The 43,758-nt window shown below is 70.8% G+C and carries 28 protein-coding genes; 9 read left to right on the top strand and 19 right to left on the bottom strand.

Annotated features, from left to right (window positions below; translation table 11 throughout):
* Window positions 1-166 precede the first annotated feature (166 nt).
* The 3 genes from ACFXBC_RS08235 to ACFXBC_RS08245 form a co-directional block, all read right to left on the bottom strand.
* Window positions 167-2,074 (bottom strand): FtsX-like permease family protein, encoded by a 1,908-nt coding sequence (locus tag ACFXBC_RS08235; protein WP_385020056.1) that lies wholly within the window; start codon window positions 2,072-2,074, stop codon window positions 167-169.
* A gap of 16 nt (window positions 2,075-2,090) precedes the next feature.
* Window positions 2,091-2,795 carry an ABC transporter ATP-binding protein gene (locus tag ACFXBC_RS08240; RefSeq protein ID WP_385020059.1) on the bottom strand — a complete coding sequence of 235 codons (705 nt, stop codon included), beginning with the start codon at window positions 2,793-2,795 and terminating at the stop codon, window positions 2,091-2,093.
* 287 nt (window positions 2,796-3,082) lie between these two features.
* Entirely contained in the window at window positions 3,083-3,436 is a 354-nt protein-coding gene (locus ACFXBC_RS08245; protein WP_385020062.1) for a hypothetical protein, read from the bottom strand.
* An 824-nt stretch (window positions 3,437-4,260) separates the two neighbouring features.
* On the opposite strand from ACFXBC_RS08245, the gene ACFXBC_RS08250 reads away from it, so the two are divergent.
* Window positions 4,261-6,267 carry a glycosyltransferase family 2 protein gene (locus ACFXBC_RS08250; protein WP_385020065.1) on the top strand — a complete coding sequence of 669 codons (2,007 nt, stop codon included), beginning with the start codon at window positions 4,261-4,263 and terminating at the stop codon, window positions 6,265-6,267.
* A gap of 17 nt (window positions 6,268-6,284) precedes the next feature.
* Here ACFXBC_RS08250 and ACFXBC_RS08255 read toward each other — a convergent pair whose 3' ends face one another.
* Window positions 6,285-7,535, bottom strand: coding sequence for an oxidoreductase (locus tag ACFXBC_RS08255; protein ID WP_385020068.1), 1,251 nt, complete (start codon window positions 7,533-7,535; stop codon window positions 6,285-6,287).
* 723 nt (window positions 7,536-8,258) lie between these two features.
* Between ACFXBC_RS08255 and ACFXBC_RS08260 the strand changes: the two genes are divergently transcribed.
* Window positions 8,259-9,365: a trypsin-like serine peptidase gene (locus tag ACFXBC_RS08260; RefSeq protein WP_385020071.1), complete on the top strand. Its 1,107-nt coding sequence runs from the start codon at window positions 8,259-8,261 to the stop codon at window positions 9,363-9,365.
* Between the two features lie 167 nt (window positions 9,366-9,532).
* On the opposite strand, the gene ACFXBC_RS08265 is transcribed toward ACFXBC_RS08260, so the two are convergent.
* From ACFXBC_RS08265 to ACFXBC_RS08285, 5 genes are all read right to left on the bottom strand, one after another.
* Window positions 9,533-11,584: a GxGYxYP domain-containing protein gene (locus ACFXBC_RS08265; protein WP_385020074.1), complete on the bottom strand. Its 2,052-nt coding sequence runs from the start codon at window positions 11,582-11,584 to the stop codon at window positions 9,533-9,535.
* Window positions 11,585-11,860: 276 nt separating this feature from the next.
* The gene (locus ACFXBC_RS08270; protein ID WP_385020077.1) at window positions 11,861-14,923 is read right to left on the bottom strand and encodes an alpha-mannosidase; all 3,063 of its coding nucleotides are present in this window, start codon (window positions 14,921-14,923) and stop codon (window positions 11,861-11,863) included.
* 87 nt (window positions 14,924-15,010) lie between these two features.
* Window positions 15,011-15,919, bottom strand: coding sequence for a carbohydrate ABC transporter permease (locus ACFXBC_RS08275; protein WP_385020080.1), 909 nt, complete (start codon window positions 15,917-15,919; stop codon window positions 15,011-15,013).
* Window positions 15,919-16,842 (bottom strand): carbohydrate ABC transporter permease, encoded by a 924-nt coding sequence (locus ACFXBC_RS08280; protein WP_385020083.1) that lies wholly within the window; start codon window positions 16,840-16,842, stop codon window positions 15,919-15,921. Before ACFXBC_RS08280 ends, ACFXBC_RS08275 begins: the two co-directional genes overlap by 1 nt.
* Window positions 16,839-18,227, bottom strand: a complete 1,389-nt coding sequence (locus ACFXBC_RS08285; RefSeq protein WP_385020086.1) for an extracellular solute-binding protein — start codon at window positions 18,225-18,227, stop codon at window positions 16,839-16,841. The genes ACFXBC_RS08280 and ACFXBC_RS08285 overlap by 4 nt, the downstream gene beginning before the upstream one ends.
* Before the next feature lie 364 nt (window positions 18,228-18,591).
* Between ACFXBC_RS08285 and ACFXBC_RS08290 the strand changes: the two genes are divergently transcribed.
* Window positions 18,592-19,830 (top strand): ROK family protein, encoded by a 1,239-nt coding sequence (locus ACFXBC_RS08290; RefSeq protein ID WP_385020089.1) that lies wholly within the window; start codon window positions 18,592-18,594, stop codon window positions 19,828-19,830.
* A 244-nt stretch (window positions 19,831-20,074) separates the two neighbouring features.
* Window positions 20,075-23,341 (top strand): TIM-barrel domain-containing protein, encoded by a 3,267-nt coding sequence (locus ACFXBC_RS08295; protein ID WP_385020093.1) that lies wholly within the window; start codon window positions 20,075-20,077, stop codon window positions 23,339-23,341.
* Between the two features lie 58 nt (window positions 23,342-23,399).
* Here the strand turns inward: ACFXBC_RS08295 and ACFXBC_RS08300 are convergent, their stop codons facing one another.
* Window positions 23,400-26,186: a SpoIIE family protein phosphatase gene (locus ACFXBC_RS08300; protein ID WP_385020095.1), complete on the bottom strand. Its 2,787-nt coding sequence runs from the start codon at window positions 26,184-26,186 to the stop codon at window positions 23,400-23,402.
* Between the two features lie 149 nt (window positions 26,187-26,335).
* The gene (locus tag ACFXBC_RS08305; RefSeq protein ID WP_385020098.1) at window positions 26,336-26,608 is read right to left on the bottom strand and encodes a hypothetical protein; all 273 of its coding nucleotides are present in this window, start codon (window positions 26,606-26,608) and stop codon (window positions 26,336-26,338) included.
* On the opposite strand from ACFXBC_RS08305, the gene ACFXBC_RS08310 reads away from it, so the two are divergent.
* A complete protein-coding gene (locus ACFXBC_RS08310) occupies window positions 26,592-26,834 on the top strand; it encodes a hypothetical protein (protein ID WP_385020101.1) in 243 nt (80 codons plus the stop codon). The two genes, ACFXBC_RS08305 and ACFXBC_RS08310, sit on opposite strands and share 17 nt — an antisense overlap.
* Window positions 26,835-26,947: 113 nt before the next feature.
* Here the strand turns inward: ACFXBC_RS08310 and ACFXBC_RS08315 are convergent, their stop codons facing one another.
* Together ACFXBC_RS08315 and ACFXBC_RS08320 are read right to left on the bottom strand one after the other, a co-directional pair.
* Window positions 26,948-28,480 carry a UbiD family decarboxylase gene (locus tag ACFXBC_RS08315; RefSeq protein ID WP_385020105.1) on the bottom strand — a complete coding sequence of 511 codons (1,533 nt, stop codon included), beginning with the start codon at window positions 28,478-28,480 and terminating at the stop codon, window positions 26,948-26,950.
* Between the two features lie 124 nt (window positions 28,481-28,604).
* Window positions 28,605-29,213 carry a non-oxidative hydroxyarylic acid decarboxylases subunit B gene (locus ACFXBC_RS08320; RefSeq protein ID WP_385020108.1) on the bottom strand — a complete coding sequence of 203 codons (609 nt, stop codon included), beginning with the start codon at window positions 29,211-29,213 and terminating at the stop codon, window positions 28,605-28,607.
* Between the two features lie 118 nt (window positions 29,214-29,331).
* Between ACFXBC_RS08320 and ACFXBC_RS08325 the strand changes: the two genes are divergently transcribed.
* Window positions 29,332-29,787: a MarR family winged helix-turn-helix transcriptional regulator gene (locus ACFXBC_RS08325; RefSeq protein ID WP_385020111.1), complete on the top strand. Its 456-nt coding sequence runs from the start codon at window positions 29,332-29,334 to the stop codon at window positions 29,785-29,787.
* Window positions 29,788-29,952: 165 nt separating this feature from the next.
* Here the strand turns inward: ACFXBC_RS08325 and ACFXBC_RS08330 are convergent, their stop codons facing one another.
* The gene (locus tag ACFXBC_RS08330) at window positions 29,953-31,206 is read right to left on the bottom strand and encodes a M20 family metallopeptidase (protein WP_385020114.1); all 1,254 of its coding nucleotides are present in this window, start codon (window positions 31,204-31,206) and stop codon (window positions 29,953-29,955) included.
* Window positions 31,203-32,582, bottom strand: a complete 1,380-nt coding sequence (locus tag ACFXBC_RS08335) for an MFS transporter (protein WP_385020117.1) — start codon at window positions 32,580-32,582, stop codon at window positions 31,203-31,205. The genes ACFXBC_RS08330 and ACFXBC_RS08335 overlap by 4 nt, the downstream gene beginning before the upstream one ends.
* Before the next feature lie 377 nt (window positions 32,583-32,959).
* Between ACFXBC_RS08335 and ACFXBC_RS08340 the strand changes: the two genes are divergently transcribed.
* Window positions 32,960-33,976 carry an Lrp/AsnC family transcriptional regulator gene (locus tag ACFXBC_RS08340; RefSeq protein WP_385020120.1) on the top strand — a complete coding sequence of 339 codons (1,017 nt, stop codon included), beginning with the start codon at window positions 32,960-32,962 and terminating at the stop codon, window positions 33,974-33,976.
* Window positions 33,977-34,093: 117 nt separating this feature from the next.
* Here ACFXBC_RS08340 and ACFXBC_RS08345 read toward each other — a convergent pair whose 3' ends face one another.
* Window positions 34,094-35,035: an SGNH/GDSL hydrolase family protein gene (locus ACFXBC_RS08345; protein ID WP_385020123.1), complete on the bottom strand. Its 942-nt coding sequence runs from the start codon at window positions 35,033-35,035 to the stop codon at window positions 34,094-34,096.
* A gap of 296 nt (window positions 35,036-35,331) precedes the next feature.
* On the opposite strand from ACFXBC_RS08345, the gene ACFXBC_RS08350 reads away from it, so the two are divergent.
* Window positions 35,332-37,881: a glycoside hydrolase family 3 C-terminal domain-containing protein gene (locus ACFXBC_RS08350; protein ID WP_385020127.1), complete on the top strand. Its 2,550-nt coding sequence runs from the start codon at window positions 35,332-35,334 to the stop codon at window positions 37,879-37,881.
* A gap of 553 nt (window positions 37,882-38,434) precedes the next feature.
* Complete coding sequence (locus ACFXBC_RS08355) at window positions 38,435-40,075, top strand: family 20 glycosylhydrolase (RefSeq protein WP_385020130.1); 1,641 nt, start codon at window positions 38,435-38,437, stop codon at window positions 40,073-40,075.
* Window positions 40,076-40,193: 118 nt separating this feature from the next.
* Here ACFXBC_RS08355 and cpt read toward each other — a convergent pair whose 3' ends face one another.
* The 3 genes from cpt to ACFXBC_RS08370 all read right to left on the bottom strand — a co-directional run bounded on the left by cpt (window position 40,194) and on the right by ACFXBC_RS08370 (window position 43,423).
* The gene (gene cpt / locus ACFXBC_RS08360) at window positions 40,194-40,724 is read right to left on the bottom strand and encodes a chloramphenicol phosphotransferase CPT (protein WP_385020151.1); all 531 of its coding nucleotides are present in this window, start codon (window positions 40,722-40,724) and stop codon (window positions 40,194-40,196) included.
* 84 nt (window positions 40,725-40,808) lie between these two features.
* A complete protein-coding gene (locus tag ACFXBC_RS08365; protein WP_385020133.1) occupies window positions 40,809-42,293 on the bottom strand; it encodes an ABC transporter substrate-binding protein in 1,485 nt (494 codons plus the stop codon).
* 389 nt (window positions 42,294-42,682) lie between these two features.
* A complete protein-coding gene (locus ACFXBC_RS08370) occupies window positions 42,683-43,423 on the bottom strand; it encodes an LmbU family transcriptional regulator (RefSeq protein WP_385020136.1) in 741 nt (246 codons plus the stop codon).
* Window positions 43,424-43,758: the final 335 nt, after the last annotated feature.

Genomic DNA, 43,758 nt, shown 5'->3' on the forward strand with positions numbered 1-43,758 from the left:
CCGCGGGTTTCCGGCGCGTTGCCCAAGTGGTTTCCCCCCGGGGGGGGGGCCCCCCGGGGCAAAAACATTGACGTGTGCTCATTGCCCTGGAAATCCGTCGGCCCGAGCAATGGAATCCGCTTGGGCCGACGGGTGTGCTTTCTCTTGGTCTGTGCCGCCGGGCTCCCTATTCGGCCCCGCGCAGCGCGGTGGTGGGGCGCTGGCGGAGGGCGATCCGGGTGGTGGAGACACCGGTAGCCAGCGCGAGGACGCCGGCGCCGCCCAGGATGAGCGCGAGCGTGAAGCCTGTGACCTGCGGTCGGGCCGATCCGGTCAGCGCGTGGCTGAACACGGAGAGAACAGCTCCCGCGACCAGCGCTCCGACCAGAAGCGCGGCCAGGACGACCACTGCGTTCTCGAGACGCATCATGCGGGCGACCTGTTTGCGGGTGGCACCGACGAGGCGGAGGAGGGCGAACTCGCCCGAGCGTTCCATCGTCGTCATCACCAGGGTGTTCACGACCGAGATCGAAGTGAAGACGGTCACCACCACCAGGAGCAGATAGGTGGCGGTCATGGAGGCATCCTGTTGGCGTAGCGCCTCGGCCCGGTAGGCGGCGCGGTCGAGTACGTGCCAGGACGGCTTGTCGTGGTGCAACTCTGCCAGACTTTGGGCGAGTTGCCGCACCTGGCCGGGCTTGGCACGTAAGTACACCGCATCCTGGACCAGCTGACCGCCGCCCAGATGTCCCGCGGTCAGTCGCTGGGGGATCACGGCTTCGCCGAAGCCACGGGAGCGGCTGTAGACGGCCACGACCCTGACCTTCTCCATCTGGTCGTCCTCCATGGCGAGCCGTACTTCGTCACCGGCCCGCACGTGGGCCCGCTGTGCCAGGTCCTTGCTCAGCGCGACATCTCGCGGGCCCAGTTGGTTGATGGTGCCCTGTACGACACCCAAATCGAGGACGTCGTTCAGCGGGCCTCCGGTGACGGCCTGTGCGATGCCGCCGGGGCCCGGATGCGACGCGTCGTCGTCGGCGACTGTCACATAGGTGCCCATGGTGCCGAGCGCAACGCCAACCCCCTTACTCCTGAGTAGAGTTTCCGTGGCGCTGGGCGGCAGCCCGTTGCCGGTGCTCTGGACGATCTGCTCGGCCATCATGCGCTGTCCGTCCTGTTGCTGCTGCTCGTGCCACTTCATCTGCGGTACGAGCAGAGCTACGGCGGCGAAGGCGACGGTCAGGGCGAGCGGAGTGGCCGCGGCGCCCAGCCGACGGTAGCCCGTGGTGAGGTTGGTCTTCACCAGCAGGCCGACGACCGGGAACAGGGCCTGGCACAGGAGGCCGAGTCCGGCGCCCGCCAGCTTCCCGGTCCAGGGGGCTAGCAGCCCCACGGCAACCATCAGCACCATGACCATCGCCACCGCACTGTTCGCCGCATCGGAACCCCCGGAACTCCCGATCACCGCGAGTCCCCAGACACCTCCGGCCAGGACCGCGAGACCACAGCCGGTACGCACCACACCCGCCCGGCGGCGCGGCAGGGAAGCCTCCCCCAGCGCCTGTACGGCGCGCACCCGGGAGGCCCTTCTGCCACTGCTCCACACTGCGGCTTCAGCGGTTGCCCAGCAGATCAGCACGGCGGTGAGGATGCTCAGTGGGCCGAAGTCGAGTGGGAAGGATGCCGGGATCATGTTCTGGGCCACCAGCCAGGCGCGCAGGCCACCGGCGAGCAGCACACCGAGCCCGCAGCCGGGGACGGCGGCGGCGAGGGTGACGACCAGCGCCTCGTACGCGATGAGTCTGCGGACCTGGCCGGGTGTGGCGGCGACTGCTCGCAGCAGGGCTACCTCCCGTATCCGCTGCTGGACGGAGAGGGAGAACGCGCCCCCCACCGCGAAGGCCATGACGAACAAACAGATAAAGCCGAAGGGCACGACGAAGGACACCACATCCGCCCCGCCCTGAGCGGGAGTTGCCCTGCCCCCGGCGTCCAGCAGTACTCCGCAGGCCGTGATCAGCACCTGGGCGCAGAGCATGGCCATGAAGGAACCGGCGAAGGAGACCTTCCGGGTGCGGATGGTCCACCATGCCAAGAGAAGGAGCATTCCCTCATGCCCCCAGTCGCGTCATGCGCTCGGCGATGGCGCCGGCCGAAGCGCCCTGCAGCACCTCGGTGATGCGTCCGTCGGCCAGGACCAGGACGGCGTCCGCGTATGACGCTGCCACCGGGTCGTGAGTGACCATCAGGACCGTCTGTCCGATGTCGTCCACGAGACTTCGCAGCAGTTCGAGGACCTTGCGGGCCGATGTGGTGTCCAGGGCTCCGGTGGGCTCGTCGGCGAAGACCACCTCAGGGCGGGTGATGAGTGCTCGGGCAATCGCCACCCGCTGCTGTTGACCGCCGGAGAGTTCTCCCGGCCGGTGCCCGCGGCGATCGGTGAGCCCGGTGTATTCGAGCAGTCGCTCCAACCAGGGGCGGTCGAGCTGAGTGCGGCGGCCCGCCAACCGCACGGGAAGGGTGATGTTCTGCTCGGCCGTCAGCGCGGGGAGAAGGTTGAATCCTTGGAATACGAAGCCGACCCGCTCCCGCCTCAGCACCGTCAGCTGGCGCTCGCCCAAGGGGCCCAGCTCACGGCCGCCGATTTCGACGGTGCCCTGGTCCGGGCGCTCCAGACCGGACGCGCAGTGCAGGAATGTGCTCTTGCCCGAACCGGAGGGGCCCATCACAGCGGTGAACGTTCCGTACGGCAACTCCGTGGTGATCCCGTCGAGCGCCATCACGGCGGAACGCCCACTGCCGTGCACCTTGCGCACCGCGCTGAGGCGTACGGCCCAGGGACGCCCTACAGGGGGCGCCTCGCCACCGCCCCATGGCCGGTTGTGCGCGGATTTATCTAAATGAGGACCGGCTCCAGCTCCCGCGTGCTCGTTCACGTGCTCTCTCTTTCGATGCAGCTTTCGGTCCAGCGTTTGCTGTCCGGAGGCCGGTGGCCACCGGGTACGCGACACCGCTCGTCCTAACACAGCCGCGTCCGCCCGGTCATGCCGAGAGGATGAGAGATGCCGTCCGGCGGCTGGTTCACGTCATGTCACGGCGAGGGTCAGGGTGCGGACGAACCGGGGAACACGTCCGCACCCCAGCCGCTTGATGTGTCGAAACCGTATTTCGCGTTGAACCCCGGTACTCCGGCATAGGAGTTGGAGCCCTGAGTGACCTCGACGATCCCGGCGGCAGGCCCCGCGGCGCCCAGTTGGTCAGGATGATGTCCAGTTGCCGGCCCGCAGACCGTGACGCAGGTCCCGCTGTTCGCCTCGCGCAGTACCGGACCCAGAGGCGCGGGCAACTCGCTCACCGGGCGCGGGCCGATGAGCGGCGAGACACCCGAGCGGATCTTCTGGCCGCACGGCTTGGTGCGCCGTCTCGCCTCTGCGGCGGTGGCGTCGAGTACGGCCATGGCTCGACCGATGAGGGGCGGTGACCTCCTCATCGGGGACGCTCTGACCTCTGTCGGCAAGTGGTTCTTCAGGCCGTTCCGGCCGTTCTTTCGGGTATCGGCACTCTGACCGTAGCACCGCACCTTTACTTGTGCTTCACATTTTTCAGCCGAGGGGTTGTGGGGCTGTCGGCCCGCGTCAAAAGACCTCTCGCGTGGCAAGTTCGTGACGCGCAGGGTGGTTTGCGTGGCAGTTTCTGTGGTCTTGCTCACGTTGACGAACCGTTGAACCGGCGGTAGCTTCCTGATTGATCTTCACGTGTTCATTACATGTGTGGAGACATGTGGGTGCCCGCAGGCGCCATTTCTGAAAGGGTTGCGTTCGTGTTTTCTCGCGCGCACAAGTTCTTCGGTTTCGGGGCCTCCTCCTCTTTGGCTGCGACTGCTGGAGCGCCGCCGGTATCCTGCTCCCCTGCGACGTCGCGAGGCGCTTCCCATGCCAGGTGAGCGGTCTTGGCGATAGCTGGAAGCAGTAGGTACCTCCCTCGGTCCGAGGGTCCGTCTGCGGTTGGGGCTGCGACTGCGACCGCCGTGGCGGTGATCTGATGCGCTGTCCGGTCGCACCCGGAGAAGGATGCGGCGGCCCTCACCCTTCTTCAGCTCGGTGCCTCTGATGGCCTCGCTTTGGCCGTCGCTCTGACATCCGCGCTGCGCGCATCCCGTTCGTCACTCAGCTCCTCTTGCGCAGGTCGCGGTCGGCGACCGCGAGGGAGCCCGCGCCCCGGCGCCCTGGACACAAGAGTCAACAAAAGCGGGGCACACCCCGCGTTTTGGAGAGCATGAAGATGGCAATTCCTACCGTTTCGGTGATCGTCGCCGCATACAACGCGATGCCTTATGTGACGCGCGCGATCACATCCGTGGCCGAACAGAGCATTGGTCAGGACGAGTTAGAGCTCATCGTCGTCAACGACGGATCGACCGACGGCACGGGTGAGGAGCTGGAACGCCTCGCCGGTGTGTATCCGGGGCTCCTGAAGGTCTTCCACCAGGAGAACTCGGGCGGGCCGTCGGCGCCGCGCAACGTCGGGCTCGATCAGGCCCGGGGGAAGTTCGTGTTCTTCCTCGACGCCGACGACTACCTGGGGACGGAAGCGCTGGAGCGTATGTCGGCCATGGCCGACGAGAACGGCACCGATGTCGTACTGGGCAAGCTGGTGGCCGTCGGTGGGCGGCAGTTGCCGAAGTCGATGTTCAAGACCACCCAGCCGAAGACCGATGTCTTCAACTCTCGCGTGTACTGGACTCTCAACCCGCTGAAGCTGTTCCGCCGCGAGCTGGTGGAACGGCACCATTTGCGGTTCCCGACCGGTCTGACCATCGGTGAGGACCAGCCGTTCACGGCCCTGGCCTACATCTACGCGTCGGGGGTCTCCGTCCTCACCGACTACGACTGCCTCTACTACACCCTGCGCGACGACGGCGGCAACATCACGGTGCGCACCAGGGGTTCGGAGCCCCGGCTGCGGTTCTTCCCGCACATGACGCAGCTGCTGCACGAACATGTGCCCGCCGGCCCCGGCCGGGACCACCTGGCGCACCGGCATCTGACCATCGAGGTGCAGAACCTCCTCAGCCACCTGATGCGCGAACCGCGCGACGAGCAGGAGAAGACTCTCGCCCAACTCGCGGATGTCATCGAGCCGTTGTGGCACGAGGGGATGAACGACCAGCTCTCCGCGATGGCACGACTGCGGCTGTACCTCATCCGGCACCGGATGCTCGACGAGGTGATCGAGCTGTTCCGGTTCGAAAAGGAACTGGCCGGCAAGCAGGTGTCCACGCCGCTCCACCTTGAGGACGGCCACGCCTACGCCCTCTACCCCTTCTTCCGCACCCCCGCCTCTCCCGTCCCCGACTCCTGCTACGACGTCACGGACCGGCTGGCCGTGCGCCACCTTGTCACCCGGGCCGAAATCCGCGGTACCACGCTGCATTTGGCCGGGCACGGCTACCTGCACCGCGTCGAGACGCCGAACGTCACCACCGAGCTGCTGCTGCGCGAGCGGGACAGCGGGACGGAGTACCGGCTCCCCGTCGGGCGCACCGCGACGCCGGAACTCGGCGCCGACGAGGACAAGGGCTGGTACACGTACGAGAAGGCCGGGTTCGAGGCGCGGATCGACCTCGCCGACGCCGCTGACGGCCTGCCGCTCGCCGACGGGCTGTGGGACATCTCCCTCACGCTCGGCGTCCAGGGCATCACGCGCTCGGTCCGCATCGGCAGCAAGCGCACCGACGACGTCTCGGGCCGGCCCGCCACGCACCTCGTGCACGGCGCGGGTGACGGTCCGCGTGCCGTCACGCTCTACACCACCCATCCGTACGGCAACTTCACCGTCGACCTCGGCGAGCGGAAGCACCGCATCGCCACGCGCCTGGGCATCGCCACGACGGGCTGGTCGGCGGACGACCCGACGGAGCTGGTCCTCAGCGGGACCAGCACACTCGCGGAGTACCCGGCAGTGCCGTTGACCGTGGCCCTCACCAGTGACAACGGCGCGACGGCCGTCTTCCCCGCCGTGCGCACCCCGGACACCAACGGCTTCACCGCTCGTGTGAATGTACGAGAGCTGGCTGCCGGGGTGTGGAGAGGCGAACTCCGCCTCGGGGACCGGGGCGAGTGGACAGCCCCGCTGCGGGTGCCCCCGAAGAACCTCGCCCCGGCCAAGTGGCGCCACCGCGGGCTGCCCTGGTACGCCAAACCGGAATCGGGCAGCGAAGAACAGTTCGCCCTGCGCGTCGCGAAAACCGACCTTGTCAAGGCAGTCGGGCGCCGCATCAAGCCCTGAAGAGGCCGGGCGTGATGTCACTGGCGGCTGAGGGCCCTGGACACTCCGGCGGTCACGGTGGTGGCCAGGATCCACCCGGCGGTGGTCAGGGCGTAGGCGAGCCACTGCCCGCCACCGTGGGGTGCGAAAGCGGCCTTCTGCCCGAAGCCGATGATGGGGAGCAGGAGGTCGAGCGCGTAGAACACCGGGCTGAACGGCGGAGCTTTGGCCGCTTCGAGTGGGACGGGCCGATGTGCCGCGAAGAAGCACGCGCCCACGGCGAGGAGAGTGATGATCCACAGGGCGGCACGAGCGGGCCGGTATCCGTAGCCGACAGTGGCGTCCTGGACGTATCCCCACGCGCGTGCGTGCCGGGGGAGGACGGAGCGGCGGTGGCGCTGTTTGGCGAGCAGGACGGTACGGGCTTCGTCTTCGTGTCCCAGGCTCCGGTAGGCGGCTGCGAGCTGCTCGTAGGGCTGCGGGAGGTAGCCCCCGGCGTCGCGCTGGATCCAGGCGAGACGTTCGGTCGCGGCGAGGGGAGCGGCGAGAGCGTCGTATGCCGTGTCCGTCAGCCGCAGCCGGGCGGGCCAGGTGGTGGGCGCGTCGTACAGAACACCGAGCCGGGCGTTGCCCGCGTCGACCAGGCCGTCGACCGGTGTCCGGGTGCGAAGATCGGTCTCGCGTGCCTGTACCAGGCGCAGCGACACAGCGGTGCCGCGGGGATGGGTCACGGCGGCGTCGTGGAAGCTGAGGAGGGAGCCGACCTGACTGCCGTCGAGCTTGATGCCGCCGTTCACTCGGAGGCCCGCACCGAGGTCGAAGTTACGGTGGACGGTGACGTCGACGGCTTCGAGGGCGATGTCACCGGGGTTGTGCAGGCGGGCTCCGCAGAATCCGATGGCCGCGGCCACGTTGGCGCCCGAGATGATGATGCGCCCCTCTGCGCTGAAGCCGGGGTGGAAGGTGAAGTCCTCGGAGATCCGGACGTGGTAGGCGTCGAGGGCGGTGTGGCCGGGATTGCTCAACTGCGCGCCCTGTAGGTCGAACTCACCGGATATGGAGGCACCTGACAGCCGTACGGCTCCGTGCACGGTCAGGTGAGTGCCCAGCAGATCCCCACCCGTGGTCAGACGTACGGCGGATACCGCCTCGCTGCCCGGAGCGGTGATCACCGTATGCGTCAGGTCGAGGTCGCTGTGGATCTCGGCCCGGGTGAGAACGAGAGGGCCGGACAGCCGGCAGCGGGACAGCACGAGCCGGCCGTGGACCCGGGCTGTGTCGGCGATCATTCCGGGCAACGCACAGCCTGTGAGGGTGAGTTCCCGGAACTCGGCTCCCTGTATGAGGGGAGCTTCGGCGAAGTGGCAGTCCGCAAAAACGACTGGTGCGGGGACATCCGCGAAGCGGAGGTCCAGTGTGCCGGTGACGGATGCGCCGCTCAGCCGCAGCGCCGGGCGCTCGCCCGGTCCGGACTCGGGGCCGGCCCCGAGGAGCAAAGCTGTCAGGAACGCGGCACGGATGGAGGGCCGGGGGGACTGAGGGGAGTCGGGACGGAGATCTGCAGGGTGGCCCTGAGCGTAGGAGTGCCACAACTGGCGTTCGATCGTGTCCAGTTCTTCCAGTCGCATGATCGGTGATCATCGCAGTGCCGGTGCTCCCGTACAAGCTCGGCAACGTTGGCTCAAGGCAGGTGGGGCAGGAGAGGGGGTTCAAGGCAGAGGGGTCTTGGTGGAGGGCCCAAGGCAGAGGGCTCAAGTCGGTTGAGGGCTAAGGGCGTTGAGAAGCCCCGGGCTGCGTGGGCCATGCGCAACACGAGTGAGGACCACGTGGCGCGACGGGCCAGGGCAGACTGAATCCGCCTCGTGCTTCCGGTCGGTTGTATGCACGGAAGGTGATCTTCCCAGACCTGTTGCACCATCCCGCCGACCGGCAGGACCTGTCCAACCGTCATGCCATCCCGCCTGCACACTTCTCTGACCGGTTCCTGACATCGCGTGGCTACTGTCCGGCGCATGCGTACATCTCATCGCCCACACGGTCAGCAGGTCAGCACCCGCAGGACCCTCCGCCGCGCGATCGGGGCCACCGTCACCGTGTCGGCGGCCGTCGTCGCACTGGTCACGCCGGCCGCGGCCGCCAACGCCGCACCGCACAACCCCTCGTCCAGCGGCGGTGGTGCGGCAGGACCGGACACCACCAGCACCCACGCCGGTGCCACGACCACACAGGAGCGCAACCGGATAGGCGCCTACTGGAGCCCTGAGCGTCTGAAGCTGGCGAGCGCGGTGATCCCCGAGATCACCCCCGTACCCAAGGACGACAACACGCCGGACGACCCGCGGCCGCTTCCCGCGAACACACCGGACTCCGGGTCCGTGTGGACGCACGCCGGGGCTGTGGAGAAGAACGTCGGCCGTCTGTTCTTCACCTTCTCCGACGGTTACGACGGCAGTTGCACTGCGACGGTCGTCACGAGCGCCAACCGCAGCACCGTTGTCACGGCAGCACACTGCCTGAGAGGCGTCGGCTCGCCCTCAGCCGACGACACCTGGAACCACAACTTCTACTTCGTGCCCGGCTACCGCAACGGAACGAAACCGCTCGGCGGCTTCAGCATCAGGACCATGGCCACCTCTTCCCGCTGGAACGGCGACCCGGACACCACGCAGTCGTCGGACATCGCTGCCGCCGGTTACGACGCGGGACTCCTCGTGGCGAACCCGGCTGCCGGGGGACAGCCGATCGCGGGCGTCACCGGAAGCCAGCGCATCGGCTTCGGCCGGCCCGCCGGGGACGAGTTCATCCACGCCTTCGGATACCCGAGCAACGGACTCAACGACCCCAAGGACAAGTACCTCGGATCCCGCATGATCCACTGCGCGGGCCCGAGCCACCCCGGCCCCAAGGTTCCCCTGCTGTGGGGCGAGACCTGCGACATGTCGGCCGGATCGAGCGGTGGACCCCACCTGGCCCACTTCGACACCCGTACCGGCACCGGCACCGTCGTGGGCATCACCACCACCAGCGAGGAACTCGCGGGCGGACCGGCCCCCACGCTCTACGCCACGCGCTTCGGTGACAGCGCCCACCGCCTCTACGACTGGGCGCAGTCCCGTTAGGGCCCTCCGCTGAAGCACGGTCCGGCTTCCCCGCCGGGATCCGCACCCTGGGCGGTCCCGGCGGGGGACGGGCATCGGTTGATCCGGGCCGTGCGGGAAAGGGCCGTGCGGAGAGGCGGAAGCCGCAGCACGTGTGCTGCGGCAGGCGCCCGTGGCTGGCGTGACCCCTACGCGTAACCGCGGTTGAGCAGGTCGAAGAACGCATCACCGCGCACGATCTCGAACGGGGCCTCCAGCAGCTTCGCCAGGTCGGCGATGTCGCTCGGGGTCCAGCTCCAGGCGTTGATCGCGGCGGCGATGAACAGGGGGCGGTCCGTGTTCCGGCCGTCGATGTGCTGGAGCAGCGCATCGCGGAAGTCCGCGCCCTTGCCCTGGGGGTAGAAGTTGCCGACGACTGGGATGCCGGCCGGCCGGGCCTGCAGGTCGCCGGTCTCCCAGGACTGGATGACACCGCGCAGTGGGGTGTTCCTCCGGTAGGACGCCATGACCCGCTCGCCGAAGGGGAGCCAGCCGTCGTTGTCGGCGTTGCGCGGGTTGTAGGCGTAGGCGAGATCGAGGCCCGTGCGGCGCATGTAACGCCCGGTCAGTTCGGTGTACGCGTCCAGCGCGTCCTGCGGCCACGACTCCGGGTAGGTGTATCCCGCGCCCGAGGGCCCGCAGATGAGCAGGTCGTTGGAGGTGGCCGTGCGCTGGTAGTAGGCGAGTTGGGCCGGTCCGATGTCGGCGAGCAGCGGACTCACGGTCCAGTTGACGGGTACGGACCCGCGCGCGGGGTCGTCCCAGATGTCACGCATACGGCGCTGGCAGTACTGGATGTTGTCGCCCTCGCCGACCGTGAACGTGACATAGACACGGTTGCGCAGCCTGCTCCTGGGCCGCTTCGGAACCCGGTCGGAGATCCTCGCGGGGACACCGGCGTGCACGGTGCCGTTCATGTAGAAGTCTGCGGCGACGACCTCCACGCCGTGCTGCGAGGCGCGGTCCACGCCGCCCCACTCGCCGGACACGTCGTTGGGGAACCAGCCGGTGTACGGGGTCGTGGGCCCGAAGCGCCCGAGTGTCTCGTCGAGCAGCTTGCCGGTGTCGCCGGACGGCGGCAGCCACAGCACCATGGCCCGGCTCGCCACAACATAGTCCCGGAAGTACGGGAAGGGTTCGACGCGGGTGGGGGCGGTGGCGGTGGCGGTCACCAGGTACTGGTTCCACAGATCGACGTCGGCCGAGAGCGTTCGGCTGCCCGCAGGGGCCTTGAAGCGGTAGACGAAGTAGCCGCCGCCGTCGGCGAAGCGGTTCGACTTGTCGCCGAGGGAGGAGTTGAGGCCGTCGAACAGATACGGCTTCTCGGCATCCGTGCCGGGAGTGAAGGAGGCGATCTCCTTGCCGTCCGCCATGACCTTGACGGATCCGACGGACGCGCCCCAGCCGTCGTCGCCGAAGGAGTCCTGGAAGCGCACATAGACATCGTTGTCACCGCTCAGTTCGGCACTCAGGTCGAGGGTGCGCACCGCGCGGTTGGAGGTGTCCACGATCCGTCGGGGCTCCCGTGTCACCTCCCGCCAGTCCACGCCGCTCACGTTCACTGTCCTGGTCGGCGGCAGGCCGGCCAGGAGACCGTGGCTGCAGTGCGGGAACAGCCTGTCGAGCTGCCAGCGGTAGACGCCCTCGATGTCATCGGGGGCGAAGCGGCCACGCAGGTCCAGCAGGGTCCTCAGACCGTGGGTGCGTGCCTGCTCGGCGGTTGCGGCCACCCCGTTCCTGAGGCCCGCGAGCGTAGTGGCGACGTTGACGGTGTCCGGCACATCGGGGTCGATCAGGATCGCCCCGTGTACCCGGTCGCGGTAACGGCCCACCAGATCAAGGGCGTTGTCGTGATGACTGACGGATGCGCCGGTGCTCGACAGCCATCGGCGGTCCGCCGCGCCGTCGTCGAAGTTGAAGTACAGCCGCGGTCCGGCGCGGTTCACCGCCCCCTGGAGGGTGGTCAGCAGGAGCTGGTCATGACCGTCCAGTGCGCCGACGTCGGCGACGTCGAGTCGGACCGGACGGCCGAAGGACGGCAGCAGACGGGCCGCCGTGGCGCGCTCGGTGGCCGGTGCCAGTGCCGACGTGGACGGGGATGCCGGGGCCGATGCCGTGGCCCGGCCCGGCAGGGAGATCCCGAGGGCCCCGGCGGCCAGGGCCGCGCCACCAGTCTGCAGGAGGTTTCTTCGTGTCACCATCGACGTTCACAGCTCCTTGTTGGGCGTCTCATGAGCCGGACAGGTCTGAAATCGTTTTTGGTAGTCGGTAGTCGGTAGTCGGTAGTCGCTTGTCGGTAGTTGGTAGTTGACAGGCAGTCCGCACGCCGCAGTCGGCTGTCGGCGGGTGTGACCGTCGCCGCAGTGGACCATGCCGGCCGGACCCGTACGCACACCCGCAGGCCGGGCTCGGGTGCGCCGCCGGGCAGGGCGGGGAGGGGGCCCGGGACGAGCCCCCTCCCGCACCGTCTCCCCGTCTCAGCCCCGGCCGGGAACCAGCCGCACCGTCAGGATCTGGAACGGACGCAGCCGCAGCCGCACCCCGTCGCCGGTCACCTCGCAGCTCGGCCCGTCGGCCGCGCGTGGACGTTCCAGCAGGTCGGTCGCGGTGACCGACGTGATGCGGAAGCCGGGTGTGAGCAGCGCGGTGGCGCGGGCCCCGTGGGCCTCGTAGAGGCGGACCACCACATCGCCCGAGCGGTCGTCGGCGAGCTTGACCGTCTCGACCACCACGGCAGGGGAGTCGACGGACACCACAGGCGCCACCTCGGCCGAGCCAGGCACCATGCGCTCCGGCAGATTGAGGTGGTACCCCTCGCGGATCGCGTCATCGACGCCCGCGCCGATCACCAGGGCGTAGCGCAGCCGGTGGGTGCCCCGGTCGGTGTCCGGATCGGGGAAGCGGGGCGCGCGGGCCAGGGAGAGACGGACCGTGGTAGTGGTGCCGCCGTCCTCGCGCACATCACGGGTCACGTCATGGCCGTACGTCGAGTCGTTGACCAGCGCCGCGCCCCAGCCGCCCTCCCCGACGTGCAGGAAGCGGTGTGCGCACATCTCGAACTTCGCCGCGTCCCAGCTGGTGTTGGTGTGGGTGGGCCGTTCCACGTGCCCGAAGGGGATCTGCGCCGTCGAGTGCCCCGCCCGCACGTCCAGCGGGAACGCCGCCTTGAGCAGCTTCTCGGTCTCGTGCCAGTCCAGGACCGTGTCGATGTCCAGGCGGCGTGTGCCCGGCGCGAGGGAGAGTGTCTGCTCGACGCGGGAGGATCCGAAGGCGCGCGACACCCTCACCGCGCCGCCCACCACGGTCACCGACTCCGCGTCCGTCAGGTCCGTGACGGTGTTGCGGTAGAAGGCATCGACGTCCCAGGCGTCCCACTGATTGGGGAAGTCCTGGTGGAGCTGGAGCAGATTGGCGGCCGTGCCCGGCGGCAGCGCCTCGCGGTCCGCTTCCACGTCGTATGCAGAAGTGACCAGGCCCCGCCCGTCGATGACGACACGGACGAGCCCGTTGTCGAGGACGTACCCGCCGTCCCGTGCCACCGGAGCGACCGTGGCCGGCCCTGGCCCCGTGCGTACGGTGGCGCCCAGGGCGGGTGCGCCTCCCCGGGCGTGCGGCGCGGCGTTGAAGACGACTTCGGAGCCTTCGTCGCCTGCGGGTCCGGCCAGCGCCGTCTGCGCGGCGGCGATCAGACCGGTCAGCTTGGTGCCGATCCGGCGGTAGGTCTCCTCCGCCTCCCGGTGCACCCAGGCGATCGACGTGCCGGGCAGGATGTCGTGGAACTGGTGCAGCAGGACCGTCTTCCACAGCCGGTCCAACTGCTCATAGGGGTAGGCCGCGTCGGTCCGCAGTGCGGCCGTCGTTGCCCACAACTCCGCCTCACGCAGCAGGTGTTCGCTGCGCCGGTTGCCCTGCTTGGTCGCGATCTGGCTGGTGAGCGTGCCCCGGTGGAACTCCAGGTACAGCTCGCCCACCCACACCGGGGCGTCCGGGTACTCCTCCAGCGCCTTGGCGAAGAAGTCCCCCGGCTTCTCGATCTCGACCCGTGCCGAGCCCTCCAGATCGGCGAGGCGCGCAGCGCGTGCCAGCATCTCGCGGGTGGGGCCGCCGCCGCCGTCGCCGTAACCGAACGGGGCCAGTGAGCGGTTCGCCGCGCCCTTGTCCTGGAAGTTGCGGACGCTGTGTGCGACCTCGGCGCCGGACAGATCGCTGTTGTACGTGTCGACCGGCGGGAAGTGGCTGAAGATCCGGGTGCCGTCGATGCCCTCCCACCAGAACGTGTGATGGGGGAACTTGTTCGTCGTGTTCCACGAGATCTTCTGCGTCAGGAACCAGCGCACGCCCGCCAGTTTCATCAGCTGCGGCATCGCCGCGTTGTAGCCGAACGTGTCCGGCAGCCACATGTCCTCGGTCTCGACGCCGAACTCCTCCAGATAGAACCGCTTGCCGTGGATGAACTGCCGGGCCAGCGCCTCCCCGCCGGTGATGTTGGTGTCCGGCTCCACCCAGAGGCTGCCGGTCGGCACGAACTGCCCGGTCTTCGCCTTCTCCTGGGCGCGCTCGTACACCTCGGGGCGGTGCTCCTTGAGCCAGGCCAGCTGCTGGGCCTGGGACATCACGAAGCGGAACTCCGGGTGCTCGTCCATGAGCTGGGTGACGTTGGAGACCGTACGGGCCACCTTGCGCACCGTCTCGCGCAGCGGCCACAGCCAGGCGGTGTCGATATGGGCGTGGCCGACCGCGGAGATGCGGTGCTCACCCGCGGTGGCGGGCGGGGCCAGGGCGGGCACGAGGATTGCGCGGGCCGCGACCGCGGTGCCGCTGATGTCCTGCAGGTCCACGGCGTCGAGGGCGTCCGACAGCGTCCGCAGGATCTGCCAGCGGCGCGGCGACTGCTCGGGCAGCTCGTGCATGAGCTGGTCGAGCACCTCAAGATCGTGGACGAGCTCGTAGACGTCCGCGTCGAAGAGGGCCAGGTCGAGGCGGCGCAGCTGGTACAGGGGTTCGCCTCCGGGGGCGCCCGGCTCCTCCAGCCACGGCGCCCGGCCGCCGAGCGGGGTGATCGCGAAACTGCGGTCCTCGGGGCCGGAGTGCATGACGAGGGGGTTCGCCGCGGCCTCGACATAACAGGTGAACTCCGCGCCTCCCCGGGCCTGTTCGGAGACCGGCAGCCATACGTTGCGCGGGTTGAGCGCCTTCACGGGGGTGCCGTCGGCCCGGTACACCAGGCCCTCGGCCGAGAAGCCCGGTTCGGTGGTGCCGAAGCCCAGGTCGACGACGGCCTCCACCCGGCGCCCCGCCCACTCCTCGGGGACGCGCCCGCTGAGCCTGAACCAGCTGGTGGTCCAGGCGGGGCCCCAGTGTGCGCCCACCTCGGTGGGCCGGTAGCTTGCGGCCAGCCCGTCGGACACCGGAACGGGCTCGCCCGGCACTTGCCAGACGCCCGCCTGGAGAGGGACGGACACGGCGTGGACAGCGGGCCGGATACGTTCGTCGAGTACGCGCCGCAGCCGGCGCTCGACGGTGTCGCGGTCGGAATGCACGGATCACCTTTCCAAGGACGTGAAGGACGTATCGGAACAGGTCGGGAACGGCGGGGGGCGAAGAGCGGCGGCTGAAGGGACGGCGGGTCAGCCCTTCAGGGCGCCGCCGAGCGCGAACCCGCCGCCCAGCCTGCGGGTCAGCAGGAGATACAGCATCACCACGGGAAGGGTGTAGACGACGGAGAAAGCGGCCAGCTGCCCGTACTGCGTCTGGTCGTGGGCGCTGAGGAAGGTGAACACGCTCACCGAGGCCGGCAGCTTCTCCGGCGACAGCAGCAGTACGAACGGGACGAAGAAGTTGCCCCACATGCTGATGAAGGTGAACACGGTGACGACGGTGACCCCCGGCCACATCAGCGGCAGCACCACCCGGGCCAGCGACTGCATGGCGCTCGCGCCGTCGATCCGGGCCGCCTCCTCCAGGACGATGGGCACACCGTCCATGAAGTTCTTCATCAGCCAGATCCCGATCGGCAGCGCGGACGCCGTCAGGAACAGCATGGTGGCGGCCATCGAGTCGATCAGCTCGACCTGTACGAACATGCTGTAGACGGGGATCATCACGGCGGTGATGGGCAGCCCGGTGGTGAACAGGACGGTGTACAGGAACGGGCGGCGCAGCCGGGAGCGGTAGCGCGACAGCGGATACGCAGCCAGGATCGAGACGGCCACACAGAGCAGGGTCGCCCCGCCGCACAGCAGCAGGCCGTTGAGCAGCGGCCGGAAGGTGGTGTCGGTGTTGAGGATCGCGTGGAAGTTGTCCCACGTCGGCGGTGCGGGCAGGCTCAGTTCGAAGCTGGCCGTGGAGCTGACGGACGCGAACACCATCCAGACCAGCGGCAGTACGAACAGCAGGCTGATCACCAGCAGGACGAGGTTGACCGCGACCCGCGCGGGCCGGATCCGGCGGGGCGCGGTCCCCGCGACAGGTGCGGAACGGGTGTCCGGGTCCCGGCGGCCCGCCCCGGCCGCCGTCCGCAGATCGGTGGTGGCCATCAGCTCTCCTCCACCTTGAGCAGCTTGAGGTACACGACGGAGAACAGGGCGCCCACGACCAGCAGGACGAGCGCGATCGCCGTGCCGTAGCCGATCAGGCTGTTCTGGAACGCCTGTTGGTACATGAAGACCGGCAGGGTCTGGCTCTTGTTGCCGGGGCCGCCGCGCGTCATGGCGTAGATCAGTCCGAAGACGGAGAGCGTCTGGAGCGTGATCAGCATCAGATTGGTCATGATGGAGCGCCGGATGACCGGCAGCGTGACATGCCACAGCCGGTGCCACACACCGGCGCCGTCCATCTCGGCGGCCTCCACCAGTTCGCGCGGTACGTCGTTGAGCGCGGCGGAGTAGACCATCATCGAGAACGCGGTGCCGCGCCATACGTTGGCCAGGCACACCGCGAGGATCGGCAGGGTGTACAGCCAGTTCTGCTTCGGCAGGCCGAGCATGCCGAGTACGTCGTTGAGCGCGCCCTGCTGGTAGAAGAAGGCGTACATCAGATACCCGGCGACGACCTCGGGCAGCACCCAGGCGGCGATCACCACACCGTTGGTGAGCGCGCGCACCGGACGGGTGGCCTTCTCGGCGAGGACCGCGAGGCTCAGTCCCAGTGTGTTCTGCCCGATGACGGCGGAGGCCACGACGAACACCAGGGTCAGCCAGAGGGCGTTGAGGAAGTCCGGGTCGCCGATGGCCCGGGTGAAGTTGTCGAGGCCCACGAAGTGCGTCTCGGCGGCGCCGGTCAGCTGGGTGTCGGTGAAGGCGTCGTAGACGCAGTAGAGGATCGGCCCGGCCAGGAAGACGCCCAGCAGGACGAGGGACGGCAGCAGCGGAAGGCCGCGCAGCAGCGACTGGCCCGCGGTGCGGCCGCCGGGCGCGCGCCCCGGGGGAGCGGTATCGGCGGATGCGGCGGCGGATTTCATCGGGCGCCCTTGGCGGTGTTGCCGGAGCCGACCGCCGTGGCCAGATCCTGGTCGTAGGTCTTGGCGGCGTCGTCCACCGAGCTCTGGCCGGTGGTCACGGACTCCATGGCCTTGGTGATGGCGTTGGAGACCTGCGGGTACTTCGGCAGCGCCGGGCGGAAGTGGGTGTACTTGACCAGGCCGGTGAAGAACTTGTTGGTCGGGGTGGCGCCGAGGTACTTCGGGTCGGCGGCCACATCGGTGCGCACGGCGGTCGTCGACTCGATGATGTTCCACTGCGTCGAGTTGTCCCTGTTCTTGATCGCCTTGGTGAACTCCCAGGCCAGAGCGGGGTTCTTGGCCTTGGCCGGGATGGACCAGGCCCAGCCGCCGGACATGCTGACCCGGCCGGGCGCCTGACCGTGCTGGGTCGGCATGGCGGCGGATGCCATGGTGCTGGTCCACTCGGGCCAGGGACGCGGGCCGGTCTTCAGCCAGTTGTTCGCCAGCCATGAGCCCTCGATATTGATGGCGAGCTTGCCCTCGGGGATCAGCTTCGTGTCGGCCTCGGCCCCCGCGTTGGCGCCGAGCGCGGTGGACTTGGGCAGGCCCAGGTCCTCGCTGTAGACGGTGTGCACGAAGTCCAGCGCGTCCTTGAAGCCCCGCGAACCGGTGATCCATTTCTTGGTCTTGGCGTTGTACAGCGAGTCGTCGGCGGCCCCGGCGTCCGCCCCCGTCCCGTACAGCAGCATCTCGAAGCCCTGCATGGTGGACTGCTCGCCGCCGGCCTGGCCGGTGTAGAGGTTCATCGGGGCCACGCCCGGGAGCTTCTTCTTGATGGTCCGGGCGGTGTCGATGATGTCCTGCCAGGTCCTGGGCTGCCAGGGCGTCGCGATCCCGGCCTTCCTGAGCAGGTCCTTGTTGTACCAGATGCCCCGGGTGTCGGTGTCGTCCGGGACGGCGTACGTCTTGCCGTCGGTCGGCGAGGAGACGGCGCCCTTGGCGGCCTTGGCGAACTTGTCCCACTCCGCCCACTTGTTCACATACGCGTCGATCGGTTTGAGGTAGCCGCTCGCAATGTCGGAGTTGATCAGCGCGGTGTCCTCGTAGACCAGGTCGGGCGCGGTCGCGGGCGAACGCATCATCAGCTGGATCTTCGTGTAGTAGTCGTTCTCGGACGCCGTGACCGGAACGATCTCGATCTTCTTGCCCGGGTGGGCCTTCTCGAAGGACTGCTTCATCGAGGTGAGGAACCTCTGCTGCTTCTTGTCGTTCTGGTCCAGGTGCTGCCAGTAGACGACCTTGATCGAATTGCCGCCGCCGGCGGAACCGGATCCGCCGCAGCCCGCGGCGGACAACGTTGTCGCCACGGTGATCGCGAGGGCAGCGAGAAGCTTCTTGCGCATGGTGTTCCTCCGGGGGTGCGGCTCGTATGCCTGGCTGGGGCGTACGACTGCGGGTGGTACGGGTCGTCACTGCGGGAGGTGCGGGACGTACAAGGAGGCGGTGCGGCTCGGGAGCTGTGCGGGCGTGCGGATGACGCCGATCGTGCGGCAGGCGCTGGCGCGTGCGGGATCGTCTGGCGCATTACCTAAATCCAATGGATGGACCAAGTCAACGCCTGCTGCATAATCACGGTGCCCGAATTCCGCCGGCGGGATGACGAGTTCGTGTCCGCTGCTCGTGTCCGCTGCCCCACACGGACCTGCCCACACGGACCTGCCCCACACGGGCCTGCCCACACGGACCTGCACGGAGGAGCGCCCCATCATGCGAAGCGGAACCAACCTGCCCCGGGTGGGTGGTTACAACCAGGCCGTCGTCCTGGACGCCATCCGCACCAAGGGCCCCATCAGCCGCGTCGAGCTGGGACCGCTCACCGGGCTCACCAACCAGACGGTGTCCAACGTCGTGCGGCGGCTGCTCGACGAGGGCCTGATCGCCGAGTCGGGGCAGGCCCCCTCCCGCGGCGGCAAGCGCCGTACGCTGCTGATGCCGCGCGCCGACGGCGCCTACGCACTCGGGGTGCACCTCGACCCCGACGCCGCCGTGATCGCCCTCGTCGACCTCGCCGGATCGGTGCTGCTCAGCCGCCGTCTCCCGCTGCCGCGGCCGAGCGACCCCGAAGAGGTGGTCCGGAAGGTGGCGCGCGCCGCGCTGCGGCTCCCCTTACGCGCCGCCATCGACCGCGGCCGGCTGCTCGGTCTCGGGATCGCCGCGCCCGGACCCGTCGACGGCGTGGCCGGCACGGTGGTGGAGCCGCCGAACTTCGACGGCTGGCGGCGGGTGCCACTCGTCGACATGTTCGCGAAGGCCACCGGTATGGCGGTCGCGATGGACAACGACGCGACGGCCGCGGCGATCGGCGAGCGCTGGATCGGCGGCAGGGAGCGGTCGGACGGCTTCCTCTTCCTGTACATGGGTGCGGGCATCGGCGCCGGCATCATGCTCAACAACCAGGTCCTGCACGGCGATACGGGCAACGCGGGCGAGATCGGCCATGCCCAGATCGAAGCGGGGGACCGCCTCTGCGACTGCGGGAGCAACGGCTGCCTCGGCCCGAACTGCAACCCTGCCGCCCTGGTCGACGAACTGTTCATCCGGCACGGGCCGGCCGCCGCCCGCCGTATCGGACTCAGCGGCGAGCCCGGTGCGGCGCGCGCCGACTGGAAGCTGCTGCGGCGTGCGGTGCGCGCCGGGGACCCGGCGGCCTGCGCGGTGGTGCGTCTGGCGGGCCGCCGGATGGGGCAGGCGGTGCGCGGAGCGGTCGCGCTGCTCGACGTGAGCCGGGTCGTGCTGGGCGGAGAGGCACTCGTCGGTGTCGAGGGCGTGCTGGGTGAGGAGATCGACGCCGCGGTCAACACCACATCGGTGACCCGGGTCATGGGGAGGGTGCTGGTGGAGCCCAGCCTGATCGGCGAGACGGCCGGGGCGGTGGGCGCCGCTTCACTGGTCCTGCACGGGCGCTACGCACCGGGGTGGCGGATGCTGACGGAGATGTCGGGGTGAGGGGGTGCGCGGGGGTGTGCAGGGAGCGCGGGGGAGCGCGCCGGCGGTACGCCTGACAGCGGCGCGCCCGGTATCGGTACGCGTCGTTCCTGGCATCGTTGTCATGACCCTGGACACCCGTCACCTCCGCGTGGTGTCATGCCTCGGCGCTTCTTCCAACGTTGTACAGGCGAGGGAGTCGATGGCAATGGCCGACCGCAGCCGACCAGAGGCCCGCCCAACCGGGCCGTGGCGGAGACGACTTGTGGGTGTGGCGGCCCTCGGGCTGCTGAGCTCGTTCCTGGGGACCGTGGGTGCGACGGAGTCCGTGGGTGCGACGGAGTCCACCGCGCCGCGAGCGGACGCCGGAGCGAGAGCCGTCGTCTCGGGCGACGCCCGGTTCGAGGTGCTCTCACCCACACTGATCCGTACCGAGTACGCCGGTGACGCGCACTTCGTCGACGCGGCGACCTTCAACGCGGTCGGCCGGGACTCGTTCGCCCGGACGCCCTTCAGGAGCAGCACCGAGCACGGCTGGCTGACCATCCGCACCAGCGCCCTCTCCCTCAAGTACCGCGTAGGATCAGGTGAGTTCAGCGGTGACAACCTCACCGTGGCCGAGCGCGCGGGCGGACAGGACGTCAGTGCCCACCCCTGGCCCGCCCCGGCCCGGTGTGTGGTCGGCGAGGGGTGCGAGGCCGAGGACCTCGACCTGAGCGGTGTCGACACCGCCACCGATCACGGGGGCTACACGGGCCGTGGCTTCGCCGCCGGGTTCATCGGCACCGGGACATCGCTCTCCTTCGCCGTGGATGTGCCCGCGGCCGGGACGTACGACGTCAGCACGCGGTACGCCAACGGGACGGCCGGGGACGGCAAGCACACCACCCGGAGCCTTGGTCTCGCCGTGGACGGCAAGGACGGCACGGCGCTCGAGCTGCCCGCCACCGCGGACTGGGACACCTGGTCCGTCGCCACAACGTCCCTGGAACTGACGGCCGGTGAGCACACCCTCACCCTCACCCACACCCCGGACGACTCCGGCAACGTCAACCTCGACAGTCTCGCCGTGCACCAGCCGGGCTCGCCCTATCCCGCCCCCACCAGGGCGGTCCGGGACTGCGCCTTCGCCGCGGTGTGCGAGGCGGAGACGGGCACCCTGGACGGCCCAGCCTCCGTCGGATCCGGCCACAACGGCTACTCGGGGCGCGGCTTCGCCACCACCATGGACAGCGCCGCCGCCCATGACACGCTGCACACGGTCGGGGTGCCCGCGGCGGGCACGTACGACCTCCAGCTGCGGTACACCAACAGCACCTCGCCCGCCGACCCGGAGGAGGAACCGGTCGCCCGGCACCTCTCGGTCACCGCGGGATCCGCGCACACCACAGCGACCCTCGCGCCGACCGGCGACTGGGACTCCTGGCGGACCGTCGCGGTGCCCGTAGAGCTGACGGCCGGGGCGAACGACATCACGCTGGGCTGTCCCGACCGGACCGGATGCAGAGCCGATCTCGACACCGTCGCCGTCACCGCGCACGGTGCGCCCCTGCTCGCGCCGCACGCCCCGCTCGGCGGCTACCGCCGCGGACTGGACGGCGTCAACGGCGCCGACGGCAACCCGCGCACCACACCGGGACTGCTCTATCAGGACGGCTGGTCCCTGCTGAACGACACCGCTTCGGCGCTCTACGACCGGACGAGCGGGAAGATCACGCCGCGCCCCGGGCACGACGGCCACGCCTACCAGGACGGCTACGTCTTCGGCTACGGCCATGACTACCGGCGGGCGCTCGCCGATCTGTCCGCACTGACCGGCCCGGACGTACAACTCCCGCGCTGGGCCTACGGCGTGTGGTTCTCGGAGTACCTGGACCGCTCGGCCGACGACTACCGGGCCCTGCTGGAGCGGATGCGTTCCGAGGGAATGCCGCTGGACAGCCTCGTCATCGACACCGACTACAAGTCGCCCGACGCCTGGAACGGCTGGGAGTTCGACACGGCGAAGTTCCCCGACCCCGCGAAGTTCCTCGCCGGGGTGGCCGCGCAGGGAGTGCACAACTCCCTCAACATCCACCCCAGCATCCTGGGTTCGGACCCGCAGTTCGCCCAGGCGCAGCGGACGGCCAAGGGGAAGCTCCAGAAGGGCGACTGCGCCCCGGGCGGTGACTGCTACACCTTCGACTTCGGCGATCCCGACCAGCTCAGGGCCTATATGCAGCTCCACGACACCATGGAGCGGCAGGGCGGCGAGGTGTGGTGGATCGACTGGTGCTGCGACGACTCCCGCTCCACACTCGCCGGTGTCACCCCCGACGCCTGGCTCAGCGCGCAGTACGCCGCGCGGGGCGGGGCCTCGGGACCCGGCTTCGCCTTCTCCCGCGCCTACGGCTCCCTCCAGGCGGGCGGCTACAGCTCCCCGTCCGCCGTACCGACCGGGCCCTGGGCCGACAAGCGCACCACCCTCCACTTCACCGGCGACACCGCGTCCAGCTGGGGCACCCTGCGCCAGGAGGTCGGGTACACACCGGGCGAGAGCGTGGCCACCGGTCTCTCCGCCATCAGCCATGACATCGGGGGCCACAACGACACGACAGGGCTCCAGGGTTCGGACACCTACCAGCAGGACGGCCAGGTGACGCACACGCACAAGCTGCCCGACGACCTGTACGCGCGCTGGGTGCAGTTCGGTGCGTTCCAGCCCGTCGACCGGCTGCACAGCAACCACAGCGACCGGCTGCCGTGGCAGTACGGCAAGGCGGCGGAGGCGTCCGCGAAGAAGTTCCTGAAGCTGCGCGAGGCGCTCGTCCCGTACACGTACACGCTGGCCGACGAGGCACACCGCACCGGCACCCCGATGCTGCGCCCGGCCTATCTGGAGTACCCGCAGGAACAGGAGGCGTACGCCACGGCCGGCAGCGAATACCTCTACGGTTCGGACGTGCTGGTGGCCCCGGTGACCCGGCCGGGCGCGAAGGCGACGACCGCCGTGTGGTTCCCGCCCGGCACCTGGACCGACTACTTCACCGGCAGGACGTACCAGGGCGGGGCGACACACGATGTGACCACCGGGCTGGACACCATGCCGGTGTTCGTGAAGTCCGGCGGCATCGTGCCCACCCGCGGCAGTGCTGTGGCGAACGACAGCAAGGACCCCCGGACCGAGGTCGCGCTCACCGTCGCCCGGGGGGCGTCCGGCACCTTCGCCCTGCACGAGGACGACGGCACCCCGGCGAACGGTGGCGGCACGGCGACGACTCCGGTCCGGTACACGGAGACGCCGAACACGTCGACGCTGCGGATCGGCCCGGTGAGCGGCCGCTTCACCGGGCAGGTCACGCGGCGCGCTTGGACCGTCGATCTCACGAACGCCGGGCGGCCCGGAACGGTCTGCGTGGACGGGCGGCGGGCCGGGGCGGACACCTGGACGTACCACGCCGCGTCCCGCACGGTGACCGTGCGGGTTCCCCGCACACCGGTGCGACGGGCCGTCACCGTGACGACCGGCTGCGGGAGGGGGACGCGCGGCTGAACCGGGGAAGGGCCTCGCCGTGCTCATGAGCGGGTGACGAGGGCGGCTCCCCGGCCTGTCAGGCGGCGCCGTCCGGACTGCCGGGCCCGGAGGGGCCACCACCGAGGTCGTCGGGGGACACCCCCTCTTCGAGGAAGAGACCGGCGAGGTCGGGGCTCACTCCTTCGATGCCGTCCCGCAGGGCCTGTTCGGTCCAGATGATCTTGCCGGTCGGGGTGTACCGGGTGCCCCAGTGCTCCGCGAGTCTGGCCACCAGGAACAGCCCGCGGCCACCCTCGTCGGTGGTCTTCGCCTGGCGCAGGTGCGGGGACGTGCTGGAACCGTCCGAGACCTCGCAGATCAGGGTCCGGTCGCGCACCAGCCGTACCCGGACCGGGGGAGTGCCGTACCGGATGGCGTTGGTGATCAGCTCCGACAGGATGAGTTCGGTGGTGAAGGCGATCTCCTCCAGCCCCCAGTCGGCAAGCCGCCGGCTGGCGTCGGTCCGTACCGAAGCGACCGCCGCGGGGTCGGACGGCACCTCCCACTCGGCCACTTGCTCAGGTCCCAGCAGGCGGGTACGGGCCACCAGCAGCGCCACGTCGTCGCTCGGCCGTGGCAGCAGGACGGTGTCGATGACCGCCTGGCAGATCTGCTCCGGATCCCGCCCTGGGTGCCCGGCCAGGGCGTCCCGCAGCAGGGCCAGGCCCGTGTCGACGTCCCGGTCGCGGTCCTCCACCAGCCCGTCGGTGTACAGCACCAGCTGGCTGCCCTCCGCGAGGGGCAGCTCAGCGGTCTCGAACGGCTCCCCGCCGAGCCCCAGCGGCGGGGAGAGGGGCACATCGGGGAAGCCGACCGAACCGTCCGGCCGCACCACGGCGGGCCCCAGATGGCCTGCCCTGGCCACGTGGCAGCTGCCGGCCACCGGGTCGTAGACGGCGTACAGGCAGGTCGCCCCGGTCACCCCGGGCCACTCCTCCCCGGCGCCCTCGTCGGCGTCCATCCGGACGACCAACTCGTCCAGGTAGCCGAGCAGTTCGTCGGGGGCCAGGTCGAGGGCGGAGAAGTTGTGCACCGCGGTCCGCAGCCGGCCCATGGTGGCCGCGGCATGCAGCCCGTGCCCGACCACATCACCCACCACCAGGGCCACCCGGGCCCCGGGCAGGGGGATGACGTCGAACCAGTCCCCGCCCACGCCGGCCTGCGCGGGCAGGTACCGGTGAGCGGCCTCCACCGCCGTCTGACCGGACAGACCACGCGGCAGCAGACTGCGCTGCAGAGTGACGGCCACGGCGTGCTCCCGGGTGAAGCGCCGGGCGTTGTCCAGGCACACGGCCGCCCGTGCGGCCAGTTCCTCGGCGAAGGACAGATCATCCGTCTCGAACGGCTGCTCCTGCTCCGAGCGCCAGAAGCAGGCCCTGCCCAGCACCGTCCCGCGGGCCAGCAGCGGCACCGCGATCAGCGAGTGGATGCCGTGGCCGAGGATCTCGGCGGCCTTCCGCGGGTTGTGGGTCCGCCAGGCGTGCTCGGTCCGCAGATCGGCGATCATGGCCCCCCGGTCCGTGGCGGCGGCGGGCGTCTCCGTCTCCGCGGGCACCAGCTGCACCAGATCACCGACCGGCGCCACCGGCGCGTCGGCCCGCACCCCCCGCACCGCCACCCGGTGCATCTGCGTGCTCGCCCACCCGAGCTCCTTCCCCTGCACCACGGCGTCGGCCAGATCGACCGTGACGAGGTCCGCGAACCCCGGCACCGCCACCTCCGTCAGTTCCTCGGCGGTACGCACCACATCCAGGGTGGTCCCGATCCGCATCCCGGCCTCGTACAGCAGCGTCAGCCGGCCGCGCACTACCTCCGCCCGTCCCGTCAGCGCTGCGAGCTCCGTGGTGTCCCGCAGCGTCGCCACACACCGCGCGGGCCCCGCCGCGCCGTTCGCCGCCGGCCGCACATTGACCCCCAGCAGCCGGTCCCCGGCACGGTGCACCTCGTCGCTCGCCGGCCGCAGTGAGCCGAGCAGTTCCGTCAGCCCCGGCGTCAGCCCCAGCTCCGCGACCTGGCGTCCCTCCGCGTCCGCGGGCAGTTCGAGCAGCCGCCGTGCCTCGTCGTTGGCCAGCAGCAGCCGCCCGTCCTGGTCGACGATCACCACGCCCTCCCGCACCGCGTGCAGCACGGCGTCGTGATGCTCGTACATCCGCGTCATCTCCGCCGGTCCCAGTCCGTGGGTCTGCCGTCGCAGCCGCCGCGACACCAGCACCGAGCTGCCCGCCGCCAGTACCAGCGTTCCCGCCCCGGCGCCCAGCAGCACCGGCATCTGACGGTCCACCGCGCTCTGCACCTTCGCCACCGTGATCGCGACCGACACCAGCCCGACGACTCTGCCGTGGGGCCCGGTGACGCGGACGATCGAGTCCACGGCGGGGCCGCGGCTCGCGCTGAAGGTCCGGGTGGACGCCCCGTGCGTGATGACCGACTTGTACGGGCCGAGGACATGCTTGCCGATCAGCTTCGGGTCGGGATGGGTGTAGCGGATCCCGGAGGTGCTGAACACCACGACGAAGTCGACGCCCGTCGACTTGCGGACCTTCTCGGCCCGCGGCTGCAGAACCGCGGTCGGGTCGGTGCTCGTCACCGCCGCCGCTGTGCCCGGTGCGTCGGCGAACGCCTGGGCCACGTCGAGCGTACGGTCGCGGGCGTCCTGCGTGCCGTCGTGCCGGGCCTGCAGCACCAGCGCCACCACCGCGGCGGCGATCAGCAGCAGCGCGATGATCACCTGCAGGACGAAGATCTGACCCGCGACGCTGCGCAGGGCCGGCAGGAAGGGACGGCGCCCCCGGGTGGAGCCGAAAGACGCCTTGCGTTCACCCATGGGCCGGTCCTGCCGATCGTTTCTTCGAGTACCCGGAGGATTGCTCTGTCCGTCGGGGCGGTGGCCCGCGGACGGAACAAACAATAAGTCCCGGAATCGACCGAAATGGCTCCTTGTTCGATGGTTCGGGGTACCGGCGTCGTCGTAGGTCAGGCCGAGGCGGCGGCGCGCGGGAGTGTGGCGGTGAGGGTGCGCCAGGCGCGGGTGCCGATGTCGGCCGGTGTGCCGTCGAGGATTCTCGCCGTACGGGTCGCCGGTTCGAGTGTGACGGTGGCGAGGCTCGCCCAGCGCCGGCCGAGTGGTGCGTCCGGGTCGGGCAGGCAGGTCACCGGGGGTTCGCCGTCCCCCGTCACCAGGAGAGCGGCGAGGCGGTCCGGAGTGGCCGGCGGTTCCCGGCGGGTCGCTGTGCAGGAGGAGGTCACACGCACCGCCCTTGCCGCCCTCATCCAGGAGGGCGCCGACGCCGGGGAGTTCACCACCGGGGACCCGCTCGGGGTGGCGCTCTGCATCCTGGTCACCGTCGACGGGCTCGGCGCCTACGCCAACGACGACACCACGCTGGACCACCCGGTGCTCAAGGACATGGCCCTCACCACGGCCGAGCGCCTGCTCGGTCTCGCCCCGGGCAGCCTCCGTGCGCTGACCTGACGTATACCCGGGCCGGGGAGCCGTTCTGTCTCAGTCCCCAACTGCTCTTTTTCGCCCAGGGTTTGAGGGCGGGCCCTCGCGGTTCCGATCTCGGGGGCCCGGCCGTCAGGCTGTCACGGAGTGGCCGGCGGGAAGCCGTATCCGGTCCAGTTCGCCACGACCCGTTCCCGCAGATCCTCGGGGAAGGAGTGGCGGAAGGACGCGGTGATCCCCCGGGTGGCGCCTTCGAACTGCTCCGGCAGCAGGCAGCTCAGTACGGACTTGCCGCCCCGGCCGGTCCGCACCTCATCCGGCGTCAGATAGGGGACCATCGGGATGCCCTGCGCCTCGGGGTAGACATACTCGCCGGTGCCCGGGTGGTAGCGGGTGGCCAGGGCCCACACCACCTGGTTGATGTCGGTGATGTCGATGTCGTTCGCCACCAGGATGACCTTGGGCACCAGCCACCCGGTGTGCGATCCGAAGAGGGTGCCGGCCACCGCGTCGGCCAGTTCCCTTTCGCTCAGCCGCATCCGGGCCAGCCGCCGGATGTCGATGGACACGGCGATCCAGCAGGTCGCGGCCTCGTAGGAGCACCAGGCCAGGTCGACGGGCAGGCCGCTGGAGCGCAGCAGGTCCAGGCCGGTCGCGGAGATCATGGTGCCCCAGATGGTGTGGTTCTCCTCCGGGGGGAGGCCCGCCACACAGACCGGCAGGATGGGGTTGTCGCGGTGGGTCACCGCCTCGACATGGAAGACGGGCTGCGGCTTGCTCCCGGCGAACGAGTATCCGTGGTACTCGCCCATCGGCCCCTCCGGAGCCGTCTCGTCCGGGCTGATCCACCCCTCCAGGACGATCTCCGCGTTGGCCGGTACGTACAGGTCGTGCAGCTCGGTCCTGACCACGTCGACGGCGCTGCCGGTCAGGGCGCCCACGTAACCGTCCTCGTTCACCTCGGCGGGCAGCGGCATCCCGGCGGCGGCCAGCGCGGCCGGCGGGGCCCCGAGCACCATGGCCCAGGGGGTCGGCAGCCCCCGCTCGCGCCACATGGCGTGGATCCTGCCGAGGTGCTGCTGCGCCATCGCCGGGCCGACCAAGGTGTTCCGCCCGCCCAGCATGGTGCGGCTGACCGACCAGCTGGTCCATCGCCCGTCGGGGGAGCGCACCACATGGAAGCCGTACGTCCCGAAGTACCGGCCGCCGTCCTCCTGGTGGAGCAGCGGCACCGGGAACCGTTCCAGGTCGACGGCGTCGCCCGTCAGCACGTTCTCCTTGCACGGTCCGGTGCTCACCACCCGTGGGGGGACCGGACTCGCGTGCATCGCGGAGACGAGCCGCTCCAGCAGCTCGCGCGGTGTGGTGTCACGTGCCAGGCCGAAGTGGGCGGCGAGCCGGCCGTACCGCTGCCCGGCGACGCCGCTCAGACCGGCCGGCGCGCCGAGGATCCGGCACCCCGCGTCTCCCTCGGTCAGATTGCTGAACAGCGGGGCCGGGCCCCGCGTCTCGTAGACGCGCCGGGTGATGGCTCCGGCCTCAAGGGTGGGGCTGACCGGCCCGCGGATGTCGACCGCGTCGCCGGCGGCGAGTGAATCCTCCACGAAATCACGGAAGTTGAGGGCGCTGCCGCGTTGAGTGCCGCCGTGCTGTGTGCTGCCGTGTTCTGTCATGACGGGACCTTTCTCGGCCGATGGGCAGGGGGCCGGACCGGCGGGCAGGGGGACCGGACCGGCGCTCCACGGCTTCGGCGTAAGTGCGGGGTTTACGGGATGTGTTGCGCGGGACGGCGGTGCGTCAGATCGCGCTGCCGGCCGGCCGGGGTGACCGTGCGGGGCGGCTGTCCGCCTTCATGCCCTGCCACCGCCGGGCCTGGGGCATGTCCAGACCGAACTGGTCCAGGACACGCGTGACGATGTGTTCGACGACGTCGGCGACCGTCGCGGGGCGGTGGTAGAAGGCCGGGGCCGGCGGCATGACGACGGCGCCCATCCGCGTCAGCTCCAGCATGTTCTCCAGGTGCACGGCCGACAGCGGTGTCTCGCGGGCGACCAGGACCAGCTTCCGCCGCTCCTTGAGCGTCACATCCGCTGCCCGGCCGATCAGCCCCTCGCCGTAGCCGGTACGGATCGAGGCCAGCGTCTTCATGCTGCACGGCACGACCACCATGCCGTCGACCCGGAACGAGCCGCTGGAGATCGATGCGCCCTGGTCGTCGGGGCTGTGGCAGACCGAGGCGAGCGACTGCACCTCGCGGAGTGTGTACGCGGTCTCCTGCGCGAGCGTGGCCCGTGCCCACCGGCTGACGACGAGGTGGGTCTCGACCTCCAGCTCCCGGAGTGCCTCCAGCAGGCGTACGCCCAGCGGAGCGCCGGTGGCCCCGGTCATCGCGACGACGAGTTTCATCCCGCACCTCCCGTGTCTCTGTCGCACACAGTTATGGCGTGTACGTCCTAACGCTCTCCACGGTATAGTACGTGTACGTCCTGATCAATTCGGCCGATCGAAGGAATGGCGGCGGGACATGTCACCGCAGAACGACCAGGACCCCGGCGACCTGCTCACCGCGATCGGCGGGGTCGGGCCCCTGGCCCGCCAGCTGAACCAGGTACACACCCGCCTCTGGTACGAACAGGTCCACCAGGACCTGACCGGGCCGCAGTTCACCGTACTGAGCCTGCTGCAGGCCCGCGGCGCGATGGACCAGGGCAGCCTCGGCGCGCTCGCCAGTCTCGACAAGTCGACCGCGGCGCCGCTGCTGGAGCGGCTGCGGCGCCGCGGTCTGGTGGACATCACCAAGGACGAGAGCGACCGGCGGAGAAAGCTGGTGCGCATCACTGGCAGCGGCCGGGAGCTGGCCACCTCGCTCGCCCCCGCCGTCGCCGCAGTGAGCGAGCAGATGCTCGCCCACTTGTCCCCGCAGGAGCGGGACCAGTTCCTCGCGCTGCTGCGCCGGGCGGTCCAGGGGCCGCAGCGGTAGTCCGGCGCCGGCCGCTCCGCCGACCCGTCGAACCGCCGTTCGGGATCCGCCGGGCCCCGCGCCGTTCGGGATCCGCCGGCCCGCGCGCCGTTCGGGATCGGCTGGACCCTGCTCCGTTGAGGATCCGCTGGGCCGTTGCTCTGTTGAGGGTCCGCCCCGCGCCGTTCAGGAGCGGCGCCCGCGCTCCCGCACCCCGGCGAGGAGCCGGGCCCGCCGGGCCGGTGACGCCGCCAGGGCGGTGCCCGTCAGGGCGAGTGCGGTGGCCCCGTCCAGGACGGCACGGTCGGCGCCCGCGCTCTTGCCGTACGCGGTGAACTCGGGGGTGTGCTGCCGGGCGCCGCCCGTCTCGTAGCCGATCGTCGGGTGGATCGTGGGGACGAGCCGGGAGACGTTGCCCATGTCCGTCGATGCCATCGAATCGCCGTGCCGAGCTGTCGCCGTGCGGCCCAGTTCGCCGAGGGCCTCCACATAGGCGTCCGTCATATCGGGGTCCTGCCGCAGATCGGCGAACTCCCGGCCGTGCGGCTCGATTTCGAGCTCGGCCCCGGTGGCGAGCGCACCGGCCTCGAAGCAGGCGCGCACCCGCCGGTGCGCCTCGCCGAGCTGCTCCACGGTCCGCGCCCTGACCTCGCAGCGTGCGCCGGTGCGGGCGGGGATGATGTTCACGGCCTGGCCGCCGTCCGTGACGATGCCGTGCACCACCACGCCCGGCGGCAGCTGCTGGCGGAGCAGCCCGACGGCGGTGTGGGCCACGGTCATCGCGTCGAGGGCGTTGACACCTTCCCAGGGCGCGAGCGCCGCGTGCGAGGGCTTGCCCCGGTAGGTGATGTCCCAGGCCCCGACCGCCAGGGAGGAGGCGCCGACCGAGTCTTCGGGGGCGGCGTGCACCATCATCGCCGCGGCCACGTCGTCGAAGACCCCGGCGTCGATGAGGAGGACCTTTCCGCCGATGTCCTCCTCGGCCGGTGTGCCGATCAGCTTGACGGTCAGTCCGAGCCGGTCCGCCACGGCGGCGAGACCGAGGGCGGCGCCGACGGCGGCAGCGCCGTTGACGTTGTGCCCGCAGGCGTGCCCGATGCCGGGCAGCGCGTCGTACTCGGCGCAGAACCCGATGACGAGTTCCCCGGTTCCGCAGGTGCCGACGAGAGCCGTGGGGAGGTCCGCCACCCCCCGGGTGACCGTGAAGCCCGCCGCCGCCAGGAGGTCCCCGATCCTGGCGGCCGCCCGGTGTTCCTGGAGGGCCGTCTCCGGTTCGTCGTGCAGTCCGTGGCTGAGGCCGATGAGCTGTCCGCTCCAGGAGGCGACCGCATCGGCCACGGCCCTGCGCGCCTGCCGGGTGTCCGTTCCGTGCGTCTCCCGGACGTCCGTCCGGTGCGTGTGCCGGACATCCGTCCCGCGCGCGTCCTGAGTGCCCGTCATGCGAGTTCTCCGTTCTGTGCCACGTGCTGTACCTGCTGGGCGCTCTCCCCGTGCCTGCCGCGGTAGCGCAGCGCCAGTGCCGTACCGGCGAGGGCCGCGAAGGCGCAGGCGCCCCAGCCCCACAGGTAGCCGGACTCCGCGATGTGTGTGGTGCCGGGGCTGACATGAGCGGCGAAGAACGCGCCGATCACCGCGGCGCCGATGGCCGCGCCGAGGGAGAGGGCCAGTTCGTTGAGGCCGACCGCCAGGGCCGTCTCCTGCTCCGCGACCGCCTCGGCCGACAGGGTCCGGGTGACCGACTCGAAGAGACCGGTGGCGAGCCCCACCACCAGGGCGCAGACCACGTACTGGGGGAGAGTGCGGTGGAAGAGGATCATCCCCAGGAAGCCCAGGGCGACGAGACCGCCGCCCGAGGCGAGCACGGCGCGGTCGCCGAGCCGCCGGGTCAGGCGCGGGGTGAGCGTGGAACCGGCGAACCCGGCGGTCACCATGGCGAGCGAGATCGTCGCGATGGCCTGCGGCCCCAGGTCCATGCCGTACCCGGTCGTGGAGCGTGAGGCACCCAGGAAGAGGGCGTTGGCGCCGAGAAAGCCGATCGTGCCGAAGGAGGCGCAGAAGGTGAAGCCGCTGACCACCGCGAGCCGTGGGTTGCTCAGCATCCGCACACTGACCAGCGGGTGCGCCGAGCTCCGCTCGACCGCCACCCAGGCCGCGAGCAGGACGACCGCCCCGACGGCGAGAGCGAGCGTACGCGGTGCTCCCCAGCCCCACGTACCGCCCTGCGCGAGCACCAGGACGAGCGCCACCAGACCCGCCGTGAGCAGCATCGCGGCTCCGTAGTGGAAGCGGCCGCCGCGTGGTGCGCCGCTGGCGGGCAGCACGATGCCCGCGATCACGGCGAGCACGCCGACCGGAACGGCCGTCCACAGCCCGGCCGCCGCGTGCCGCTCGCTGAGCGCGCCCGCCACCAGGCCGCCGACCCCGATGGAGAGGAGCAGGACTCCCACCAGGAGGGAGATCCCGGTGCGGTTCCGTTCGGGTGCGCGGGAGCGCAGGATGCCCACGAGCAGCGGGAAGAAGCCGACCAGGGCGCCCTGGAGCACCACCCCGACGGCCAGCGTCACGGCGGACGGCCGCACGGCGATCAGCAGCGAACCGCCCGCCACCATCGCGACGCAGACCCGCAGGAGCCTGCGGTGCCCGTACAGGTCGCCCAGCCGGGAGAGCAGCGGTGTCATCACCGCGAAGGCCACCTGGGACAGCAGATAGATGTTGTTCTGTCCGACGGTGCTGATGTGCAGGGTGCGGCCGACCTCGGGCAGCAGCGGTGTCAGATAGCCCTGGACGATTCCGCCCAGCAGGATCACGACGGCCATCGTCGCGAGCATGCCCGGTCCGGAGCTCAGCGTTCCGGGTCCGCGTTCCGTTCCCGATATGCGTAGGGGCACAGCTTCACCTCTGGATCACTGGTGGCGGGGGATCTCTGATGCGGATCTCTGTCGCGGGGTCTCTGGAGCGGTGGCCTCCGGTGCCGACGGATCTCCGGTGCGTACGGAAGTCCGGCGCGTACCGGTCTCCGGGCGCGTCCCGATCTCCGATGCGCAGGGATCTCCGGCGTGTCCCGATCTCCGATGCGCAGGGATCTCCGGCGCGGGGGACCTCGGTGGCCGGAACCGGATGCCGTGGCTACTGTGCGGGCGGAAGCACGAACGGCCGCGAATATTCATGGATTCGTCCGCAAGGAGGGCTTGTGATGCGAGAAACGGTCACCCCCAGCGAACTCGATCTCGCTCTGGTGAACGCCCTCCAGCTGCGGCCGAGGGCGTCCTGGTCGGAGCTGGCGCCGCTCCTAGGGGTGACCGCGGGCACGCTGGCGCGGCGCTGGGAGCGGCTGAGCGCGGAGGGGCTCGCCTGGGTGTACGCGGCGCCGGGGCGGGAGTTCTCGCGCAACCGCTGTTCGGCGTTTGTCCTGCTGCGCTGTCTGCCGGGGGACCGGTCACGGCTGATGGCGGAGCTGAGCGCGCTCCCGGAGGCCGTGACCATCGAGCTGACCGGACCCGGCACCGCCGATCTGCTGCTGGACGTGCTCGCCCCGGATCTGACGGCACTCAGCCGGTTCCTCACCGGGAAACTGGACCGGATACCGGGGATCACCGCGGTGACCTGCCTGTTCACCACGTCTCTGTACGTCGAGGGCAGCCGCTGGCGGCTGCGCTCCCTGGACCCGGCCCAGCAGACGGCCCTCGGCAGCCCGTCGCCGGCGGGGGAGACGATCCGTACGCTCCCGCTCGACACCGTCGACCGGGCGCTGCTCGGCGAACTGGTCCGCGACGGCCGCCTCGGCCTGGCCGAACTCGCCGAGCGCACGGACACCAGCCCGGCGACCGTCCGTCGGCGGCTGCGCCGCCTCACGGAGTCGTCGGTCCTGACCTTCCGCTGCGACATCGCCTCCGCGCTGGCCGGGTGCCCGGTCCCGGTCTCCCTGCTCGGTCAGGTCCCCGCGCGGGACATCGGGGCCAGCCACCGGGTCCTCGCCGCCCTGCCCGAATGCCGCCTGGTGGCGGCCGTGACCGGGCCGGCGAACATCTTCGCCACGCTCTGGGTGCACGACCTCGGGGACATCCAGCGGCGCGAGACCGCGCTCTGCGCCCGGCTGCCCACCCTCACGGTGACCGACCGCATCGTCGGCCTGCACACGGTCAAGCGCATGGGGCATCTGCTCGACGAGGAGGGCCGCAGGGTGGGCGTACGGCCGATCTCCCCCTGGTAGCAGAGGAGTCGGCCGCCAGGGCCTGCCGTGCGGATCAGGGGCTGCCGTCCGCCAGGGCCTGCCGTGCGGATCAGGGTCTGCCCGGCGGACGGGAGCCCGCCCTCGGGCCGGACCGTCTCACCGGCCGAGCGCCCCGAGGACCGCGCCGGCCATGCTCCGCTCGCCGGCCGCGTTGGGGTGGAAACCGGCGGCGGCCACCGACTCCTTCGGCTCGATCCACCGCACGCCGTCCGCCTTGCAGGCGTCATGGCCGACCGAGGGGGTGTAGGTGTCCACATAGGCCGCGTCGTACACGGCGGCCTGCTCGGCGAGCATGGAGTCGAGCGCCTTCTCCTCGTCGCGGAACCACGCGAAGTCGCCCTTGGCGAGGGGGATCGTGCCGCGGCAGGCCGAACCGTCGTCGGGGACGATCACCGGATAGCCGACCAGGGCCACCTTCGCCTGCGGGGAGCGGGTGTGGATCTCCTTGAGGACCGCTTCGATCTTCGGGCCGATGGCGTTGATGCGCGAGCGGATCTCGTCGGTGCCCAGGAGGGTGTAACTGCTCTTGCAGGGCGCGCCGTTCGGCGCGAGGTTCGCGAGCAGCACACAGCGGGTGATGACCCCGGTCAGGCCGAGGTCGTTGCCGCCGATGCCCAGGGTGACCAGCGTCGTGTCCGGGCGCAGGGCGTCCAGCTGGGGCGGGGCCGAGCCCTGCCGCTGGGTCATGTCGGTGGTGTCGGCGCCCCCGCAGGTCACATCCGTCACTTGCGCCGCACCGATGGCCTTCGCGGTCAGGGACGGATAGTTCTGGTCGGAGCGGGCGCAGTTCACGTCCACCTGATCGGGGATGCCCGCCCCTGAGCTGTACGAGTCGCCCAGCGCCACATAGTGCGCCCCGGCGGCGTTTGCCCCCGTGTGGCCGGCGGGTGCGGTCGTACGGGCCGCGGCGGGCGCCGCGAGAGCCAGGGCCGCAAGCCCGGCCACGGCCAGCGGGACACCGGCTCTGGCGAGAGGCCGGCGGACGGCTGCGGCGGGCGGGAACCCGGTGGGACGGGGCACGGAACGGTGCAGCGGCATTGCTGTCCCTCATCTCGTGAGAGGCCCGGACGTACGGGGGCTGTACCGGGGCGGAGCACCCCGGGCTCGAAAACCGTAATGTGATCGGTTTATGGTCGTCAATACGCTGGAGCGCGGCGGATTTTGCTGGCCGTGGGGCGCCGTGCGGAGGCCGGGTCGCCGTGGGCGCAGAACCTTGACAGTGAAATCCGATCAATTTACGGTTTTCGCGACCGCGACAGAGCTCTGCCGCGCCCGGCCGGTACTCCTCCGATGTCGCACCGGCCGACGCCGCATCGACCGACCGGGCAGGCCGTATGACCCACCAGAAACCGCCCTCCGCGCCAGCCGCCCCCGACGGGCCCCTTCAGCTGACGCTTGCTCAGAAAGCTTCGCTGACCAGCGGAGCGGGAGACTTCGTCACCGAGACGGTGCCGGGGGTGCCGACGGTGTCCCTCTCGGACGGGCCGCACGGCCTGCGGCTGCCCAGGGGGCAGGGCGACGGCGGTCAGATCGATCTGCACAGCGCGGCCCCCGCCACCTGCTTCCCCCCGGCGGTCGCCCTCGGCAGCAGCTGGGACCCGGGACTCGCGGCCCGGGTCGCCGCCGCCATCGCCACCGAGGCGCGGGCGCACGGCGTACAGGTGGTGCTCGGTCCCGGCATCAACATCAAGCGGTCGCCACTGTGCGGCCGCAACTTCGAGTACTTCTCCGAAGACCCGTTCCTGACGGCCGAGATGGGCGGGGCGATGGTACGCGGCCTGCAAGAGGCGGGGGTGGGGGCCGCGTTGAAGCACTATGCGGCCAACAACCAGGAGACCGACCGTATGCGGATCAGTGCCGACATCGACGAACGCCCGCTGCGCGAGATCTACCTCCGGGCCTTCGAGCGCATCGTCCGCCGCGACCGCCCATGGTCCGTCATGGCCTCCTACAACGCGCTCAACGGCGTACCGGTGAGCGAGAACCACCGCCTGCTGACCGGCATCCTGCGTACCGAGTGGGGCTTCGACGGCGTGGTGATGTCCGACTGGGGCGCGGTGCGCGACCGGGTCGCCGCGCTGCATGCCGGACTCGATCTGCAGATGCCGGGCACCGGTGGGCGCACCGACCGTGAGGTGGTGGCCGCGGTCGAGTGCGGGGCCCTGGAGGCGGAGGTGCTGGACCGGTCGGTGGAGCGGCTGGCGCGCTTCGCCCGGCGTGCGAACGCCTCCGTCGGACGGGAGCGGGGCGAAATCCCGTACGAAGCACACCACTTGCTGGCGCGGGAGGCGGCGGAGCGGTGCCTCGTCCTGCTCAAGAACGACACCGCCCTGCTGCCGCTGGACCCCGGCGCCGGCCGGATCGCCGTGATCGGTGAACTCGCGCGCACCCCGCGCTTCCAGGGCGCGGGCAGCTCCCAGGTGACCCCCACCCGTCTCGACCTACCGCTCGACTCTCTGCGGGCGGCGGCCGACGGTGCGCGGGTGGAGTTCGCGCCGGGGTACGCCCTGCCGGACGGCGGTGGGCATCCGGCCGGGCACCAGGAGGCGGGCAACGCGGAACCGGCTGCGGGGGATTCAGCTACGGGTGATCCGGCCACAGTGGGCCCGCCCGCGGAGGGCCCCGCTGTGGGGGATCCGGCTGCGGGGGCCCCGGCCGCAGGAGATCCGGGTACGGGTGAACCGGCCGCAGAGTGTCCGGCTACGGGTGACCCGGTCGCGGGAGATCCGGCCACGGAGTGTCCGGCTACGGGTGATCCGGCCGCTGCTCTCGCGCTGGAGGCCGAGCGGCTCGCCGCCCGCAGTGACACCGTGCTGCTGTTCCTCGGGCTGCCCGCGCAGGACGAGTCGGAAGGGTTCGACCGCGACCACATCGATCTGCCCGAGGCCCAACTGCGCCTCCTGGAGCGGGTCGTCTCCGTCAACCCCCGGGTCGCGGTGGTCCTCTCCAACGGCGGTGTGGTCCGTACCGCGCCCTGGCACGACCGGGTCCCGGCCCTTGTCGAGGGCTGGCTGCTGGGCCAGGCGGGGGGAGCCGCGCTCGCGCGGATCCTGTTCGGTGCGGCCGGCCCGTCCGGCCGGCTCGCCGAGACCGTACCGCTGCGCCTGGAGGACTCGCCCACGTATCTCTCCTTCCCCGGCGATGAGGGGCATGTCCGTTACGGCGAGGGGGTGTTCGTGGGATACCGGGGGTATGACGCACGCCGCAGCGAGGTCGCCTTCCCCTTCGGCCACGGTCTCTCCTACACCTCGTTCGACTACTCCGGTCTCACCGTCGAAACCGGCCCGGACGGCGCGCGGCTGACCGTGCGGGTCGGCGTGACCAACACCGGGCGGCGGGCCGGGCGCGAGATCGTGCAGATCTACAGTGCGGGCCCCGAGGAGAGCGCGACCCTGCGCCCCGAGCGTGAACTGCGCGGCTTCACGGCGGTGGATCTGGAACCCGGCGAGCACCGCGAGGTCCGGGTCGAGCTGGACCGTGCCGGCCTCGCCCACTACAGCGAGCGCGAGGGCGGGTGGCGGGTGGCGGGCGGCACCTACCGTATCGAGGCGGCGGCCTCCTCCCGGGACATCAGGCTGGCGGTGCGGGTGACCGTCGACGGCGACCCGTCGCGGATCCGGCTGACAGGCCGTCACACGCTGGCGGAGTGGTTCGCGCACCCGGTCGGCGGGCCGCTGCTTCTGGAACGGTTCGCCCGCGGCGGCGGCGCGCCGGGCGGCTCAACCGCCTTGGCGGACCCGGTGATGCGGCGCTTTCTGGCCGGGATCCCGCTGGATGTGATCGCCGATTCCCCGCAGAGCCCCGTGTCCCCCCAGGACCTCAAGGACCTGGCTGCCCGCGCCGCGGCGGAGACGCCCGCTCCCGAAGGCCCGGGAGCGGGTTAGCGGGTTAGCGGAGACGGCTGCCCCCGGCTCCGCCCGTACGTACTGATCCCGGCCCGGGTGAAGGCCCGGGGCATCCGGCCCCCGGCACTCCGCTGCGGGCCGGTACCGGAGCCGTACGGGTCGACAGCCGTCCGGGTCAGCAGCCGCGCGGGCCAAGCCAGCGGGTAAGCACAGACCGCCAGTTCGGCCACCGTCTGTCACGGCCTCACCCGCTTCGGCGCCCGCTGTCACGAAGGTGTCCTCCTGGTTCTCCAGGGCCCACCAGTCGCTGGAGACGTTGTTTCCCTCGGTCTGGCGGGCCGAGGTGGCGGCCCCCAGCAGGAAGTGCGCCGGGAGCACGAGAGCGGGCCCTGCTGAGGACGTCATGCGGCCACCCGTAAAAAGCGTTCGTTGATCGGTTTTCGTGTTAGCGTACAGGCGGCGCCGGTCCCGGAGGAAGAGGCGCCCGCGCCGACGCGCAGTCCGGGCCCGGCCGGTCCGGGGCACCCGAGCGCCGTACCTGACGATTCGGCCGACCGGGCTCCCGGGCCCCCGGACGGCTGGTGGAGGCTCCATGAACGCGGTCATTCCCAGCCCCGCCGAGCGGTCCGCCGCGGCGGATGCCGGTTCCCTTCCGGCTGCCGGCCCCTGGCGCATCCGCGCCGGCGAAGGTCTGGCGCCGGTCGCCGACACGCTGCGCGCCCTGCTGGCACCGCACCTGGGCGAGCGCCTGTTGCCCGGTGACGCGCGGGCGGGGAGTGCGAGCGACATCGTCCTCTCGCTCGACGCGGCCGGTGTGCCACCCGGCCGTACCGTGGGTGTCGCGCCGGACGGCGGAGACGTACCGGCCGACGAGGCGTACCGCCTGACGGTCGGCCCCCGCTCCGTCGACTGCCGGGCACGCACCCCCGAGGGCGTCTTCCGTGCGGCGACCACGGCCGCCCAGCTGATCCTGACCGCGGGGCCCGAGGGCCTGATCGCCTGTCAGGAGCTGGCGGACGCACCGCGCTACGCCTGGCGCGGGCTGCTGATCGACCCGGCCCGATGGTTCATCACGGCCGACGAGGTACGGCACATCATCGATGTCGCCGCCCTGTACAAGTTCAATGTGCTGCATCTGCACCTCACGGACAACGAGGGCTGGCGTCTCGCCATACCGTCGGTCCCGTCCCTGACCGCACCTCCGCAGGGCGCCACGCCTGCGGGCGCCGGGCAGGATGGGCCGGGGGAGCGGAGTCACTACACCACGGACGAGTACCGGGAGATCCAGGCGTACGCGGCCCGGCGCCACATCACCGTCGTTCCCGAGATCGACCTCCCGGGCCACTGCGCCGCACTGCGCACCGCCCTGCCGGAGCTGCCTCCCGCTCCCGCGCCGCCCGGACTCGCGGGGCGCTTCCCCTTCGTACCGCCGCTCGACCTCACCGATGCGGACACCCATGCGGCGGTCTCCGCGGTCCTCGCCGATGTCTGCGCCCTGACCGAGGGGCCTTTCGTGCACATCGGCGCCGACGAGGCGGTCGGCATCACCGAGGACAGTTTCGCGGCAGGTGTACGTGAACTGCGCGCCCTCACAAGGAAGTTCGGCAAACGACCGGTGGCCTGGCAGGAGTCGTCCCGGGCCGGGACCGGGCCCGACGACATCGCCCAGTTCTGGGTCGACGTCCCGATGATGGACCTGCCCGACACCGCGGAGGAACTCGCCGAGCGGCCCCGGCTGGCCGCATCGGGCATGACCCTGGAGTTCATCAGGGCGCTCAAGAAGTTCTTCGCCCCGTCCGACCACGACGTCGAGCGGATCATCGCCGGGGGCGGCCGGGTGCTGCTGTCACCGCAGTCCCATCTGTACCTGGACCGCGGCTACGCACCCGAGGGCGGAACCGCCGATGAGGCCGCCGGCGCGGCGCACCTGGGCTTCCCCGGCTACCGCCCGCGCAGCGTCCGCCACACGGCGTCCTGGGACCCGGCCTCGTACGGCATCCCCGACGAGCGGGTGGCGGGCGTCGAGGCGACGCTCTTCGCCCATACCCTGCGCGGAATGGAGGACTTGACCACCCTGCTGCTGCCGCGCATCGGTTCACTCGCCGAGGCCGCCTGGTCGGGACGGGCGCCGGAGTGGGACGAGTACCGCACCCGCATCGCCCGGCACGCCCGCATATGGAGCGAGCGCGGACTGGTCCACTTCGCCGCACCGGACGTGCCCTGGGATGAGTGAGCCGGGGGTGCCTCCACCTCGGTCTGCGGTGGAGGCACCCCCGGCTGCGGCCCGCGGTTCCGCGCCTGCCCGGTGCCGGGCGCCGCCGCGGTCCTGGGCGCGCACCCGGGGCCGCGGGTCACCCGACCCGTGCGGCGATGGTCCGTGCGCACGCCATCGACTCCGTGTGCGTGGTGTCCACTTCCAGGTCGTAGACCACGCCCCGGTGGACCAGGTCCGCCTGGGACGCGGCCATACCGACGACCCGGTCGCCCCGCGCCACCTCGCGGTCCGCGGCGACCGCGCTGTCGCATCTGACGCCGACCCACAGCACCGGCAGACCCTCCAGCGCCCGCTGCCAGCGCCGCTGCGAGTCCGCCCCGCCGAGGAAGACCTCGTCGACGATGACCCGGGCCCCCGCGCGGGCCATGGCGGCGATCCCCTCGGTCCACGCCGCCTCCAGCGCACGGAACTCCGCCCCGACGATGATCCCTCCGTCCGGAGCGAACTCGATCCCGGCCTGTGCCGACCGCAGGGAGGCGGGCAGCGCACCGACCAGCGTGTCGACCCCGAAGGCCGGCCAGGGATCCGGCAGGACCGCCTGAAGGCACCGGACGATCCCGGACTTCCCCGCGCTGGAACCACCGTTGAGAACGATCACCTGGGTCATCACCGGCCCACAGTAGGGCCGCCGGACCCGTGCCCGAAACGGATTCCGGCGGGCGCCGTCGCAGCGGCGCCCGCGGCCGGACGCCTACCCCGCCGGTGTGTAGTCGTAGATCGACGGCACGCCCATCCCGGACTGTGTCTCGGCCTTCACGTCCTTGCCCGACACCAGCAGGAACGACGACCGGTAGAAGGGGACGAACCAGCCCTGCTGGACGAGATGCCTGTTCAGGGCGCGCGCCGCCGTGTCCGCCCGGGGGCCGCCCGCCTGGATGCGCGGGAGCAATTGCCTGACGGTCGCGTCGGTCGAGCCGAAGAGGTTGAACGTGCCGGGTGTCACCAGGTCCTGGACGGTGACCCAGTCGACCGGTGACTGGCCGATGTTCATGACCATGGCGGAGTAGGCCCGGTCCTTGTAGATCTTCTGCACGGCGCTGTTGCCGTCGAGCTGGTCCCAGACCACCTTGATCCCCACCGCCTTGAGATCCGTCGCGATCGACGAGGCGAGGGCGTCGTTGACGATGGCGGAGATCCTCGGCAGCTTCAGGGTGAACCCCTTGGCGTAGCCGGCCTGGGCGAGCAGCTTCCTCGCCTTCGCCGGGTCGTGGTCGTAGTACGTGTCCAGGCTCTTGTCGTACGCCTTGGTGTCCGTTCCGAAGACCTGGTCGGTGATCTGACCGCCGCCCCGGCGGATCTGGTCGAGCATCGTGCCGCGGTCCAGCGCGTAGTTGAGTGCCTGACGTACCTTAACCTCCCGCAGCGCCGGGGTCCGTACGCCCGCCCGGTCGAAGAGGAGCAGCCCCTGGAAGTCGAAGGTGTGCTCGGTCGTCCGGAGGTCGGTGCCGGACTTGACTGCCTCCTGCTGGTTCGCGTCCTGGAGGACGGCGGTGTCTATCTGACCCGTCCTGAGGCCGTTGACGATGGCCGTCTCGTTGTCGAAGACGCTGATCGTCAGGGTGCGGTAAGGGAGTTGGCTGCCCCAGTAGTCCTTCCTGCGCTCGAAGACGTACTTGCCGCCGACCGCCGTCCTGGCCTTGTCGAGGGTGTACGGGCCCGTGCCGTCCGGATCCGTCCTGAGGGTGCCGCCCGCCAGTTTCGCCGGGCTCGCCATCAGCCCGGCCGCGTCGCTCAGATAGAACAGCATCGCCGGGTCGGGGGCCGAGAGCCGGAGCGTCACATGGGTGGCGTCCCGCACCTCGACGGCCCGCAGGGCGCTGAGATCCTTGGCCCCGCCACCGCCGCCCTTCTTGAAGTGCTCCATATTGGCCTTGACGGCCTCTGCGTCGAACGCGGTCCCGTCGGTGAACTTCACGCCCCGGCGCAGCGTCAGCGACAGCCGCGTCCGGTCCTTGTCGTACGACCACTTGGTGGCCAGCATCGGCCGGAAGCTGCCGTCCGGAGCCCGCTTGAGCAGCGTGTCGTAGACCGCCTGGAAGTACGGCAGCGCGCTGCCGAGCGCGTCGGCCGGGTCGAGGCTCTGGGCGCCCGTGAGGGTGGCGATGTCGAGCTCGGTGGAACCGCCCCCGGCGGAACCGCCGCCTCCGCCGCAGCCCGCGAGCGCCAAGGACAGCACGGTGACGCAGGCTGTCAAAGCCCCGGTTCGAGCGGAATGCCTCATCATGTTCTCTCCGTCTGGGTGGCCGGGAAAGGGGGTGACCCGGCGGAACGGCAGCGGGCAGCCGGGCAGCGCGCCCAGCCGGAAGGCTCGTGGACTTTGAAAACCATATTGTGATCGGTTTCTGGCCGTCAATGCGTCGTCCGGAGAAGCCTGAACCGCGCGGTGCGGCTCCCCGGCGCCAAAACAGCACAAAGTATGGTTTTCGTGTGCGCGCGGATGCCAGGTCAGCGGCTCCGGTTGCCGGTCCGGTCCGGACCGAAAGGGCGTACTACGCAGCCGCCCCCGCCGGCGCCGCCCGGTCGGGGCGGAACCTGCGGGGGCGGGTGAACGCCTCGGCGGGCTGGTCAGGCGGCGTCGGCCCGGCCGGTTCCCGGGGCGTGCGCGGCGATGTCGAGCGCCGCCGTGATCCACTCGTCGAACGGTTTGCCCGTCCGGTTCGCGGCGGCGCGCCACCGCTCCATCGTCTCGCTGGCCACCTTGAGTTCAGGGAGCCGGGTCAGCGGCGTCGGACCGGAGGAACCGCGAGCGGCCCGCAGGCGCCGGCGGAGCTCCGTCTTGGACCACTTGTTCTCCTCCGCCCGCGCCAGCCACAGGTCCTGCTGGGCCGGATCGAGCGAGGCGACCTCCGCGTGGTGCTGGAAGCTGAGCTGAGGATGACGGCGGGGCATCTCGAACTTGCGGGCCGTCCAGGCGTAGTTGCGCAGGGTCTGGTAGTCCAGGCCCGCGACGTCCACCGCGCGGCGGTACCGGTCCCCGTAGCGGTCCTGCCCGTAGACCAGCCAGTCGCCGAGGCACCAGGCGAAGGAGTCAGCGGTGTGGAAGATCTTGACCCCGGCCTCCTGCCAGACGTCGAACGGCACCGCCTTCGGGAACTGCAGACCGACTCTGGTGGTGAGGATCTGGTCCTTGCGCGGCGCCTGGTACGGCCGCGAGGAGGCGACCGGCCGGGCCGCCCGGGGCGTTCCCTGCGGGAGGCCGCCGTGCCGGCCCGCCGTAGGAGGGCAGGGGGCCGCCGCCGAGCCGATCCTGGCCAGGGTGCGGCGTTCGTCCGGTGCGGTTACGGGTCCTCTGGTGCTCGTCGTCACGATTACGTCCGTCCATCGTCTGTCGTCCCATGACCGATGGGCGGCAGCGCGAGCACTGAGTCTCGTTTCCCCCGCTGCCCCCAGCCCCTCACCCGTTGGGCGAATCGGGGCTTTCCCTCAGGATGGTGGAGGGGGCAGGGCTTCACCAGTGTTGCCATGTTGACTGAATGAGGAAACGGTCCGGACCAGTGCCCGACCCTTACAGCCGGGTGCCGGGCCGGTCGCGGCCGGCCCTCCCGGAGTGCCCCCCGCGGGGCAAGCCGGCCCCCCCGCCGTTCCCGGCCCCGGGCGCCCCGTCCGCCGCGCGGAGGAGGGGCGCGGGGGGGGGGCGCCCC

It is taken from the genome of Streptomyces sp. NPDC059398 (assembly GCF_042751845.1).
Classification (GTDB): Bacteria; Actinomycetota; Actinomycetes; order Streptomycetales; family Streptomycetaceae; genus Streptomyces.

What these genes read in the sequence shown, in the direction of transcription:
- ACFXBC_RS08290 (WP_385020089.1), top strand. Translation starts at nt 18,592, where the DNA reads ATGCGAAGCGGAACCAACCTGCCCCGGGTGGGTGGTTACAACCAGGCC.
- ACFXBC_RS08340 (WP_385020120.1), top strand. Translation starts at nt 32,960, where the DNA reads ATGCGAGAAACGGTCACCCCCAGCGAACTCGATCTCGCTCTGGTGAAC.
- ACFXBC_RS08250 (WP_385020065.1), top strand. Translation starts at nt 4,261, where the DNA reads ATGGCAATTCCTACCGTTTCGGTGATCGTCGCCGCATACAACGCGATG.
- ACFXBC_RS08245 (WP_385020062.1), bottom strand. Translation starts at nt 3,436, where the DNA reads ATGGCCGTACTCGACGCCACCGCCGCAGAGGCGAGACGGCGCACCAAG.
- ACFXBC_RS08285 (WP_385020086.1), bottom strand. Translation starts at nt 18,227, where the DNA reads ATGCGCAAGAAGCTTCTCGCTGCCCTCGCGATCACCGTGGCGACAACG.
- ACFXBC_RS08315 (WP_385020105.1), bottom strand. Translation starts at nt 28,480, where the DNA reads ATGACAGAACACGGCAGCACACAGCACGGCGGCACTCAACGCGGCAGC.
- ACFXBC_RS08265 (WP_385020074.1), bottom strand. Translation starts at nt 11,584, where the DNA reads ATGGTGACACGAAGAAACCTCCTGCAGACTGGTGGCGCGGCCCTGGCC.
- ACFXBC_RS08260 (WP_385020071.1), top strand. Translation starts at nt 8,259, where the DNA reads ATGCGTACATCTCATCGCCCACACGGTCAGCAGGTCAGCACCCGCAGG.
- ACFXBC_RS08335 (WP_385020117.1), bottom strand. Translation starts at nt 32,582, where the DNA reads ATGGCCGTCGTGATCCTGCTGGGCGGAATCGTCCAGGGCTATCTGACA.
- ACFXBC_RS08320 (WP_385020108.1), bottom strand. Translation starts at nt 29,213, where the DNA reads ATGAAACTCGTCGTCGCGATGACCGGGGCCACCGGCGCTCCGCTGGGC.
- ACFXBC_RS08350 (WP_385020127.1), top strand. Translation starts at nt 35,332, where the DNA reads ATGACCCACCAGAAACCGCCCTCCGCGCCAGCCGCCCCCGACGGGCCC.
- cpt (WP_385020151.1), bottom strand. Translation starts at nt 40,724, where the DNA reads ATGACCCAGGTGATCGTTCTCAACGGTGGTTCCAGCGCGGGGAAGTCC.
- ACFXBC_RS08330 (WP_385020114.1), bottom strand. Translation starts at nt 31,206, where the DNA reads ATGACGGGCACTCAGGACGCGCGCGGGACGGATGTCCGGCACACGCAC.
- ACFXBC_RS08345 (WP_385020123.1), bottom strand. Translation starts at nt 35,035, where the DNA reads ATGCCGCTGCACCGTTCCGTGCCCCGTCCCACCGGGTTCCCGCCCGCC.
- ACFXBC_RS08275 (WP_385020080.1), bottom strand. Translation starts at nt 15,919, where the DNA reads ATGGCCACCACCGATCTGCGGACGGCGGCCGGGGCGGGCCGCCGGGAC.
- ACFXBC_RS08325 (WP_385020111.1), top strand. Translation starts at nt 29,332, where the DNA reads ATGTCACCGCAGAACGACCAGGACCCCGGCGACCTGCTCACCGCGATC.
- ACFXBC_RS08255 (WP_385020068.1), bottom strand. Translation starts at nt 7,535, where the DNA reads ATGATCGCCGACACAGCCCGGGTCCACGGCCGGCTCGTGCTGTCCCGC.
- ACFXBC_RS08355 (WP_385020130.1), top strand. Translation starts at nt 38,435, where the DNA reads ATGAACGCGGTCATTCCCAGCCCCGCCGAGCGGTCCGCCGCGGCGGAT.
- ACFXBC_RS08300 (WP_385020095.1), bottom strand. Translation starts at nt 26,186, where the DNA reads ATGGGTGAACGCAAGGCGTCTTTCGGCTCCACCCGGGGGCGCCGTCCC.
- ACFXBC_RS08280 (WP_385020083.1), bottom strand. Translation starts at nt 16,842, where the DNA reads ATGAAATCCGCCGCCGCATCCGCCGATACCGCTCCCCCGGGGCGCGCG.